This is a genomic window from Aquidulcibacter sp., assembly GCF_044346625.1.
Classification (GTDB): Bacteria; Pseudomonadota; Alphaproteobacteria; order Caulobacterales; family Aquidulcibacteraceae; genus Aquidulcibacter.
In genome coordinates this window covers 55,858-112,889 of the sequence record NZ_JBIIYV010000002.1, presented here as the reverse complement: position 1 = coordinate 112,889, position 57,032 = coordinate 55,858, and the positions used below count along the sequence as shown (strand labels likewise).

The following is a 57,032-nucleotide window of genomic DNA, read 5'->3' as shown; positions in this document are numbered from 1 at the left end:
GGGCCATCATCATCGGCATAGGTTGCGGGGGCATGTAGCCACCGCTCTCATTGATCGAGACAATGCGTTTAACCCGCATGCCTGCGGCCTTGGCGTAAAGCTCTGCCCGGCGCATCGCGGTGGTCATGGCTTCCGTGCGCGCCTGATCCAGCATAACTTCAGGATTCTCAATGCCGAAGTTTGGCCCGTCAATCTCGTTAATGCCTTGGGCGACAAGAGCGTCCATCACGGCACCGATTTGTTCAATCTTGCGCAGTTTTAGGGTCACGCGGTTAGAAGCTTGGTATCCTACAATGCGCGGGCGCGTGCCGTTGGTGTAATCATATTGCGGGCTGAGCTGCACGCCAGAGGTCTGCATATCCTTGTCGGCGATGCCTGCGGCTTTCAGCGCCACAAAGGCCGCCGACATTTTGCGCGCATTGTCTTCCATGGCGGCTTTAGCGGTCTTAGCAGTCGTCACCACCCCTGCCCCCATGGTCGCCATGTCTGGCGCTTTCTTCTGATCCGCACTGACAGTGAAGTTCAAGGTTGTCGGCGTGACAGGTGCTGGAGCCACGCAGCAAGGCGCGCCCATGGCAGGTGCGGCTTGCGCCATCGCCGACAGGGGCACGAGCCCGACTGTGCCAAGTGCTAGTGCCGATAAGAGGGTGTGGCGATGAAACTGACGCATGATGTATTCCCTTCCCAGATTGGTCTTGTGGTTTCTACCTAAACCAACATGAACAGAGTCTGCACTGCTTTGGGCAAAAAAGAGACCGATCTGCGTTCAAATGAGGACGAGGCTTTTGCGACGCACCAAAAACCGCTATCTCCCCGCCTCCCGCCTCTGGTTCGCCATGGCACGGGTCGTTAGCTCAATGGTTAGAGCCGGCCGCTCATAACGGTCTGGTTGTAGGTTCGAGTCCTACACGACCCACCAGGCTTCGCTCTTCGAGCTACGGCTTGGCGAGCCGAAGCACGCAGTGCGTAGTGTGCCTGCATGTTATATGATCCCGGCTCGCCGCGGCGAAGCTGGGCCCACACGATCATCTCACACCTGTGTTTCCAGTGGCTGATCTTCCCAAACACGAGGAAGTTCAAAATTGAAATACGTCTACATTCTAGAAAGCCTCGACTGGCACCACTTCTATGTCGGCGCTACCGCTGATCTGAAGGCTAGGCTAGCTAAGCATAATGCTGGCGAAGTAACACACACGTCCAAATATGGCCCTTGGCGGGTCAAAACATACCTAGGATTTTCCGATGACTCCCAAGCTTGGGCATTTGAGAAGCATCTCAAATCCGCATCCGGCAGGGCTTTCGCTAAGAAGCGTTTATAGCCTACCCCTTCATCCCCCAAAGGCCCGCGAGGTTATTCTTTTGCATGTCGCTGGACCCACCGACGATGCGCATGCCGAGGAGGTCGCGGACGTGGCGTTCCATGTCGAAGGCATCCGACAGGGCATAGGCACCCAGCACGCGTTGGCAGATCAAGGCGATTTCGGCGGCGGTGTCGGCGACGAAGAGTTTGGCCATGCTGGATTCAATGCCGCAGGGTAGGTTCTGCGTGGCGAGCCAAGCGGCGTGGTAGAGCATATGCCGACAGGCTTCGAGCTTGGTGCGAGCCTCAACCAAAGCATGGCGGATGGCTTGGTGGCCGGAGATGACTTTGCCAAATTGCACACGCTCTTGCGCATAGGCCCAAGCCTCTTCGACGGCGGCTTGCGCGATGCCAAAGGTCACGGCGGTAATTTCCAGCTTTTCAACATCGAGTGCGCGGCCAGCCAACATGCCCCAGCCCTTGCCCCATTTTTCAGGCCCACCGACGATATTGGAAACGGGAATACGGGCATTGTCGAAATAGACATCGCTCGACAGCGTATAGCGCAGATTGACGTGCTCGATCGGCTGCAGGGCTACGCCCGGCGTATCTTTCGGGATCAACACAAAGGCGAGGTTCTTGCGCTTCTCATCGCTTTCGGTGCGGATCAGGCAATAGATGTAATCGGCAAAGTCCGCGCCTGTGCACCAGCGCTTGGCCCCATTAATCACCACATGATCGCCGTCAATGACGCCGCGTGTGGTAACGCTGGACAAGTCTCCCCCCACATCGGGTTCAGACAGGCCATAGCAGAACATGAGTTCGCCCTTGGCCAAGGCGGGCAGATAGGCGGCCTTTTGCGCGTCATTGCCGTTTTCGGAAATGTTCATCCCGCCATAAAAAGCGCAATGGATAAAGGGCCCTGCCAAAAACGCCCCTGCCCGGCACAATTCTTCGATCACCGCCACAGCGGCATAGACGTCCTGGCCGAGGCCACCAAACTCTTCCTCAACCGTCAGCCCGCAAATGCCCATGGCGGCGAGCTCAGCAAACAGGTCGCGCGGCCAAGTATGGGTGCGGTCCCAGAGTTGGCGCTTTTCACGTGGGGCCTTGGCTTCCACAAAGCGGCGCAACTGATGGCGTAATTCGGTAACGTAGTCGGGTTCTGGGGCAAAGGCGTACGGCAATTCTATTCCCCTGTCAGGTTCATTTTGCGCTTTTCTTTAAATGCGGCGACGGCTTCGGCGCGGTCCTTGGCCATATTGGACAAGGTCTCATAGGCGACAGCTGCATCCATGGTCAGATTAGCCGCTTGGCGGAGCTGCTGGTTCATGACGACTTTGGTCCAACGCACTGCCCAACGTGGATTGCCGAGGATCTTCCCAGCCATTTCGGCGACTTTGCCATCAAGCTGGTCAGAAGGCACGGCATAATTGACAAGGCCAATACGGGCCGCTTCTGCGCCAGAGATCAAGTCGCCTGTCAGCAACATTTCCTTCGCCCGCGCTACGCCGATCAAAGCTGGCCAAATCACGGCACCACCATCCCCTGCGACGAGGCCAACCTTCACATGCGGGTCGCCAATCTTGGCCGTGTCTTCGGCGATGATCACATCGCACATCAAAGCAATCGTGGCCCCAAGCCCTGCAGCTGCGCCATTTAGACGGCAGATGATCGGCTTTTCAAGTTCGAGGAGAGACAACACGATCCGCTTGGCGTCAGGCGCAATCGCGCGAAAGCTGGCGGGATTGCTGATTTGCTCGTCAAACCAATCCAAGTCGCCGCCTGCGCAGAATACACGGCCCTTGCCGGTCAAGACGATCAGATCGCTGTCGGGATCGCGCTGGCAATCGGTAAACACACGGGCCAATTCCTCATGCATGGCTTCATCGACGCCATTGACGGGATTATTGCCGCTGATGGTGACGACCAGAACACGCGGCCCATAACCTTGGTCATAAGCAAATTCGATGCGGGAATAGTGCTGAAACTCCATAAACCTCGCCCCACTTAAATGCGCGCAATCCGGCGGCCAAAGGTGGCACCGGGTTGGAACAAAGCACAAAAGGCCGTAGGCAGGCTTTCCACGCCTTCAGAGACCACTTCTTTGAGCTTGAGTTGTCCGCTTTTAATCATGGCGGCAGCTTCGGCTTGAGCTTCTGGGAAGGCGCGCAGATCATCAAATACCACCAGCCCCTCCATCTTGAGGCGATGGGTGATGAAGCGGTCGGTATTAAGAATGCCATGCCGGTCAGGCAACGCGACATTATAATCCGCTACTTGGCCAGACACAACAATGCGGCCAAACGGGCGCATCAAAGGCAGAATGGTATCAATCATCGCATTGCCGACATTATCGAACAACACGTCCGCACCCTCGGGCATGGCCGCAGCAAGATCGGCCGCAAACGTGGGCGAGCGGTAGTCGATTACTTCGTCAAAGCCAGCCTCAGCCTTTAGCCAATCTGACTTATCGCCGGCGCTCGCAACACCGACGACACGCGACGCACCCCAAGCCTTGGCCAGTTGGCCAGCAGTTGCCCCAACAGGGCCAGCAGCAGAGGTTACAATCACGCGGTCACCGGGCTTGATCTGCCCAATACGCTTCAGTCCAAACCAAGCCGTCATGCCGGGCACGCCTAGGACACCGATCCAAGCCGAAAATGGCACGTCCAAGTCCGGCAATTTCGCACAATAGCCGCGGCCATTGGAGATAGACTGGCTGGCCCAGCCCGAGCCTAGGGTCACCAATTGGCCGACTTCAAAGGCAGGATTTTGGCTTTCCACCACATGGCCGACGGCAAAGCCATCAATCGGATCGCCAATTTTCAAAGCACCGGCGTAGGAATCCGTCCCCGAAAGGCGCGACCTTGTACCGGGGTCGGCAGAAACGAACTTATTTTCCACCCGAAACTGGCCCTCCTTCAAAGGCGGGGCTTCAAACGCTTCCAGTTTGAAATCCTCCAGCGAGGGGGTTCCGGTGATATGGCGGGCGAGGGTGATACGGTAAATTTGGGTCATGCCCACACCTTGGCGCGCAATGGGCGTCCTGTCAGCCCAAAAGTGCATCTGATCTGTTTTCCTGTCGTGACAGCAGAGTTTGGCTCGGGCAAGGATTGGCCAAATAGCGATGAGGCAAAGCATGACCCAAGAAACCGACACCCGCACCGGCGCAGACCAATTGGTGGCGACTTTGGCCGAACATGGGGTCACGGCCTGCTTTGCCAATCCCGGCACCAGCGAAATGCATCTGGTCCAAGCCCTCGACCGAGAGCCGCGCATTCGCTCGGTCTTATGTCTGTTTGAAGGGGTGGCGACGGGCGCAGCGGACGGGTTTGCCCGTATCGCGGGCAAACCTGCTATGACGCTTTTGCATTTGGGCCCGGGCTATGCCAATGGCGCAGCCAATATTCATAATGCGCGGCGCGCCTATGCGCCCATGGTCAATGTGGTGGGCGATCACGCCACCTATCACCGCACCTTGGATGCGCCCTTAGCCTCTGACATTGAAACGCTGGTAAAGCCCAATTCGCGTTGGGTTGGGGTGGTGGAGAAGGCCAGCGAAGCAGGCGAAAAAGCGGCGAAAGCCTTTGTCGAAACCATGGGGCCGCCAGCAGGACCTGTGACCCTGATCCTGCCCGCTGACAGCGCATGGAGTGCGGCTGGCCCCGATGCGCCTCGCGTATCAATACCCGGCCTCTCCCTCGTTGACCTTGCCCAAGTCGAAGCGGTGGCCGACGCCATCCAACTGGCGCAAAAGCCCGTCGTGCTGGTCAATGGCCCGGCCCTTTATGATGAAGCCGCGCTTGAAATTATGTCGCGATTGAAGGCTGCTGGCGTCCGGGTTTTGTGCGATACATTTGTCGGACGGCTCGCGCGCGGTGCAGGCCGCTTTGGCCCAGACCGAATGGCCTATTTTGCTGAAATGGCGATGGAAGATCTGGCAGGCGTTGATCTGATGATTTTGGCCGGCACCGGTGTGCCTTGCGCCTTTTTCGCTTATCCCGGCAAGCCCAGCATATTGGTGCCGGAAGGCTGCGCCACCATCGAGCTTTCGGGTCGCAGCGAAGATACGGCTGAAGCCTTGGCCGCTTTGGCCGATGCCTTGGATTCGCCAGAGGCCCCACCAGCGCCAGCGCGCACCGAACAGCCGATGCCGACAGGCAAAATCACGCCTTACACCTGTGCGGCCTCTCTGGCGCGCCATATGCCCGATCAGGCCATTATCTCTGACGATGCGGTTACCGCAGGCCTGCCGCACTTCATGGCAACCCAAACAGCCGCTCAGCATGATTGGCTGTTCCTAACCGGTGGCGCAATCGGCCAAGGACTTCCCTTGGCCATTGGAGCAGCAGTGGCGGCCCCAGACCGCAAAGTGATTGCACTAACCGGCGATGGCGCTGGCATGTACACGTTGCAAGCCCTTTGGACGATGGCGCGCGAACGCCTGCCCGTGGTGACGGTCGTGTTCGCAAACCGTTCGTATCGTATCTTGAATATTGAGATGGGCCGCACCGGAGCAGGCCAACCTGGCCCTGCGGCCAGCTCTATGCTTTCGCTCGACAAGCCCACCCTCGATTGGGTGAAACTGGCTGAAGGTCAAGGGGTTGAGGCGGTGTCTTGCGACACTGCAGAGGCCTTTGATACCGCGCTGGCCCACGCCATCGCGGCGAATGTTCCCGTGCTGATTGAAGCGGTGATGTAGGCGACCCTACAACGGAATATTGTCGTGCTTCTTCCACGGGTTCTCAAGCTTCTTATGCTTGAGGGCGCGTAGGGCCTTGGCGACCCGGCGGCGGGTGGAGTGCGGCATGATGACGTCATCAATATAGCCGCGTTGTGCCGCGACAAACGGATTGGCAAAGCGATCTTGATATTCTGCCGTGCGGGCGGCAATCGCGTCTGGGTCGCCCATGTCGGCGCGGAAGATGATCTCCACCGCCCCTTTAGCACCCATCACGGCGATCTCTGCGGTCGGCCACGCATAATTGACGTCGCCGCGCAAATGCTTGGAGCTCATCACATCATAGGCACCGCCATAGGCTTTGCGCGTGATGACGGTGACTTTTGGCACCGTGGCTTCTGCAAAGGCAAACAACAGCTTCGCGCCATGTTTGATCAGGCCGCCATATTCCTGCTTGGTGCCCGGCATGAAGCCCGGCACATCGACAAAGGTCACGATGGGGATGTTGAAACAGTCGCAGAAGCGCACAAAGCGGGCGGCCTTTCGGCTGGAGTCGATGTCGAGCACGCCTGCCAAGCTCATCGGTTGGTTGGCAACGACTCCCACAGTAGAGCCTTCAATGCGGGCAAAGGCGGTGATGATATTCTTGCCAAAGTCCTTGGCGATCTCGAAATAATCGCCATCATCGACAACCTTCTCGATCAATTCCTTCATGTCATAGGGCTTGTTGGGATTGGCTGGGATCAGGCTATCCAAGCTCATTTCCACCCGTTCTGGGTCGTCATGGGTCGGCCGGGTTGGCGGCTTTTCGCGGTTTGAAAGGGGCAGATAATCAACCAAGCGGCGCATTTGGAACAAGGTGTCGAAGTCATTGTCAAAGCTGCCGTCAATCACGCCAGATTTGGCACCATGCACACTGGCCCCGCCCAATTCTTCAGCGGTGACGACTTCGTTGGTGACGGTTTTGACCACATCGGGGCCAGTCACAAACATATAGCTCGTGTCCTTCACCATAAAGATGAAGTCAGTCAAAGCAGGCGAATAAACGTCGCCACCGGCGCAGGGGCCCATGATCACGCTAATCTGCGGGATCACACCTGACGACATTACGTTTTCCATGAAGATGTCGGCATAGCCCGCCAGCGAATCAACGCCTTCTTGAATGCGCGCGCCGCCAGCATCAAACAAGCCAATCACGGGCGCGCCATTGCGGGCAGCCATTTGCTGAACTTTGACGATCTTAGCTGCATGGGTCAGTGACAAAGACCCACCAAAGACCGTGAAGTCTTTCGAGAACAAATAGATCAGGCGCCCATTGATCGTGCCCTGGCCGGTGATGACGCCGTCGCCCGGGAACTTTTGCGCATCCATCCCAAATTCGGTGCAGCGATGTTCGACGAACATATCAAATTCTTCAAAGCTACCTTCGTCGAGCAAGATTTCGATCCGCTCACGCGCCGTCAGCTTGCCTTTAGAATGTTGCGCATCCACCCGCTTTTGGCCGCCACCGGCGCGGGCTTTGTCACGTTTGGCTTCAAGCGCTTGAAGAATATCTTGCATGGGTCTGTCCCTGAAAAAAAGTCACGCTGTGGGCAGCGCAGGCGGTGTTGGAATTGGGTTAGCGGGACAAAGGCGCGCTGACAAGTTTTCGCAGCGGCAAGTGCTAAAGTGCGGGCAGACCCAAAAGCTCTTCGCATCTGCGAATCCAAGCCTGAATAGCGGGATAACGATGAAGCTCAAACCCGCCCTGATCGGCAAATCGGGTATAGGGCAACAGCGCAATATCCGCCAAAGTAAAGGCGGTGCCAACAAACCAGTCCTGCCCGCGTAGATGCTCGTCCATCCGGCTCAGAATGACTTGGCCGCGCGGCAGAAGGCTCGGGTCAATCTCGGCATCGGTCTGGCCTAACAGATGCACTTTCGCACGACGAACCGCGATGACGGGCTCATGGCTATATTGCTCCCAAAACAGCCATTCGAATAGTTTGGCACGGTCAAACGCACCTGTCGGGATCAGCGCTGATCCTTCGGCCAGATAAAGTATGATGGCGTTGGATTGGGCCAGCGTTCGCCCGTCGTCGCAGCGCACAACGGGGACCTGGCCAAAGGGATTGAGGGCGCGAAATTCTGGTGTCTCCGTCTGACCCGTCAGCGCTAATACCTCATGCCAAACAAAGGGCAGGTTCAAATGCTCTGCCGTCCAACGCACTTTCAGGCAATTGCCAGAGCGATCGTCGCCGTAAATCTCCATGTATTCCCCCTGCCTGCAGATCACTTCGGACCGCCTAGCACAGCTTCACATTAGATTGTCTCAAGAGTCCGCCTAAAGACTGCTAGAGGCGGGTTCTGTCGTGAGGGCCTCGACGGGTTAGGTGACACGGTTTATGCCTACACCCTTGCGCGGTGCCCCGAAGTGCGCCCCACACGACTTTAACAGCTATGGAAAGACTGCCTGTGAGCTCTGCAATCAAACCTGTTATCTCCGCGACTGGCCTTTATACGCCGCCAAATTCCATCACCAATGAAGAATTGGTCGATAGCTTTAACCGTTATGTAGAGCTCTATAATGGCGAACATGCAGCGGCGATTGAAGCCGGGGAAGTGGCCGCTTTGACGCCCTCCTCAGTGGAGTTCATTGAGAAAGCCTCGGGCATTAAGGCCCGCTTTGTCGTCAATAAGGATGGCATTTTGGACCCCACCATTATGGCCCCGCGCATTCCAGAGCGGCCGAATGACGAATTGTCGATTCTCGCTGAGCTCGCCGTACGGGCTGCCCGCCAAGCCCTTGAGCGCGCAGGCCGCGACCCGATGGAGGTAGACGCGGTTATCTGTGCGGCGTCCAATATGCAGCGCGCCTATCCCGCCATGGCGATTGAAATTCAAGCAGCGCTTGGCTGTAACCCCGAAGGCTTCGCCTTTGACATGAATGTGGCTTGTTCGTCGGCCACCTTTGGCATTCAGACAGCGGCAGACTTCGTTCGCGCTGGCCATGCGCGCAGCGTGCTGGTGGTCAACCCAGAGATTTGCTCGGGTCATTTGAACTTCAAAGATCGCGACAGCCACTTCATCTTTGGCGATGTCGGCACGGCCATTCTGATCGAGGCCGCAGATGTCGTCGGTGACAAGCCGCATTGGGAGATTCTCGGTACTAAACTCAAAACCCAATTCTCTAACAATATCCGCAACAATTTTGGCTTCTTAAACCACACCGCCCCAGAAGGCATTGGTGCGAAGGACAAGCTCTTTGTCCAAGAAGGCCGAAAGGTCTTCAAAGAAGTGGTGCCCATGGTGGCGGCCATGATTATCGAGCATATGGAAACCTTGGGCCTAGAAGCATCGGGCCTGCGCCGTATGTGGCTGCATCAAGCCAATGCCAATATGAACCGCCTGATCGCCGGCAAAGTTCTGGGCCATGAAGCCACTGAAGATGAAAGCCCTACGGTGCTGGATACTTATGCCAACACCTCCTCTGCAGGGTCCATCATCGCGTTCCACAAGAATAGTGATGACTTGGGCGTGGGCGACACCGGCCTCATCTGTTCGTTTGGGGCAGGTTACTCGGCAGGTTCTGTTGTTGTCCGCAAAGTGGCCTAAAGTGTCATTGTGAACGGTTTAAGGTGAAATCAAGCCAAGGTTACAAGAGTTTCACTCGACATTCCTAATGCAGCCTGCAAGCTACACTTACTTGAAGGTGTGGCTTGAAGGTGTGGTTTGGGGATTTGCGCCATGTTGATCTTTGCATTGCTAGCGGCTGGCTTTGGATCCTCGGCTCAAACCGAGAGCAAAGACCAAGAGCTTGTTTCGGCCCCTCGGGAAAAAATTGCTATTGAGCAAGAACTGATCCCGCCTCCAACTGGTGGAGCGCCAAAACATTTCTTCGACAAGCGCTTTGAGAAAAGTCCAAGCACGCGCGGTTTCATGGTGGTCACTCCACAACCGCCCGTCCGCCAGTTTGCAGAGCAGACAGAAGGGAACCCGCGATTGGAACCGCCTGGAGGCTGGGTGGCACCAGAGCGCAAGGGCAAGCGCTACCGGGTTGAGCCCTTGAATGAGGCCTCGCCAAGAATTCGAATCCGGCGTGGCAACAGCCATTAGAGTAAGAGCTAGGTGCAAAGTGAAACGGGCTCGGCTATTTGTGGCTGATGCGTGCTGCCCCTTATATCTCCCCCGTCAAGATTGATCTGACCCGTCAAGCCGACGGCACCATCTTGCTGACTAACCCCCATCCCTTGCGACCCGCTTTTGCCAATGTTGTGGCACCCTTGGCGCATTGGGCTGATGAAGCGCCGCGCAGGCTTTGGCTTGCAGGCTTTGAGGCGGGGGCTTGGCGGCACCTCAGTTATGAGGATGGCTGGACATTGGTGCAATCCCTTGCTGCAGGGCTTTATGGCCGCTTTCCACGCGGCAGCATTATTGCCATCGCGTCTTCTAATTCGATCAGTCATGCGCTTTTGACCTATGCAGCGCCCTTGGCCGGCCTCGCCGTAGCGGCAATTACACCCGCTTATTCCACAAAAGCGCGGGACCCCCGACGCCTGCACGAAGCCCTCAAAACGCTGGGAGCAGCAGCGGTCTTTATGGAGGGGCAAGCTTTCGCCAAGCCAGCATTCTGGGCGGAAGAAGTGGGCGTGCCCGTGATCTCGCCCGGCGATGGATTTGGTACAGCGGGCGAAATCTCGCTCGATACCCTCTTCGCCGATCCACAGGACGCGCCTGACTTGGACAGCATCGACCCGCGCGATGCATGCAAATATCTTTTGACCTCCGGCTCAACGGGCTCGCCCAAGGCAGTCACCGTCACGCACGCCAATTTGGCCATTAATGCGGCCCAAATCCGCTCCACCTTTGACGAACAGCGCGAAGCCGAGATTTGGCCAGATGGCATCATCATGGCCAATCATTTGCCGTGGAGCCATTCTCTTGGCGGCAATGCAGTGCTGCATATGCTCTTGCACGCTGGCGGTAGCCTCTGGATCGACCCCGGCACTCCAACGGCTGAGGGCCTTTTGGCCACGATTGCCACAATCAAGCACGTCAAACCGAACTACCACATCACCGTGCCGCTCGGCTGGACGCTTCTGGCTAGCGCTCTGGAACAAGATGAAGATTTGGCCCAAGCCCTTTTCGCCAATTTGCGCATCATGCAATATGGCGGGGCGGCCTTGACCCAAGATGTCTATCGGCGTCTGCAACAGGTGGCCGCGCGCCAAACCGGGGAAGAAATCACCTTGGCAGCGGGCTATGGCGCGACTGAGACGGCGCCGACTGTCTGCAATGTGCATTGGCCCAACGAAATCATGGGCCTTGTCGGGCTACCCGTCCCCGGCCTCACCTTGAAGCTTGTGCCCCAAGGCAGCAAGCTTGAAGCCCGTGTCAAAGGCCCAGGTATTACGCCGGGCTATCTGAACGCGCCTGACAAGACCGCCGATGCCTATGATGAAGAGGGCTTCTATAAGCTGGGCGATGCGCTACGCTTTGTTGATGCGGGTCAGCCAGAAGCTGGCCTCGCCTTTAATGGCCGCTTGTCTGAGGAATTCAAGCTCGCCAATGGCAGTTTTGTGCCTGCTGGCCTTGTCCGCCCTGCCCTTGTCCAAGCCTCAGACGGCCTGTTCAGCGACGCCGTGATTTGCGGCGAGGGCCAAGAAGAATTGGGCGCATTGGCCTTTATCAATCTCGGCAAAGCGCGCGCGCTTGCTGGTCTCGACGAAGAGCTAGATACCTTGGTCTGGCATGAAAAGGTGCGGGCACACGCCAAAACATCGTTGGAGAAAGCGGGGTCAGGTCAGCCCACGACACGACGCATCACCCGCCTGATCCTGTTGACCACGCCGCCCAGCCTTGAGGATGGCGAGATCACCGATAAGGGCTATCTAAACCAAGGCGCATGCCGGACCTATCGGGCCACTGCCGTTCAAGCTCTCTATCAACAAGAGCCAGCTCTAGAGCGCATTGATCTGGTTTAGGCAGGTAGCGCAAAATTAGCGGGATGCTTGCCTACGGCGCGATCATAGTGACTGCGGATCAGCGCCCAGTCGGCCTCGTAATCCCCGGTCGGCTTGATAGACCCACTGATGCGGACGGTTTTGGTAGCGAAGTCCATCACGGCGAAGACGATGGGCACGACGGCTGCTTGGGCGATCAGATAATAGCCCTTTTTCCATTCCTCAGCCCGCGCGCGCGTTGCTTCAGGAGGAATGGCCAAGAACAAGTCACGTGCATTGGCAAAAGCCGTCGTCATGCTGGTGACGAGGCCATTGCTGGTCGAACGATCCACCGGCACACAGCCCAGCCATTTCACAATCCCACCAAAGGGGCCCTCGGTCAGACTTTTCTTCCCCATGAAACGCAAGGTGATGCGATATTGGCCCGCCGTCGCCAGCATTAAGATGCCATCCCAATTGGAGGTATGAGGAGCCGCGAGAATCACCGCCTTTTGAAGATCTGGCCAATCGCCCTGCAACCGCCATCCGCTCAGCTTTAGATACAAGGCACAGATATAGCGCCAGATTTCGGGCAGAAACCCGCGAAATGGCGCTGGTTTGTGGGTAGCTGGATCGAAAATCTGGTGGCCGTCAGTAGTGCTCACGCGTCGTCCTCCAAGGCTATACTCGTGTTTTCTAAACCAAGGCTCAAGGTTTGCGACCTTCGCTACAGCTTGTCCAACCATCATTTACAGTCCGATCAGCTTTATGCTGCGTTAAACGGTCGAGTTTAGGTCTTTAAACCCTATCAAAGTGTGGTGTCAGATTGGACACATTGCTTACAGCAAGCTGCGAGAAAGTGTCCGCTTCATTGACTTTACGTACAATTACGCTCACGACGTAACCACGGAGCCCACCATCCAGGGGGATGATGGGTAAGTCGCGCCATGTTCGGCGCCTCGCCGCAAAACATTGTGAGACGATAAAATGACCGACAACAACGGGACCGGTGATACCGGCCCGATTAGCGAGACTCCAGATGGCGTAACTTTCGCCGATTTGGGTTTCTCGCCCCCGCTTTTGAGCGCTATTGCCGAAACGGGCTATACCAAACCAACCCCCATCCAATGGAAAGCCATTCCTGAAGTCTTGGCGGGGCGCGACGTTTTGGGCATTGCTCAAACCGGCACTGGCAAGACAGCCGCTTTCGTGTTGCCGATGATTGAGCGCCTTTCGCAGGGCCGAGCACGGGCACGTATGCCGCGCACCCTGATTCTTGAACCAACACGCGAGCTGGCTGACCAAGTCGCCGAAAACTTCCGCAAGTACGGCAAGAACCACAAGCTGACGATGGCGCTTTTGATTGGTGGTGTATCCTTTGGCGATCAAGACGCACTTTTGACCAAAGGGGTGGACGTGTTGATTGCAACACCTGGCCGCCTACTCGACCATTTTGAGCGCGGCAAGCTGTTGCTAACCGGCGTCAATATGCTGGTGATCGACGAAGCCGACCGGATGCTGGATATGGGCTTCATCCCGGATATTGAGCGCATCGTGAAGCTGACGCCCTTTACCCGCCAGACCTTGTTCTTCTCGGCCACCATGCCGCCTGAAATTAAGCGCCTGACCGAACAATTCTTGCAAGCCCCTGCCAAAGTGGAAGTTGCACGGCAATCCCAAGCGGCCGCGACCATCACGCAGCGCTTGTTGAAAAGCCCTTCCTCTGACCCCAAGACCAAGCGCGCCGTGCTGCGCGCCGCGATCCAGTCGGCCATGGCAACCATGAAGAATGGCATTGTGTTTTGTAACCGCAAAACCGATGTCGACATCGTGGCAAAATCCTTGAAGGTGTATGGCTTTGATGCCGCCCCTATTCATGGCGATTTGCAGCAAAGTGTGCGCACCGCCACGCTGGACCGTTTCCGCAACAACGAACTTCAAATCCTCGTGGCTTCGGATGTTGCGGCCCGCGGCCTCGATATCCCCGATGTCAGCCATGTGTTTAACTTCGACGTACCGCGCCATGCTGAAGACTATGTCCACCGCATCGGCCGGACCGGGCGTGCTGGCCGTTTGGGTGAGGCCTTTATGGTCGTCACACCGGGCGACACCAAAGCTTTGGACGCGGTACAAAGCTTGATCAAGACGACGATCGAGTTTGCTGACATCGAAGGCATGCCACAAGAAAAAGTCCTAGACGATCGTCGACCATCGCCAGCCTCGGGCTCTGGCTCCGGCAAAAGTGGCAGCCGTCCCCGTCGCGGGAAGCCTGCCGCGCCAGTGGAAGTCGATACAGAAACCGCTGAAGTCGTCGAATCTGGCGCTGAACTCGCAGAGCAAAGCGAAACTGCGCCCGTTGAAGCTGCTGCTGAAGCCACTGGTACCCGCAGCCGAGGTGGACGTAATCGCCGCCGCACAAAACCAGATAACCGACCCAGCGAACCTGCTTCTGACCCAATGGCGGTGATTGATTTGGGTGGAGATGATGAGGGTGAGCAAGGCTTTGAATTGCTCGCCCCACAGGACGCTTCGGAAACACCCCGCCAAAGCCGTAGTCCACGGGACAATCAAGGTAGAGGGCCACGTGGCCGCGACCGCAATGAGCGCGACCGCAATGATCGGGGTGATCGCGGTGGCAGAGATCGCTATCGCCAACAAGATCAGGACCCCGACGTCCTTGCTTTTGGCAATGATGTGCCGGCCTTTATGAAAATCCCCATCCACCTCGGCCCAATTAGCGACGACGAGGCGTAGGATTTTAAGGTCGTAGTCTTGGCTTTGGCGCCGACACCAAAGCCAAGCCGCGACTTTGTGCCACGCATGGAAACAGGTTTTGAGTGTGAGTTTGGCTTGCAGGATGACTGCGGCTGTGACATTACCAGTTGATGATGCGAACCATTCTCAAAAACTCCCGTGCCCGCCTGTTTGTTTCGGTTGCTGTTGCATCCACAATTTTGCTGACCCTTGCGGGTTGTGGTGCGCCAGAGCCTGCCGCTGGCTCGAAAGGCGAAGTCAATATTTATTCGGCCCGCCATTATGATGCGGACGAGCAACTCTATGACTTGTTTGAGAAAAATACGGGTATTACGATCAATCGAATTGAAATGAAGGGCGACCTTCTGCTGGAGCGCCTCAAGGCTGAAGGCACGCAGAGTCCTGCTGACGTGATCCTCTTGGTTGATGCTGGCAATTTCTGGCGCGCTGAAACCGCTGGCCTGTTTCAATCGGTTCAATCAGCAAAGCTGGACGCGACTGTCCCGGCCACTTTGCAAGGTCCGAAGAAGGATTGGTTTGGCTTTGCTAAGCGCGCCCGCGTCATCGCTTATGACCCTGTTCGGATTAAAGCAGATCAAGTTGCCACTTATGCGCAATTGGCTGAGCCGGCGCTGAAAGGCACAATATGTGTTCGCCCATCCAGCAATGTCTATAATCTGTCTTTGATGGCGTCCTTTATCGCAGATTTGGGTGTCCCCAAGGCGGAAGCTTGGGCCAAAGGCGTTGTGGCGAATTTTGCTCGCTCACCTGAAGGCTCAGACACAGATCAGCTCAAAGCCATTGCCGAAGGCAAATGTGCGGTTGCCATCGTGAACCATTATTATGCTGTGCGTTTGCAGCGCTCGACGGACCCCGCTGAAAAGGCGATTGCGAGCAAGATTGCCTTATCCTTCCCGGATCAGGCCGGTGCAGGCACCCATGTGAATATTTCAGGCGGGGCCCTTGCGGCCCACGCCCCCAACAAAGTCAATGCAATTGCGTTTTTAGAGTTCCTCGCAAGCCCTGAAGCGCAAAAAATCTTTTCCAAGGCCAATGATGAATTCCCCATCCTTGCCAGTGCGATGGATGACAATAGCGAGCTAAAAGCGCTCGCAGGCTTTAAAGAAGCCCAAACCCCGATGGCTGCTTTGGGTACCAATCAACCAGAGGCCCAGAAAGTCTTTGATCGCGCGGGCTGGAAGTGACCACACTTGATCCGGCTGCTAGGCCCAACCCCGCGCGGGAGTGGGAAAGGCTTGGCACTGCAAAGCTGCTTGGTTTGCCGCTAAAAGATTGGTCGCTCTATGCACTCATGATCGCAGTACCAGGACTTCCAGTCCTGTTCACTGTGCTGGCCGCCCTGCGTCCAAGCGCCAGTTTCGACCATATTGCGCACGTGCTTTTAGGCGAAATGGCCCTGACCTCGCTTGCGCTCCTGGTCTTGGCGACTTTGGGGGCCACGATCTTCGGCGTCATTGCCGCTTGGTTCGTCACGGCCTATCAATTCTGGGGGCGGACCGTGCTGAGTTGGGCATTAGCTTTGCCCTTGGCGATGCCTGCCTATGTTGCCGCTTATGCTTGGGGTGATTTGACCGGCGCGCGCGGGTTTTGGATCGCGACTTTAGTCTACGTCACGACACTCTACCCTTATGTCTATCTAGCCGCACGCGGCGCTTTTGAAGCCCAATCCGTTTGCGCTTTGGAAGCCGCCCGCTTGTTAGGCGCTGGTGCGTGGAAGCGCTTCGTCACTGTGGCTTTGCCGCTGGCGCGCCCGGCGATTGCGGCAGGAGCGGCCCTGACAGGCCTTGAGATTGCCGCTGATTATGGGGCAGCCGACCATTTGGGCGTTTCCACGCTGACCATTGGCGTGTTTCGCGCTTGGTTTTCCATGGGTGATTTGGCTGCTGCGGCCCGCATCGCATGCCTCCTGCTGGTTGGCGTGTTGTTTTTGGTTTGGCTGGAACGCAAGTCGCGGGCGGGCTTGGTGTCGGGGGGCTCGACCCGCTGGCGTACACCGCAAAGGGCACCTGTCTCTGTTGTGCATCAAGTTCTTGTAACCGGCTTTTGCTTTGTGCTTCTGGCGTTGGGCTTGGTCATCCCTGTGATGCATCTCGCAAACCTCGCGATCGCGAGCGGATTGCCCGAGCGGGCCTTGAGCAAGCCACTGGCTGCTACCGCACTGCTTTGCACGCTGGGGGCTAGCGCCACCTTAGTTTTGGCAGGGCTCAGCGCCTTTGTAGGTCAACGCAGCGCGCAAGCTAGCGCCTTCGTCCGCGCGGTCAGCCTTGCGGGCTATGCGACCCCCGGTGCCGTGACGGCGCTAGGCATATTGGCAGCACTCGCGTTGAGCGGGTCTCATGTCGTTGCAGCTTTGAGCGGCCCACTAGCGATCGTGGCGCTCTGCTATGCCTATGCCGCGCGTTTCACTGCAGCCGGGCTAGAGCCCTTGAGTGCTGGCCTTGAAAAATCGACCCGTTCGATGCGGGAGTCGGCACAGACTTTAGGCGCAAGCCGGATCAAGCGCTTCTTGACGTTAGAAGCCCCTTTAGCTGCCCCGTCAGCCTTTGCGGCGGCTTTGATTGTGGCAGTTGAGATCGCCAAGGAATTGCCCGCAACCACCATTTTGCGCCCATTCGGCCTTGATACCTTGGCAGTCCGCGCTCATGCCTATGCCGCCGATGAGCGTCTGGGCGCAGCCGCGTGGCCTGCACTTGCGATTGTGTTGGTAGCTTTGATCCCCACCCTTCTGTTTTCACACGGCCTTTCGAAATCGCGGGCGGGGCAATCATGAGCGCATTTGCCCTTGAAGCACGCAACCTCAGCCGCACCTTTGGCGCAGTCAAAGCGCTGGATGATGTGAGCCTAAGCCTAGAGGCAGGCAAAGTGCTGGCTCTACTGGGGCAATCAGGCTCTGGCAAAAGCACGCTTCTGCGGGTGCTGGCAGGACTTGAAAGCTTGGACGCGGGCCAGGTTTATGCTGACGGCAAACTGGTCAGTGACGTGCGCACCACTGTGCCGCCCGAGAAGCGTCCCCTAGGCATGGTGTTTCAGGACTATGCCCTGTTTCCCCATCTGACCGCTTTAGGCAATGTAGCATTTGGCCTTGGCCATTTGGGTAAGCCAGAGCGGCGCGCCTTGGCGGCATCTTGGCTGGAGCGTGTTGGCCTTGGTGACCGCGGCGGCGCATTCCCGCACGAGCTCTCCGGCGGCGAGCAACAACGCGTCGCCCTTGCACGCGCCCTTGCCCCTAACCCGCGTGCCATTTTGATGGATGAACCCTTCAGCGGCCTTGACCCACATCTGCGCGCTGACCTGCAATCGAGCATGCTGGCCACCTTAGCAGAAGCAGGCGTCGCTGCTTTGATTGTCAGCCATGATACCGAAGAAGCCCTAGCGGTTGCCGATCAAGTCGCGATCATTGAGCATGGCCGCATTCTGCAAAGCGGTTTGCCACGCGACGTCTATCGTGCACCCAAGTCCCTAGAAGCAGCCCGCGCGCTTGGTGCCGTTTGGAGCCTTGATGGTCACGCTGAGAATGGCCGTGTAGAGACACGCCTTGGCACCTTTGAAAGTTCATTTGACGGCCCAGTCGTTGTTTGCTCCCGACCCGAAGCCACCCTCGTTACGGCCTCAGACAACGGGCAGTTCACCGTTATAGATCGACGCGGCGTTGGCCGCTTCCTGACGCTTAAGCTGCAGGGTGACACGGGCGATGGCGGGTTTATTACCGCTCTGGTTGAGGCGAAAACCGCGCCAGAGAGAGGTCAACATGTTGCCCTAAGCCTGCTTCCTGAAGATGTGTTTGTCTTTAAAGCTTAAAGCGGACTATGCCCCTCACTTGAAAAACCCGTCAAGCTTGCCCAAGGTGGGCGGATGACTTCTTTGGCCGCCCCCCTCACCCGCGTGATGCAGACCCGCTTTGGTCCAAACGCAGAGGTGCGTGAGATGACGCGGCTGTCGGGCGGGGCAAGCCAAGAGACGTGGGGCTTTAGCCTTCATTTGCCCAACGAAGCCCCGCGCCACCTCATTCTGCGCCGGGCCCCGTTTCAAAGTGCCGCGAAGGGTGAAGCCATTGGCCTCGTAAAAGAGGCGCAGATTATTGCCGCCGCCGCACAAACTGGTACACCTGTCCCCGAAATCATTCACGTCTGTAGCCCAGAAGATGACTTAGGCGATGCCTTCATCATGGCCCATGTGGCAGGGCAAACGATCGCACGCAAAATCCTGCGCGATGAAGAATACAGCCTTGCCCGCCCGCGTCTGGCATTTCAATGTGGCGAAGCATTGGCAAAAATCCATGCGGTTGCGCCAGATAACTTGCCGTCAGACCTGCCGATAAGCCATGGCTTGGATCAATTGGACCGCTATGAAGCTATTTATCGCGGCTTTGAAATGGATCGTCCGGTATTTGAGCTCGCCTTGTCGTGGCTGCGTCAACATGCACCGGCACCCCTTTCCACGACCTTGGTGCATGGTGATTTCCGCAATGGCAATTTGATGGTCAATGAAAGCGGTCTCGCCGCTGTCTTGGACTGGGAGCTGGCCCATCAAGGGGATCCGCGCGAAGATCTGGGCTGGATCTGCGTCAACTCTTGGCGCTTTGGCGTACGTGACAAGAAGGTTGGCGGCTTTGGCCCCCTTGAAGAGCTTCTGGCAGGCTATCAGGCCTCCAGTGGCCAGTCGTTCGAGCCAAAGGACCTCGACTGGTTTCAGGCCTTGGGTAGCTTGAAATGGGGTATCATGTGCTTGATCATGTATCAGGCCTTTGCCACCAAAGCCGATCCATCGATTGAGCGCGCGATGATTGGCAGGCGGGCGTCTGAAGCCGAAATAGACTTACTCAATCTGATGGAAGGCCGCCCCCATGCATGAAGCCCCCTCCTCTGAAGAATTACTGGGCTCGGTGATCGGCTTCTTGAACCAAGTTGCGGCTCCCCAACTCAGCGGCCAAGCCGCTTTCCACGCACGCGTAGCTGCCAATGCTTTGGCTTTGGTCGAGCGTGAGATGGCGCAGAGGCCCACAGCAGACACCCGGGCGCGGGCCCTGTTCGCTGCCCTATTGAACGATGAGGCAAGCACTTTGGAAGCATTAAACGGCCAAGTTTGCGCGCAAATCCGATCGGGTGACCTAGCGTGTGACAATCCAAGTCTTTTGGCAACTCTGCGTGAGATTACCTCCGCCCAATTGGCGATTGATCAGCCCAGCTATAGCGGCCTGAACCCATGAGCCAGAAGTGGCAACGTTGGATCATAGGCGGGATTATTAGCCTCAATCTGTTGGTTGGGCTGACGGCCTATTTCATGCGCGATAATTTGTTCCGTGAACTGATCCAGCCCGCCGTCCCATTTCAAGTCGACGAACCACCGCCCGTCCCCGACTATAGTGATGCCGCCGCTTGGGCTTTTCGCCCACAAGGGGCCAATAGAAGCCTTGGCAAAGCGGACATCTTCATCGTGCATCCCACAACCGCTTGGAGCGGCAATACGGGCTGGAACATGGATATTGCCGACAATGTCTCCCGCACGAGGCTGGAAACGGTCGCCCTGCCCAATCATGGGGAACCCTTTGCCGCAGCGGGCCACCTCTGGGTGCCTCGTTATCGCCAAGCCGTGCTGTTCGCCCTGTTGTCACAGCGGGACGATAGCCGCGAAGCGCTCAACCTTGCCTATGAGGATGTTGCGCGCGCCTTTCTGACCTTTCAGCAAGCGCGCAACCCCAAGCGACCCTTTGTTCTGGTGGGACTTGGGCAAGGTGGCCTGCATGTGCTCCGGCTCCTGCAAGAAAAAGGCGATTTGGGACCCATGTTGGCTGCAACCTATCTGATTGATCAGCCAGTACCTAATGCTCTGTTCGAAGGCCCAATTGCGGTGCAAGGCTTTCCCAAGCCGTGTCAGAGCGCCAATCAGACCGGCTGCTTTGTTAGTTACACGAGCCTCGATGGTGGAGACCAACGCGGCGCGCGCATCTTGAAAGAGCGTTCAACGATCTGGACAGCGAATATGGGCTATCGTGCCATTGGCGGGGGGCGGTTTGCGTGCGTGAACCCGCTGACGGGGGCAGCGCCCCTTAACAATGCGTCCGCCAGCACCAATCGAGGGTCTGCTGCTGCCAGTGGCCTAGAGCGCGGCACCGAGCCCGCGCTATTGCCCGGCGAGACGGGTGCCATATGCCGCAATGACTTGTTGTGGGTCGAGGTAAACCGCCCTGCAGCCCTGTCACGGGCGCGGTTCGAATTAGGCACTTTTTATAAGATCACCGGCTATAATCTGTTTTACGCCGCACTCAGCACCGATGTCCAAGCCAGGGTCAATGCGCTAAGGTAAGACCCGATCTTCACAGAAAAAAGCCCGCCGAGCCCAAAGTTCCGACGGGCTTTTGACTGTTCGGCTTAACAGGATTTACATCCCAAAGCGGGCTTTCAGTTCAACCGTCATCTCTTCAATCGCCTTCACAGTAACCGGATCCTTTTCACGGGTTTTCCAGTATTTGGCGATCTTCTTGAAATTCTTCAAAGGTGCTTTAACGCCCAAGACCGGCAGGATTTTAACCACGAAGAACAGGCTTGGCGTGATGGTGCAGTCTGCCAAGCTGAACTTATTGCCAGCTGCATGCTTTTTGCCCGTCAACACATATTCGAGGTGACCAAGTGCGGTATAGACGTCTGCAATGGCTGCTTTGACGACTTCGGGATCTTTGCCGGGGCCCAATAGCCCAAACACTTTACCCATGGCAGGGCCCACATAAATGTCATTCACCCGCGAAATCAGACGCACTTGTGCGCGCTCTTCGGGCTTACGTGGACGCAGAGCAGGCTTTGGGAATGCATCTTCGAGATATTCCAGAATGACTTCTGACTCCGGCAAGGACATACCCGAGTCGGTGACCAAGCAAGGGATTTTCCCGATTGGGTTGATGGCCAGAAACTCTTCGCTTTTCATGCCGCCGCCCGGAGGGGGCAGATACTCAACTTCCAAACCCTTAGCGGCAATCTGCATCTTCACGCGCTGCACAAACGGGGAAAGGTCACTTCCATATAATTTCATCACTCAAGCTCCCTGGTTCTTATAACAAATAGCGTGCTTTAGCTGCCCTTAGGACAGACGCTTATCAATGAATTGCGACTCGCGTAGCGCGCCTTTCTTCGGAGGATAGGTAGCGCCAGACGCGCGTCTGGCCAATAACTTTGACAGCCTAAATGCCAATCAATGCAGTCAAGTCACAAGAATTGACCAGCTAATGTTCAAGTCTTCCAGACTTGCCTAGCAATGAATAAGGGCGCTTGACCGGGTCTCGCCTCAAAGGCCGATAATCGCCACCGAGCAGACATTGCTGGCAGGTGCCCCGCCGAGATTGTGCGTTAGCCCTAAGCTGGGGTTGGACAACTGGCGATCACCCGCGCGACCCTGCAATTGCAAATACATTTCATAGAGCATCCGCAATCCCGAAGCACCAATGGGATGGCCAAAGCATTTCAAGCCACCATCAATCTGGCACGGCACTTGGCCATCGCCATCATAAAAGCCATTCATGACATCTTTCCAGCCTTGGCCTTCGGGCGAGATGAACAGATCTTCCATCGTGACGAGCTCGGTCACCGAGAAGCAATCATGGACCTCAATCATCGAAATCTGGTCACGCGGGCGGTCAATGCCCGCCTCAAGATAGGCCTTCTTCGCGGCGATGCGGGCCGTATGGAAGTAAGAGCCATCCCAAGAATTATGCTGGCTTTCCATCCCGTTAGAGACCGATAGCTGCAAGGCCTTCACATAGACCAAATCTTTCTTGCCCAAAGCACGCGCGATTTCAGGCGTCGTAACGATAGCAGCCGCAGCACCATCGGACACACCACAGCAATCAAACAGGCCCAGAGGCTCTGCAATCATCGGGGCGGCCATGACTTGTTCTTCGGTCACCACATTACGCAAATGCGCCTTGGGATTTTTTGAGCCATTAGCGTGGCTTTTTACCGAGACATGGGCAATGGCGCGCTTGAGGTCTTCACGCGACACATTGTGCTTGGCGCGATACGCACTGGCCAATTGGGCGAAGTTACCGGGAGCTGAACCATTCGGGGCGGTCTGGGGAATATAGGTCCCCATATTGCCAGTGGGCAGGCCGCCATACCCTGTATCTTTCAGTTTCTCGACGCCCACAGCAATCGCGATGTCTGCTGCCCCAGCGGCCACAGCATAAACCGCGCCTCGAAACGCCTCAGAGCCTGAAGCACAAAAATTCTCAACCCTCGTCACCGCAATATTGGGCAAGCGTAGCGCGACTGACAAAGGGGTGCCGCCCTTGCCGGTGCCGATTTCGTCAATGTGGGTTGAAAACCAAGCCGCATCCAATTGCGTTGGCTCGATACCAGCATCGGCCATAGCCTCTAAATAGGCCTCGACCATCAATTCCTCAGGACCGCAATCCCAACGTTCCCCAAACTTGGAACAGCCCATGCCGATGACGGCGACCTTGTCACGAATTCCTGCGGCCATGATGATGCCTCCCTGAGCCTATGCGGCATTTATTTTTATGGACTGTGACGCAGATTGATCAGGGTTTCAAGCGGCAGTTTGGCTACTTTGTTGTCGCTTTTGGGACGGTGCGATCAAAAAAGGAAAGCGCTTCATCCCAATCCTCGGTGTGGATGCCGTGCAGGCCGGGCCGCATGTAGAAGGCCAACACGCCTTTTCCATCGGGTTCTCGCAATTTGGTCTGGGTAAAGGCTGGCGCGCCAAAAAGCTCATAGACAGGGTCAGCGCCTTTTAACGCCCGGAAGCTGCCATGCGGGTCACCCCATTGGTCCCGCCGCCCCGTTCCGATCAAAACAGGACGTGGCGCAATCAGCGCAATCAACTGGTGCTGATCGACATCGAGGTCAGTTGGTTTGTCTGCATAGGCGCGATAGGATGGCGCAAACCAATGGGGAAAAGACGCGGTAATGTCTGCCACAGGCTCACCCACATCGTCGCGGCCCAAAGCCGCACCGGCAGTTCCCGATTGTAACGCCCAGACCGCAGCAGGCCTTGGGTCAAAGGCAGCTGAGAGCAAAGCGGCTTTCCCATGTCGCGAATGGCCCCACAACATCACCCTCGTTGGGTCTAGACGTGGGTCGGCACATAAAACATCGACCATGCGCGATGAGGTCCAAGCCCAGCCTGCAATGGCCCCAGTCCGCTGGGCTGGTGGCGTGCCAACAGGCGTCAAGGCTTGCAAATAGGGTTCTGCGACTACGGCCAAATCCGGGACCACGTCGCCGGGATGCCAAGATGCCACAGCATAGCCCTTAGCGGCTAATGTTTCCCAAGGCGGCGCATTGGCGTGTAGACCGAAGATGGCTGTCACAAGGAATTCTGGCACGCCGCCGCTACATTCTTGCGGCAGAGGCATGATGGTTGTGCGCATGCCCCGTTGTTTCGCAAGCAGGACGTCATTGCCACAAAAGGTGCCGCCCGCGATGACCGGGAATGGGCCTTTGCCTTTAGGGGTCATCAAAATGAGATCGACAACGGGCTGCCCTCTAGGCCAAGGCCCTCTTTGGGCGGTCTTAAGCGCAATTGTGATACGCTCAATGGTGCCGATCGCGCCTTTCTCGGGGGCCTGTAGCACCTCCCAGCTGACGATCTCATATCCTGCAGGTGCAGGCATCGCGCCATAGATTTCACTTTGAAAGCGCGCTTTCAAGAGGGGTACACGGCGGTCGTGCCAATCTTGTTGAGTTTGGACCGCTGGGTCAGAGCGGAAGGCCGCCAAAACCGGGGGCGAGGCCGCTGGGCCTGCAATCTCACGCGGGACATTGGGGAGGCGCTGCAGAGCACATCCACCGGCACTGAGGGCCAAGCCAGTAACAATCAGAACTGCCCCCAAAGCAAGTTTTCGACGCAATCCCATAGGTTTGTCCCTTTTTGCCTGCCTAGTATGGCCTACGGCAGGGCCTCCATTGTGGTTACAGGGTTTGGGCGGACTGGTCTATTAAATTGCGGGTTAGAAAAGCCCGTCGAGTGGTGTCATCACGGACGGCGATAGCCGATCCGGAACCCCATGCCGCAAAGTCCTTTGAGGTCCCCGCTCTACGCTATTGCCTCGGCGGGGATGACAGGGTTGGAGATAAAGAGCGGCCAGGACCGGTTCAAGTCCCCCTCACCGCGCTGGCACGGCTTTCCAGAAATAGCGGGTAAAGCCGCGTCGGTCGTCCCACTCTTTGACGCGAAACGCCATGCGAACCTCGGTGCCGCTATCGATCTCGCCGGGCTCAACATCGGCGATGTCCATAAAGATCCGACCGCCACCCTCAAAGTCGATCTGGCCGTAATGATTGGGTGGGTTCATCGAATAGGTCAGATAGTCCGCTGAGTAGGTCAGGACCTTGGCAGCGCGTTCGGCGAATTTATAGGGTTCTTGGCTGTCGACTTCGGGGGAATTTGGCGCAACGGAAATGCGCGTACGCGGATATTGCACGGTCCCCGTGACCTGACATTTACCACCAACGAGGCCCAAAATGCCATCATTATAGCGATACAGCGTCGTCAAAGCGGTCTTGTTATCCTTTTCCGCCCGCATGCCCTTATCCCAATCAACCAAGCCGTTAAAGACCAGATATTTCATATAGCTGGTCTCCTCCTTCTGGTTGGCGAGCCAACCCGATAGGCCTACACGGGGTTTGAACTGTGTGATTGCGTCGGTTACCTTAAAGACCAGCGCCTCACAGCCTTGCCCGAATTGCGCCACCAGTATCGTCTGCCCAGCTTGCGCCTTCTCCAAAACGCCAGCCAACATCAAAAGCGCGTGGGCGCAGCCAGTCTCGCCCACGATTGTACCCAGATTGTCGCGGACTGCTTCGGGCTTCAGGCCCAAGCGCTTGGCGATGCCCTCGGCAATGCCCTTGAAGGTGCTCGGCAGAATGAAGTGGTCGACGGCGGCGGCTTCAAGTCCGGCACTGGCCAAAGCCCGCGTCAAAACCGGCGGCACAATCTTCATATAGCCTTCGTCGCGGATCCAGCGCTCTTCCCATTGATAATCAAAGGCCTCGTCAGCACCGCGAAAATGATCAACGAAATCAACCGTGCTCGCAGCCCCGCCCACCCATTCGGCAAGAACATTCTGACGGCCCACCACCATGGCCGCGCCGCCATCGCCATAGTCAAATTCTTGCGCAGAGACGGCCTTTGGCACACGGCGATCACCTGCGGCTACTAAGAGACTGGGGTTTGCACCCTCAGGCGCACCATTGGCGACGCAAAGGGCTTGGGCCAATGCCGTCATGCCAGCCTTCTGCGTGCCGGAGATGTCGGCGGCTTGGATCGTTGGTTCCAGCGTCAAAGCCGCTTGCACAATGCCAGCGTTCAAGCGGTCGGCGAAGGGGGCCGTGGTGGAGGCAAAATAGAGTGCCTTGATGTGCGAGCGATCATCGTCTGGCCCCAAAGCATCACGGGCTGCTTCCACGGCAAAGGTAATGGCATCCTCGTCCCAATTACCAAAGGCACGCTCGCCCTTCGCTTTACCCATCAAATTAGGCGCGAGCCACGCATTGGTCTGAGCCATCGCTTTCTTCTGCAAGCGCAGGCGCGGCACATAGGCTCCAAAAGCTGTAATCCCAATCATCGCGCCATCTCCCCAAGCATTGTTATTCGTTCTTGTATCAGTCCACTTTGGCGCGAGGTCGTGCCGTTTTCAAGATGGTGGGATCAATTTGGTGAGGTTGGCAGCCGCAGGCATGGAAAAGCTCCGGAACTTCTTCAAGATCGCCACTTTCGCCATGTCAGTTGGATCAACTGCGGCAATAACTTTGCCGAACCCATCCAAGCGCGACTCACGAATCCATTCACGCAATTTGGGGTCTTGGCTCCACGCCAATTGGTTCATCATATTGCCCAGCACCGCGCGCGGATACAGGTCCAAGGTGCGCGGCAAGGGAATTGATCCGCATAGGCCATTCTTGGTGGTATCATCCTCGTAATTGGCCTCAACATAGGCCGTGAGTGCCGCGCTGAATGCGGGCTGAGGAAGGCGGATCATTTGCGGCACAATCAGATCACCCTGGAATACAGGCACCGCGGGGCGGTCTTCCACAGCACTGGCGGAGCAGTCGATGAAGAGGGTTCCTTCGTCAAACGTTTCCTTTCCGCCCTCCAGCACCACCGAGTTCGGGCTGATCGAGGTAACACGGCCTTTGCGGATCACGTTCTTGATGCGGGCCAGCTGCGCTACTTCACCGGTCGAGACCGTGGCATAACGGTGGATGGTCGGACGCACGTTCGGGTCAATCCGCAACATCACACCGCTTGCTTCCAAGCGTTCAAACAAATCGTCGACATCGGTCGCCAACGCACAAGCTTCCATCATGTCGGCTTGGCCTGCGATGGTTTCCTCAAAAAAATCGATACCGGGTTGGGTCTTCAGGCGATTGAGGAGCCAGGAATCGCGCGGCATGATCCAACTGATCGACTCTGGATCAGCACCGGAGGTCAACAACCAGCAGGCCGCGTCCATCCCGGTTTTTCCAGCGCCAACGATCACAAAATGCTTTGGCATCCCTTGGCTGCGCTTCCAAAGATGAGGCAGTTCATTCAGGGGCACAAAATCAACGCCGGGCTCAACAGCAAATTGCGGCTTGTGGGTAGAAGGAACCGTGGTTCCAAAATACGTGGCATCGACGGTCTTCTTGCGGATGTGAACCTGGGTTTCCTTGCCGGACAACAAGGATACAAACCGGCCGTCCCCTTTGTAATTCGACATGGGAAAATACTGGACAGCACCGCTCGCCAACAGGCGCTGGTTCATCACCTTCTCAAAATAGCCACTGACTTCCGGGCCCGACGCAAGCTCATAGAGACCTTGATTAATCCCCGTCTCATCAATGCGATCATGGCCAAGCGGCAGCGAATTCACCCCATAAAATGCGGATGGCTGGTGCAAGGATACAAAGCTATAGGCATCATTCCAATGGCCACCGGGCTTACCATGGCGATCCACAATCGTGATGTGGGCGTCGGTCTCTGCCAACAACGTATCGGCAAAGGCAAGGCCAACCGCCCCTGCCCCAACAATCAGATAATCGGTTTCCATGATTGGCCTTTCCTGAATCAAACCTCGATGTCCTTAGAGGCTTGCATCAGGATTTACCACCAAGATCTCGCCTTCGCGTTGAAACCTGATTGTGCCTCAAGGACACCCGCAACCGCAAACACCGTCTCTTCATCCAAAGCCCGCCCAATGACTTGCAGCCCTAAGGGTAGACCTTGAGAATCCAGCGCCGCAGGCACCGAAATACCGGGTAGCCCGGCGAGGTTGGCCGTCACGGTGAAGACGTCATTCAGATACATCTGAATAGGGTCATCACTCTTTTCGCCCAAGCCAAACGCCGCAGATGGCGCAGTCGGCGTCAAAAGCGCGTCGCATTTTTGCCAGGCCAAACGGAAGTCTTCGGCAATCTTGGTGCGGACCCGTTGGGCACGCAGATAATAGGCATCATAATAGCCAGCAGACAGCACATAGGTGCCAATCAGAATGCGCCGCTTCACTTCATTGCCAAAGCCTTGCGCCCGGCTTTGTTCATAGACTTCGGTCAAGGTTTCCCCCTCGACGCGTGCGCCAAAGCGCATGCCGTCATAGCGGGCAAGGTTGGAGGAAGCTTCGGCTGGGGCTACGATGTAATAGCAAGGCAGAGCGTATTTGGTGTGTGGCAGAGAAACATCAACGATTTCCGCGCCTGCATCCTTCAGCCAAGCGATGCCATCGCTCCACAGCTTTTCAATAGCCTCCGGCATGCCGTCGACCCGGTATTCCTTAGGCACACCAATCTTCAAACCTTTGACGCCGCGGGCGACAGCGGCAGCAAAATCAGGCACGGGGATTTGCAGGCTGGTTGAGTCCTTAGGATCGTGACCGCACATCGACTCTAACAAGATCGCACTGTCCAAAACCGTCTTGGCAATAGGACCTGCTTGATCGAGTGAACTGGCAAAGGCAACAATGCCAAAGCGGCTGGCGCGGCCATAGGTTGGCTTGATCCCAACGGTACCCGTGAAGGCAGCAGGCTGGCGGATCGAGCCGCCGGTGTCGGTTGCCGTGGCACCTAAGCACAAGTCTGCGGCAACCGCGGCAGCTGACCCGCCAGAAGAGCCGCCGGGGGTCAATGAAGCATTGGCCCCATCCTGACGCTTCCACGGATTAACGACCGGGCCAAAACGACTGGTCTCATTGGACGAGCCCATGGCAAACTCATCCATATTGAGCTTACCCAACATCACCGCGCCATCGCGCCACAATTGGCTGGTGACCGTGCTTTCATAAGTTGGCTTGAACTCACCTAGAATGTTGGAACAGGCGGTTGCACGCACACCTTCTGTGCAGAACAAATCCTTGATGCCCAGAGGAATACCTTCCAAGCGGCCAGCGCTGCCATCCTTCAAGCGCGCATCAGAGGTAGCCGCCATCGCCAGCGCTTTCTCAGGCGTGGTGACAACATAGGCATTAAGGTGCGGATTGGCGGCTTCTATGGCGGCATTAAACGCCTTGGCCAGCTCAACCGCAGAAAAGGCTTTCGACGCCAAACCGTCGCGGGCTGCGGCTAGGGTCAGCTCAGTCAATTTGGTCATTTATTCAACCACCTTTGGAACCACAAAGAATCCATCCGCACTACGGGGCGCATTGGCGACGATTTTTTGCGAATTGCCGCCATCGGTCACAACGTCATCGCGCAACGGCAGTGTTGTTTCCACAGCGCTTGTCATCGGCTCAACGCCTTCAACATCAACTTCATTGAGCATCTCGATCCAGCCGAGGATCGTGTTCAATTCGCCAGCTAAGCTTTCAAGGCGGGAATCAGGTTCGTGAATGCGCGCCAATCGGGCGACACGCCGCACGGTATTTGCGTCTACTGCCATGGGTTGAGGGTCCTTATTGTCGACTTGTCGCTAACGGTTCATGCCGCCAAGAGCAAGGATTCAGGCCAGTGGGCGCGATAGTCGATGGCAGAGATAAGCAGTTTGGGAGGCGTGATGGCCAATTAGTTATCCCCCTATCTGACGCAGAGGATTATAGTAGCAGTTCAAACAGTCAGAACGGATAGCCACCGACCTTGGGATGAACGAAAACAATGGTGAGCGGCAAAAGCTCTAATAAAGAGCGGTAATGGCGTAGATTGTTCCTCTCCGCCTTATCGACACACATATGTGCTGATATCGGTTAGGTTCAGACCTTCGATACAGGTGCTTGCTTGCTGAGGGTAGCTGCTTTGAGCTTCTGTCCGCGATACAAACATAACGAGACTGGCCAAAACGATCCATAAAGCCAACGATTGTGCGACTTCTTTCATAAGATGCTCCAGTATTCTTAATTCAGCCTAGCGCATTCAACTTTATGACATGCTGCTGTATCTTGAGCGGTTCAAATTTTTGAATGCCAAATGATATAAACGCGATTCCAACACGATCTCTAACTGATCTTAGGTTAGCAGAGAGGAATCGGATTGTCATGACAAGGCGCTGCATACAGCGTGTCCATGACGCTTTTTTATGCATCACCTATGGTCGCTGCACGAATTTTCTGCCACATAACCCTATGACCACACCCACCCCCAGTAATACGGTGCCAGACCAGCACGCGTCATCCGGCTTTATCTTTGTTTTCATTACCATTACCTTGGATATGCTGGCGCTGGGCATGATTGTACCTGTCTTGCCCAATCTGTTGAAGGACATGACGGGCGGAGACGTGGGTGAGGCGGCCCATATGATTGGGATTTTTGGGTTCTTCTGGGCACTGATGCAGTTCGTCTGTATGCCAATCTTAGGTGCTCTGTCGGACCAAATAGGACGCAAACCTATCCTGTTGATATCGAATTTTGGACAAGCGCTTGCGAATTTAATGACGGCATTTGCGCCAACCTTTTGGGTCCTGCTTTTATCACGGGTTCTATCAGGGGCTGTTAGCGCTGTGGGTTCTGCCGCCAACGCCTATGTGGCCGACAGCGAACTGGTTGAGACACGTGCGCAAAAGTTTGGCATGTTGGGAGCAGCCTTTGGCTTGGGCTTTATTTTGGGCCCGGCCATTGGCGGCTATCTCGGGCAGATTGACTTGCAGCTGCCTTTTTTAGTCGCAGCCGGGCTCTGTGGGGCGAACGGTCTATTTGGGCTGTTCATGCTCAAGGAATCTCTGTCGCCGGAAAATCGCAGGCCCTTTCGCTGGAACAGCGCCAATCCGATCGACTCTCTCCAATTTCTAGGATCAAACCCAAAAATCTTGAAACTCGCCGTGATCCGGGGTCTGTGCGACTTCGCCCAAGTCGTCTACCCAGCTACCTTTGTCCTCTATGGTTTCTATCGCTACGGCTGGGAGTCTGATGTGGCAGGCCTCACCTTAGGATTGGTTGGCCTTGCCTCCATGATTGTTCAAGCAGCCCTTGTCGGCAGGATTATCCGCCGTATTGGCGAGGTTTCAACTTTGATTTTGGGGCTGTTGCTTGGTGCCGTTGGGTACGGACTTTATGCTTGGGCACCCAATCAATACATACTTTGGGCTTCAATCCCCATTGCGTCCTTGGCGGGCATTTACGGAGCAGCCATCCAGTCCTTGCTGACACGACAAATCGGCCCGGACGAGCAAGGGCGCCTGCAAGGGGCCGTGGGGGCCGTTCAAGCTGCGACCAGCATGGTCGGCCCACTTGTCTTTACCGCCCTATTTGCGTGGTCCATTGCACCCGTGCGTGAACCAAGTCTGCCCGGTCTCGCCCTAAGCTTGGCGGCTTTCTGTTTGCTCATCGCCACCGGGATCGCGGCGATCAGCGCGCGACAGTTCCGGGCGGATCAGGCCTCTGCGCAAAGTTGAGTTAAACAGCCTAAACCCGGATCGCCAACGCACGTATGAAAGTCTCTGGATCGACATTGCCGCCGCTGCCAGTCACGGCAATTACTTGGCCATTAGCCGCCACTTTGCCTGACAAGACAGCTGCCAGTGCGGCTGCCCCACCTGGCTCGAGAACGATCCGCAGATATTTGAAAGCAAACGCCATGGCATGCAGGACTTCATCGTCGCTGACGGCGACGCCTCTGGTCCCGATGCGAGCAAGAATTGGGAACGTGAGTTCACCCGGGATTTGCGTCATCAAAGCATCTTGGATGGTGCGGGTGCCTGGCTCATTCGCGACGCGGTGCCCCAAAGCGAGCGAGCGCGACAGATCATCGTGCGAGACAGGCTCTGCCCCTATCAATTGGGTTTTGGGCGATAGGGCTTCTAAAGCAAGGCCAATGCCCGCCGCCAAACCACCGCCACTGGCACAACTAACCAGCGCATCAAGTTCTAACCCTAAATATTTGACTTGATTGATAATTTCAAGGCCGCAGGTTCCTTGGCCGGCAATCACATCGGGATGATCAAACGGTGGGATCAAGGTAGCGCCCGTCTCTTCGGCTAAAGCCGCACCAATAGCTTCACGGCTTTCTAGCACGCGGTCATAGGTGACAATCTTGCCGCCGTCGGCTTCAACGGACTCCAGCTTTCCCTTCGGCGCATCCGATGGCACCACGATCGTAGCAGACATCCCCAGATGCTTGGCGACATAGGCAATGCCTTGGGCGTGATTACCAGATGAGAAGGCAACGACGCCTTTGGCACGATCCTCAACCGGAATCTTCAACATTGCATTGGCGGCACCGCGCATTTTGAACGCACCGCGCGGCTGGAGGCAGTCGGCTTTGACAAAGATTTGGCCACCGCTTGCTTGATCCAGCGCATCAGCGCGCAGCAAAGGGGTTACCAAAGCGAGGGGTCGGATGCGGCGATCTGCTTCTAGCACATCCGCGAAAGTGGGTAAGGTCATGCCCCTTCCTCACGCGCCACGCTGGGAAGGTCAAGCCCGCGGCTTGGCGCGCGCCGTGGGTTGCGCAGTTGCGGGATCATCCGGCCAAACATGTCGAGGATAGCGCGCCTTCATGTCTTTCCTCACATCGTGCCAACCGGCTTTCCAGAACTCTGGCAGATTTGAAGTCACAGCAATCGGGCGGTGAGCGGGCGAAAGCAATTGGAAGACCAAAGGCACCTGCCCGCCCGCCAGCATGGGATGGCGCTCTAGCCCAAACAATTCCTGGACACGTACTGCTACTGTCGGCCCCTGCTCCGCCGAATAATCTATTGCGTGTCGGGTTACGAGTGGTGTCTCAAAGTGGGTTGGCGCGGCTTGGGCCATGGCCTGCCGCTCTGGCCAAGACAAGGCGTTTTCAAGCGCTTGAGCTACATCGACATCCGACAAAGCCTTCACTCCAATCAAGGCTGGTGCCAACCACGCCTCAAGTATGTCTTCAAAAGTACCGGGTTTGCCCTGTGGCCATTGTTCTGGATCACGCATGTAAAGCCAATTCAGGCGCTCAACATAGGATTGTGCGCGATCAGACCAGTTGAGCTTGTCGATGCCAAGGCTGCGAACAGCTTCGAGCAGGCCTGCTTCAATCTGATCCGCAGTCAAGGAAACTGGGCGCTCTTCCAGCACAAGTGCGCCGAGGCGACGTTGGTGGCGGCCCTGCATTGTCCCGCGCGTGCGATCAAATTGTGTCTGGGTTCGGGTTACGATCTGGGCTGGAAAGAGCTCTTCAAGATCAGATTTGTCGAGACGGGCCGCTTCCCCGATCCGGGCATTGGCCGCTTTGCCTTGCAGGGAGCCAATGGCCAAAAATTCCGCCGTCGCCAAAGCCTCATGCGCGGGCACTTCCCCGCCACTACCATTGGACAAGATAAATCCGCCCCGTCGATCTCGCGCCTTGGCGACACGTTCGGGGAAAGCAAGCGCCAGTGCTCGGCCTGCCAATTCTGCGACGGGTGACTCCTGCGCGCCGACTTGCCGCGCCCAGCCAAGTGCTTGCGCACGGGCTTTATTTGCTCGCGGTGTACGGTCGCGTGCAAACGAGATAAGGCGCTGTTCAAGATCAATGGACATGCCGCCTAGCCCGCGCTCACTCAACAAAGCAGCCAAATGGGCAGCCGTACTTCCAAATCCAAGTTCCCCTGCCCGCACGATCATATGTGCCAGTCGTGGTGGCAGGCCAAAGCCCACCAACTTCTTGCCATGCTCAGTCAAACGCTGGGCTTGACCAACCTGTGGCTCAAGCGCGTCCAAGTCGATGAGTAGCTTGGTCGCTTCTAGTAGGGCTGGCACCGGAGGTGGGTCCAACCACTTCAGGCTTGCAGGGTCTGACACGCCGAATGACGATAAGGTCAACACCAATGGGGCGAGGTCGGCCTCTAGGATTTCAGGTCGATCATAGGCCGGAAACGCGCCCATCTCGGCTTCTGCCCATAGGCGATAGCATTGGCCAGGTGCCGTTCGACCCGCCCGGCCACGGCGTTGGTCACAAGCGGCGCGGCTGGCGCGCACCGTCACCAAGCGGGTCAAGCCGCTATCGGGTTCAAAAGCTGCTCTTCGCGATAGTCCCGCATCGACAACAATCTGAACGCCTTCGATGGTGAGACTGGTCTCTGCAATTGCGGTTGAAAGAATTATTTTGCGCCGCCCGCCAGCTTGAAGCCGAAGTGCTTGGTCCTGCTCCGCAGGGCTTAGGGAGCCGTGCAAAGCAATAACCGCGCAGGATAAAGCCTCTGCTTTGGCCTGAATGGCTTCAAGGGCGCGGTTGATTTCAGCGGTGCCGGGCAGGAAAACTAAAACATCCCCCGGCCCTTTCGATAAAGCCTTCAGCACCATGTTGGCCGCTTGTATTTCAATGGGCCGATCTTGGGATCGGCCAACATAGAAGGTCTCAATCGGATAGAGCCTACCGGCGCTCTCGATCAATTCTGCGCCGCCCAACTGCGCTGCCAATCGCCCGCCCTCAATTGTTGCCGACATGGCAATCAGGCGCAAATCTTCTCGCAGTCCGGCTTGAATATCGAGAGCGAGGGCTAGACCTAAATCACCCTCCAGATTGCGCTCATGAACTTCATCGAAGATCACCGCGGCTACATCACTTAATTCCGGATCAGCCAGCATACGCCTTGTGAGAATGCCTTCGGTGATTACTTCAATCCGCGTCCGTGCTGTAATCTTCTTATCCAGCCGTACTTGATAGCCGACAGTGTCGCCCACGGCTTCCCCAAGCAAGTCGGCCATACGAGCGGCGGCAGCCCGCGCTGCCAAACGCCTTGGGGCGAGCATCAAGATCTTTTTGCTCGCGGCCCACGGCTGATCGAGCAGGGCTAGGGGCACAGAGGTGGTTTTACCTGCCCCGGGTGGTGCCACCAAAACCGCAGAAGTTTGGGTGCGCAGGACCGCCAGCAAGTGGTCCAGCACGGCAACGATCGGCAAATCTGGCGGTATCGCCGCCATCATGGCCGCTTATTCTTGGTCTGGGTCGGTTGCGACCCCAACACGCTGGGCGAGTGAGGCGGCCATAAACATATCTAGGTCGCCATCCAGCACACCGGATGTGTCTGACGTCTCGGCCCCGGTGCGAAGATCTTTCACCATCTGATAGGGCTGCAGCACGTAGGAGCGGATCTGATGGCCCCAGCCAATGTCCGTCTTTTGGTCTTCCAACGCATTGGCGGCGGCTTCGCGCTTTTGCAACTCCATCTCATAGAGCCGCGCGCGTAGCATTTTCCAAGCAATGTCACGGTTCTTATGCTGGCTCCGCTCTTGCTGCGAGGCGCATGCGATGCCGGTGGGCAAGTGGGTGATCCGAACAGCGGAGTCGGTTTTATTGATATGCTGACCGCCGGCACCCGATGCACGATACGTATCAATGCGCACGTCTTTGTCTTGAATATCAATCACGATGGTATCGTCGACCACCGGATAAACCCAGACGCTGGAGAAACTGGTATGGCGCTTAGCGGCACTATCGAATGGTGAAATACGAACAAGTCGATGCACGCCAGATTCTGTCTTCAGCCAGCCAAAAGCATTCTCACCCTTAATCAAGAGGGTCGAAGATTTGATGCCAGCCTCTTCGCCGACACTTTCTTCAATTTCCTCAACACTCATGCCACGCGATTGCGCCCAACGGACATACATGCGGCGCAAGATGCTGGCCCAATCTTGACTTTCCGTACCACCAGCGCCCGCATTGATTTCAAGATAGGCATCATTGCCATCAGCTTCACCCGACAAAAGCGCTTCTAGTTCAGCACGATCCGCGCGTGTCTTCGCGTCGACGAGGCCTTTACGGGCCTCCTCGATCATGTCTTCATCGCCTTCGGCTTCAGCCATTTCAGCCAGCTCTACATTGTCGGTTAGGTCACGCTCTAATTGCCGGACAGCCTCGACAGAGGCTTGGATACGGTTGCGCTCGCGCATCAAGCTTTGGGCTTCTTGTGGATTATCCCACAGGTCCGGCCTCTCGCTCAACGCATCAAGCTCGTCCAAGCGGCGCAAGGCAACATCCCAGTCCAACCGGCGACGCAAGAGCGCCACAGATTTACTGATGTCACGACTAAGCGCTTCAAGTTCGGCGCGCATAAGGTCTCTCCAAATCAATCCACGCAGACGGCGGACATAAGCAAGGCCGGCCTGAAGGTCCAGACCGGCCAAAAAATGGTGTCAGTTTGCGTCGTCAGCCTTCTTTTTCGGCCTTCGGGGTAGCTTCTGGGGCGCGTTGCGGGGCAGCCTTCTTTGGCGCAGAGGCACGTGCTGGGGGGGTGTCATCAATGACAATTGCGCTTCCGGGCCGCATATCAACGCGCGGTCCATCGGTCCGGCCACTGCGCATTTGCGCTAAAGTGGCAGCAGCAGCGGCTGGATTGGTTTGCAGTTCAGCTAGAATATTCATCCGTTCTTCTGCTTCGATTTCGCGCGTGACTTCTGGGGAGGCTGAAAAATCCTCTACCGGTCGGCCTTCGTGAGCCTTCATCATATATTGTTTGAAGATCGGTCCGGCGACTGGGCCGCCTGATGCGCCTTGATAAATCGTGCGCGGCAAGTCGTAGCCGACATAAACGCCGGTTGCGATAGAGGGCGAAAAGCCAACGAACCAAGCATCCTTATAGTCGCTTGTGGTCCCAGTCTTACCAGCAACTGGACGACCGAAATCAACGCCGCGCCCGGTCCCTCTCAAGACGACGTCGCGCAAGATACCCGTCATTTCCCAAGCTGTGCGCGGGGAAATCACTTGCACACCCCATGGGTCGATTTGGGGTGGCCCTCCATCGGGATTCAACGCCGTATCGCAAGCCGGGCAAGAGCGCCGGTCTGAACGCCAGACCGTTCGGCCTCGCGGATCCTGCAAGCGGTCGTAGAACACCGGCGGGATATAGCGACCACCATTTGGAAACACGGCAAATGCCGAGGTTAGGCGCAGCACCGTTGTTTCCCCGGCCCCCAAAGCCATGGTTAAATCATTCGGTAGATCATCATAGACGCCAAAACGCCGCGCATAATCGGCGACACGTCGCATGCCTATGCGGCGGGCGATGCGCACCGTCACCGTATTGCGCGACATCACCAGCGCTTGGCGCAAGGTCATCACACCGTAAAACCGACGGTCAGCGTTTTCAGGACTCCAGCCACCACCGCGGATTCTTTCATCCGAAATCTTGGTTTCAGGCGTCAGGCCTTGCTCCAACGCTGCCGCGTAAATGATTGGCTTAAAAGATGATCCGGGCTGGCGCTTGGCTTGGGTGGCGCGGTTAAAGCCTGAATCTTCCACATCCATCCCGCCTGCCATGGCGATGACAGAGCCTGTCTGAACATCGATTGAAACCAATGCACCTTGGATGCCTTGATGGCGCTGCAATTGGAGAGTACCGTCATCACGCCGCCCCAACCAAACCAAGGCTCCGTCTGCCAAGGGTTTGGACGAGCGTAGCGCCCAATCTTTATCCGCCTGCGGAATGGGAACCTTGGTCCCATTGGTGAGGCCAAATGATTGTGCATCATCGAGCACAATGGCAAAAACTGCACGAGGATCTGGCCGCCAATAACGCGCTTTGGTTAGACGCGCGGGCCAATCTCCGCCCACATTCATCATACCAACAGCGCCCGCGAAGCCGCGCGTCCGGCGGGGGTCTAAGCGGTTAAGGCTGGTGGTGAGTGCTTCACGAGCATATTTCTGCTTATCCAAATCCACGGTAGAGCGCACAATAAAGCCGCGCGAATAAGGCGCGTCCTTGCCAAAGCGGCGGATTAAATCACGCCGAACTTCTTCCACAAACTCCCCCGCATCGGGATCTGTCCAACTGCCACGCGGGTTTGGATTAACAGTCAAAGGCTCCGCACGCGCTACAGCGGCTTGCTGGGTGGTGATGAAGCCATTGTCTGCCATGCGCCCGATCACCCAATTGCGCCGGGCTAATGCACGATCCATGTGACGCTGTGGGTTATAATTGTTCGGCCCTTTTGGCAGGGCCCCCAAATAGGCGGCTTGAGCAATGGTAAGATCGCGCACGTCTTTGCCAAAATAAGTTTGGGCGGCGGCTTGCACGCCATAAGATCTAAAACCCAAAAAGATCTGATTGACATAGATCTCCATGATCTGGTCCTTAGTCAGGACTTCTTCGATCCGTATGGAAACCAGACCTTCGCGCACCTTCGATAAAATCTTGTCCAAGGTAGAGCCTCGCGCATCATCCAGTAGCAATACGTTTTCGGCCACCTGTTGGGTTATGGTCGAAGCGCCTTGCATCCGCCGCTCGCCAAGATTGCTGATATTAAACAGAACCGCGCGCGCAACACCCATGAGGTCCACGCCAGAATGCGAGTAAAAGTCCTTGTCTTCGGCGGCCATAAAGGCGGCGATCACGTGATCTGGCACTTGCTCAATGGGGATGTAAGAGCGGTTCTGCCGCGCAAATAGCCCAATCTGACGACCATCTGAGGAATAGATCGTGCTCGACACTGCGGGTTGGTAGTTTGCGAGCTTCTGGTGATCTGGCAGCCCTTGCAGCGCCATATTGACCAAAATCACAGCACCGATCACGCCCATGGCAATCGCGACCAGCGCGGTCAGAGCAATGATCTTCAAATAACGCATCGTCGCTTGGTCTTTCTCAGTCGAGTATGCGCCGAACAGGGCCCAGGGCGCTTGTACCACATTCCTCAATAGTGGCGATTAGTATGGCCTGCTTGAGGCACAAGTAAAAGCGCCCTTTGCCAGTTGGGCTGCCGCAAGCAGAGGAGAATGCATCCCTATTTGCTAGCGCCGCCGCTGATCACCTGTACCCGATCAAAATAAGTGCTGATGGATTTTGCGGTGGCGGCCATCTGACGGCTGCGGAATTGGGGATTACCCAGTCGGGCTTCGTCTTCGGGATGCGACATGAAGCCCATTTCTAAAAGGACTGCCGGCACGCGCGGCGACAGCAATACAAAAAAACCTGCTCGTCGGTGCGAGGTCTGGGTAACTGGGCCAATTTTACGGATTTCGCCGATCAAGGACTGCCCGAAAATAGCGGATTGGTTCTTGGTGTCGCGCTGGGTCAAGTCGCGCAAGATTTCCATCACCGATTTATCTTGGGTCTGGTTCGGCTGGGCAATCGACCAATTGTCATTGTTCAAAAGCTGGCGCGCGCGCTGACCGCCTGCTTCGGACAACGTGTAAACGGTCGCCCCCACAGCGCGTGAGCCTGGCGGCGCAGAGTCGGCATGCAAGGAGATAAAAAGATCGGCGCGCTTGTCGCGGGCCGTCAAGATCCGGCGTTCCAAGGTGAGAAACACATCGGCATCACGCGTCAGGATTACTTCAAACCTCCTATCACGCCGCAAATAATCACGCAACAAAATGGCACTAGCGAGGGTCACGTCCTTTTCAAACAAGGTTCCTGAAACCCCTATCGCGCCGGGGTCTTTGCCACCATGTCCGGGATCAATCACGATCACAAATCGCCGCCCGGAAGGATTTGGCCGGATTGGCGTCGGCGCGCCATTCACTGTCTCAGCCGCGCGCGGCTTGGGCAATGGTGCGGTTGTGGCAAACGTGCTGGAATTGGTCGGCACCAGTTCAAGCCGCAGTTGCCGCCCTCCTATAGAGCGCACAATTTCGTGCTTTCGCACCCGCATCGGACCCGTTAGGTCCAGCACAATGCGCGATTCTGCCTGCGACTTGTCAGCAAAGCGAATTTGCGAGACACCGCCTTCGCCGATCAAGGTACCAGCCTTGCCATTTCCGAGGCCCCAATTTACCCGCGGCATGTCGATGACAATACGCGGCGACGGTGTTGGTAAGGCAAAGAATCGATACTTGACCGATTGATCCAAACGTATCGTAACGATCGTGGCTTCTGCTGCCTGATTAGTGTTTATCGCACTCACGCGAGGCAGACCGATCGTTTGCGCTTGCACGCGAGCAAACTCCGGACTGGCCTTTGATAAGGGTGCCCGCCACTCAAAAGAAAAAGAGGCTAATCCCAGCGCCAGCATCAGCACAACAGCCAAGCGCCAAGCAAAAGTCCGGTGCGCCCGAAGGTGCCGGAGCACAGGAGCAAACACTGTTTGATAAGACAATGGCTTCATAAAGGGTCCGACTGCCGAATCTATGCGGGAATAAGCCTTCGCTTGATACCTGTAACCCACCGGACCTGTCCAATGTGGAATCAGGGAGTAAGTCGCGCTTCCCTTTCTGTGCGAAGTGAGGCAGTGTAATTCGCAATACGGGATGTATCGAATTTTGATCTGTGCCGTGTTGTTTTTTTGGAACCAGACTTGCGCATTTGAAAGCCAAGTCTCAACCAGTTCATTCGATGTGCCTTTGGGCATATTTTAAGTCGGGACGCTCCGCGGCGATGACAGTGCGCGCCACTCTGTTTCTAGAGCAATTGATCTTAGGCGAAGCTATGGCGCAAACGCGCCATTCGCATGGGCCTTATGGCCGAGATCTAGGTGACGCACTCCCATCGCGCTTCGTTCAGCGCCGACTTTCACCAACAACCTTTTATAATTCGCGCTCATTGACCGGGAGACGACGCCACTGCGTTGCCCTGCGGCCGAGCCAGTGCGCTGGAGCTTATATCTATGTCCAAAACAATGCTGATCGACGCGGCCCACCCGGAGGAGACCCGGGTTGTCGTGCTCGCTGGAAACCAGATCGACGACTTCGACTTTGAATCTGCCTCTAAAAAGCAAATTCGGGGCAACATCTATCTTGCAAAAGTCACCCGGGTAGAACCTTCCCTACAAGCGGGCTTTGTCGAATATGGCGGTAACCGCCATGGCTTCCTCGCCTTTGGTGAAATTCACCCCGACTATTATCAGATCCCGGCTGCGGACCGCGAAGCGTTGCTTGCCGAAGAAGCCGAACAAGCCGCACTTGACGAAGAAGGTGACGGCGACGACGAGCTGGTTCGCGCACGCCGCGCGGCCCAACGTCGCTACAAAATTCAAGAAGTGATTCGCCGTCGCCAGATCATGCTGGTGCAAGCGGTCAAAGAAGAGCGCGGTAATAAAGGCGCTGCACTCACCACTTATTTGTCGCTCGCCGGGCGCTATTGTGTGCTGATGCCCAACACCCCACGTGGCGGCGGCATTTCGCGTAAAATCACCGCCGTAGGTGACCGCAAGCGACTAAAATCCGTCATCTCGGAACTTGAAGTGCCTAAGGGCATGGGCTTGATCATCCGTACCGCGGGGGCCAAGCGCACCAAGATCGAAATCAAGCGCGACTATGAATATCTTCTGCGCCTGTGGGACGATATTCGCGAGCGCACCATGAAGTCGATTGCGCCATCTTTGATCCACGAAGAAGATAATCTGGTGAAGCGCGCGGTTCGAGACCTCTATGACAAGGACGTCGACGCAATCCTTGTTGAAGGCGAAGAAGCGTATCGTGAAGCCAAAGACTTCATCAAAATGCTGATGCCAAGCCACGCGAAGAAGGTGCAACAATACAAGGCCGCGACGCCTTTGTTCTCGCGCATGAAGGTGGAAAGCCAGCTTGAAAGCATCCACTCGCCAATCGTGCAATTGCGCTCTGGCGGCTATATTGTGATCAACCAGACTGAAGCTCTCGTCGCGATTGACGTAAACTCTGGCCGTTCGACGCGCGAGCGCTCGATTGAATCCACCGCTCTAAAGACCAATCTTGAAGCTGCCGAAGAAGCTGCACGCCAAATGCGATTGCGCGATTTGGCCGGGCTCGTTGTGCTCGACTTCATCGACATGGAAGAAAACCGCAACGACCGTGCGGTTGAGAAGAAGATGAAAGATGCGCTGCGTTTTGACCGCGCGCGTGTCCAAATGGGCAAAATCTCGGGCTTTGGTCTCTTGGAAATTTCCCGCCAGCGTCGCCGCACCGGCGTGCTGGAAGGGTCTAGCCACATTTGCCCGACCTGCGATGGCACCGGGCGCGTCCGCTCGCCAGAATCTGCGAGCTTGCAAGCCCTGCGGTCGGTGGAGGCCGCTGTCGCCAACCGCAAGGATTGTGAAGTCGCCCTGCATGCCGATATCGCGACGGCACTTTATCTGTTGAACGAAAAGCGCGACCACCTTACGCGCTTAGTTCAAGAGCGCGGCCTTGTCGTGCGTGTATTTGCCGAGTCTGACATGACACCTGGCCAATACCGCTTTGAAATCGTTGAGTTGGGTGAAGAATTGCTCGAGGATGATTTCGTACCTGTCTATGTGAAGATTGATGATCCAATCGATGAAGATGATGAGATCATTGAAGACGATGAGGACGAAGATCAAACCGAAGCCGATGGCGACGGTGAAGAACGTGTTAGCGCCAAAGAAGGTCAGGATAGTGAAGGCCCGCGTGAAGGCGGCAAGCGTCGTCGTCGTCGGCGGCGTGGCGGCCGTCGTGACGAGGCAGGCGAAGGCGAGACTTCGGCTCGAAGCGCTGACGGCGAAGTTGGAGACACCGCTGAAGGCTCTGGCACGGATGAAAGTGAAGGCGATGATGAGGCCGGCCCAGAAGGCGAAACCCCGGCGGAAGCTCAAGCCCGTCGCCGTCGCCGTCGCGGACGCCGCGGTGGTCGTCGCAGACGTGAAGGTGAAGCCTTGCGCTTGGGCCAAACGGACGGTCAGCCACAGAGCGAAGGCGTTGAATCCGGGCCTGAGATCGCGGGCATGGAGACTATCCATGTGGATGGCGTTGAGGCAGATGCACCAGTTGGCGATTTGACCGCTATTCCTGCGGTTGAGCCCCTACCCGTTTCTGAAGCGCCCGCTAAACGAAAGCGTCCAACTCGGAAGAAATCTGCCGACGATGTAGCAGAGGCTCCGGTTGAAGTTGCGGTGGCTGAGACCCCTGCGGCCGAAACCCCTGCAGAGGTTGAACCAATTGTCGCCGAAGCGGCAGCACCAGCAAAGAAGGCACCAGCAAAGCGCGCTCCTCGCGGCGCAAAAGCAGCTGCCAAAGCGATAGAGGAGGCAGTTGCCCCGGTTGAGGCAGTTGTGCCTGCTGAGGAAGCTGCTCTAGTCGAGCCCGAGAACACATCCGCAGTGGAGGCTCCCGAGCCTACCGAAGACTCAACACCGGCAGCGCCCCGTAAGAGTGGCTGGTGGTCGCGTAATGCTCAAAAGCTGTTTGGGAACTAAAGCAGGGCAATCTGAACCAATATTGGATGAAAAAGGGGCCAGATTCCGCAGGGAATCTGGCCCTTTCCGTTTATCGCGACACCTCTTTGCACGCTTCTTTTGCCGTTTCAGCTCTGGTTCATCCCACTGCCGCGAAATTGCCCTATTATCCATGAAAACAGTTTGGTGCTAAGCTGAAGTCGATGGTTTGAAACGAATGAAAAGGGTGATTGGTCCAGAACTATGATAGACAAAGCCAACCTAAAGCTTGGACCTTCCCCTAAGGCGCGCGCGCAACGGCTATCACCCCTTCGGGCGCTGGCCTTTGCTATGACCATCTCGTTCGCGCCGTTTCAAGCCCAAGCACAATCCTTGGTCCGCGATGCAGAAATTGAACGGACGTTGCGCGATTACTCAAATCCGATTTTCGAAGCCGCAGGTCTCGCCCCCTATGACGTGAAAATCTATATTGTGGGCGACAAGACGCTCAACGCCTTTGTCACCAATGGCCAGAACGTCTTTCTGCACACCGGCCTGATCTTAGAAACTGAAACGCCAAACCAGTTAAAGGGCGTGATTGCGCACGAGACCGGGCATATCTCCGGCGGTCATTTAGCCCGTTCCGATGCTAATATCCGCGAAGCCATGCGGCCAGCTTATGTAACAATAGCGCTGGGGCTTTTAGCCATTGCGGCAGGTGCACCCGATGCCGGTGCAGCGCTCTTGGCTAGCTCGCAACAATTTGCGATGCTGAGTTTTTTCACCTTCACCCGCGTGCAGGAAAGCAGTGCAGATCAGGCAGCGGTAACATTTCTTGAGAAGTCCGGGCAATCAGGTCAGGGCTTACTCGAGTTTTTCACCAAGTTTCGCTATAATGAAATTCTGTCGGACTCACGCCGAGAGCCCTATTTCCGGTCTCACCCGCTCTCAGGAGATCGCATTCAGGCGCTGCAAAACCGCGTGAACGAGCAGAGCAATCGCGATGCTGTGGACAGCCCTGCCGATATTGATCGCATGAAGATGATGCAGGCGAAAATCCAAGCCTTCCTCTATACCCCAGCGCGCACGTTCGTGAAATACCCAGCGTCGGATCAATCGATTCATGCTCGCTATGCCCGTGCAGTGGCAGCTTTCCGGGCACCAGACCTAACAACGGCCGTTCGGGAAACCCAAAAGTTGATCGCAGAGCAGCCCGAGAACCCGTTCTTTCACGAGCTTTTGGGGCAAATCTATTACGAGAATGGGAAGGCGGAAGCCTCTATTGAGCCTAACCGGCGCGCTGTGGCACTGGCACCAAACGAGGCACTCCTCCTAATTGGCCTTGCTAGGTCCCTCCTAGCAACCGAGCGGGCTGAGCTGCGGATCGAGGCTGAAGCTTGTTTGCGAACCGCGCTGCGGTTAGAGCCTTCAAACGCCTTTGCTTGGAACCAACTGGCGGTCGTGGCTGACCGCAACGGACAGGTCGGCCTCGCCCGACTTGCGACCGCAGAGGAAGCGTATCATCTGGGCGACCTATTGCGCGCGCACCGTTTCTCAGACCTTGCGATGCGAAATTTGGTCCGTGCAACGCCAGAATGGCGACGGGCGTTTGATATTTCAACCATCACCCTACCCTTGGCCACGAAGGCTAATCGCCGAGGTAATGATTCCCGTCCTTTCACCGCTTTGCCCGAAGCCCCCTTGGCAGCGTCCAGCTTTGCACGTCAAAGCTCCTTTGGCCTTCAGCGCGTGATCCATTCTGATGGCACTACTCGCGGTCACGACGATGCAGAAACGCACGCAAAACATTAAGAGTTAGCCGATAAAATCTTATCGAAATTCACTCATCTTCCTTGGAGACGCTGATGCGCCCTCATTCATTTGTCTCGTTGCTGGCACTTTCTGTCGCAGCATTTGGTATCACCAGCTGTTCTAAGCCGACTGAGAAAGCTGCTGAAACCGGTGAAGCCAAAGCGACCGCTGCGCAAGTAACGCCAGCGCCTGTTAATGCAGACGTTCTAAAGTCCTTGACCGCCGAGCAACAAACGGCCGTCCGCGCCCTAATTCGCGATGAACTTGTTGCCAATCCCGAGATTTTACTAGAAGCCCAGCGCGCTTTTGAGACCAAGCAAGCGCGCATTCAGAACGAAAAAGTTGCTGCTGCCTTCAAGTCCCTGAAGAGCGATCATGCCCAATTCAGCTTTGGCCCGGCCAATGCAAAGATCACGGTGATTGAGTTCTTTGACTATAAATGCGGCTTCTGTCACGCGGCCCAAGGCTGGGTCTCTAATCTGATGCAAACGCGCAAAGATGTGCGCGTGATCTTCAAAGAGCTGCCGATCCTGTCTGAAAACTCAAGTACTGCGGCTAAGGCAGCAATTGCAGCACACAATCAAGGCAAATATCTGCAAATGCATAATGCTTTGATGACTGCTCAAGGCGACCTCAACCCCGAACAAATCTTCCAGATCGCAGCCTCAGTTGGGCTAAATGTTGAGAAGCTTAAAGCCGATATGGAGAAGCCCCAAGTTGAGGCCACCATCACGGGGATGCGCGATCAAGCGACCAATCTGAATATTGGTGGCACGCCGGGCTTTGTGATCAACGGCAAGTTGGTTTCAGGCTTTAATCAGGAAGAGCTTGAAAATGCTTTGGCGACAGCCGGTGTGGACGTATCCAACCCACCTCCAGCAAGCGGTCCCAAGAAGGGCTAAACCAAGATATCAATCCCACTGATGGATTTTGCGGCACTGACCGCAAAAGCATCCTGTGTTTGCACAATGGCTTGCGACAGCGTCGATAAAGCCCGCTCTTGGCCGGGTGTTTCCTGAACCGCTCGCAAAGCCGCCATCTGCAACTGGGCAGCTTGCGCCTGCATCTTAGCATTCATCAACGACGAGACATCCATAGCACACTCCTGTGACGCTATATGGTCTCAGCAAAACCTTAGACTTGGTTTGCGGAATTTGATGCAGTTTGAGTCAAATTGGATGGGTTTTGAGCGCGGTTGAGCGCACGATGCGCGACGTGAAGCGGCACAAGCAGGTGACCTATTTTTCTTGAGAAAAACCAGTGGTGCCCCGGGTCGGACTCGAACCGACACTCCTCTCGGAACTGGATTTTGAGTCCAGCGCGTCTACCAATTCCACCACCGGGGCACGGTTGGGAGGGCAGTACCTAAACGGGCTTGCCTGTGAATGCAATCAGATTTTCTGCAACTTCCTACAAGTTGGGGCCCTTAAAGGCAGAGCATGATGCAGCGACGGGTCAATCCTGATTGGCAATCTCAGGGGCTGGGCGTATAGACAGCCGATGACATCTGCCCCGCCCCCCGCGTCTGACACGCAAGAGCCACCCGTTAGTTTTATTGATGCTATTGTCGGGCTCAAAAAGGTCGCAGGACCGGATGGGGCTTTGATTGGGGATATTGTTGATCAATTGGACGAACGCGCCTTTGGCCTGTTGATCTTGCTGTTTGCTATTCCGTGTTTGGTGCCGGGCCTGCCGGGCGCACAGGTGATTGCGATCCCGATCTTCTTATTGGCCCTGCAAATGGCGCTGGGTAAGCAAGAGGTTTGGTTGCCCAAGCGGGCGCTAGCAGCGCGGGTGAAGTCGGCTTGGATTGAGTCGATTGCTGACTTTGCCGACAAACGTCTGCGCTGGACCACCGTATTTTCAAAACCCCGCCTGACCTTCTTAGCGAGCGGTTTGGCAGAGCGTCTGGTTGGCGCGATTTGTGCGGTCGCTTCAGTCACCATTATGTTGCCGATCACCAATACGATCCCGTCGCTGGCCATCACCTTGATTGCCGTAGGTCTTCTACAAACAGACGGCCTCTTCACCTTGGCGGGCAGCCTGTTGGGTCTTGCTTGGTCGATCTTTTTGGTAGTGATGGTATGGGGCCTCTTCGCCGGAGCAGGCTTTGCTGCAACTTTGGTACAAGAGCACCTGCCCTGGTTGGGCAATATGATAGGACAATAGGCCGCATGCCTATGGGATGCGGGCTGAACTGTTCGAAGCGTGAGGAACGGCCTATATCATTATGATGCGACTACGCCCCTTCTTTAGCTTCGTCTTGGCTCACTGGCCTTGGATTGCATTAGCTTCCAGCTTGTCCATGTTAGCCATCGCGCATGGGTTTGAGCGCTTTGGCGGTTTGGCACCTTGCGCATTATGTTTGCACCAGCGCGAAGCCTATTGGATTGCTGCAGCCATCGCCGCCCTCGCCCTCCTTGCTCGCCGCATGGATGGAGCAGAGATGACAAATCGTGCGCTAAACCTGCTTTTGACCTTCGCGTTTGTGGGCGGCGCGATTGTGGCAGGCTTTCACATGGGGGTTGAGTACAAGTGGTGGCCGGGTCTGCCTTCTTGCACTGCAGCCAGCAGCGGGGCGGTGCCAACTGACCTACTTGGTGCCCTCAACCAGCCCTTACATGTCGCTGGGTGTGATGAGGCGCCTTGGATCTTCCTTGGCCTGTCGATGGCAGGGTGGAACATGTTGATCTCGCTCAAGCTAGCGATCTATTCGGGCTTGAGTGTCTTTTATCCCCGCGGCTTGACGGAGAAGTCTGATGTCTGATGCCACCACTGCCCGCTCTAGCCGACCCGCCGCGCCCGGTCGCCGCTTCGCACAAGACCGCGTCGCAGAAATGCTGCGAGTCGACCATGCGGGGGAGTTTGGTGCAACCCGTATTTATGAAGGCCAGCGCGCAGTATTCTCGCGCTTGCCCGGTGCACGACGGATTGCTGCCCAACTTGCCGAGCAAGAGGCCGATGAGGCCGTCCACAAGGCCGCATTCGACAAATTATTGCTAGAGCGCAAAGTCCGACCAACCCTTCTAGGCCCCATTTGGGGAGCAGCAGGCTTCGGCCTTGGGGTCGTGACAGCCCTGATGGGTGAGAAGGCCGCGCATGCCTGCACCGCCGCCGTCGAAGAAGTGATTGAAGATCACTACCGCGAGCAGATCGAGGAATTGGGCGATCAAGAACCTGAGCTATCAGCCATGATCAGCCGGTTTCGCGATGAAGAAATCGCCCACAAGGATCAAGCCATTGCCGAAGGCGCCAAAGACGCTTTTGGTCATCCAGTCTTAGAAGCCGTGATTAAGGCCGGATGCCGGGTTGCGATTGCAGTCTGCCAAAAGGTCTGAGGCCGCCCTATTGATAGCGAAGGTCGGACTCAATTGACTGGTCCAACAGCTTCAAATCAATATCCAATTCCTTGCCTTCATCGGCCTTAAGCTCAAGTTCAGTCCGCTCAAACAGCACTTCCAGTTTCTTCAAAATCGTCTGGGTGCCGCCAATCCGTTCCATATCTGGGGCCGGATCGCTTTCAAGCTTGGCCAGCGCTTCGGCAACTTTGACTGTCTCTGGGCAATAATAGGTGAATACGCGCTGGGCGATGGCGAGCTTCTCTGGATTTGCCGCAACCATCATCATCAAACGATTACCCACCGCGACAATACGCGCCACCGAAGCCACCGAGTCTGGATGGCGCAAGCGTGGCATTGTCCCATCCAAGGCGCGCAAAGCTGTTGCCGCATCTGCCAAGACTTGCTGCACCAATTCGGTGCGGCCTTGCGGCATGGCATTTTCGCTTACCGTCGGCGCTTCAATTTCAGGGCGGGCAGGCACAGGCGTTGCCGCTGCTCCGGCTGCAGGTTTGCCGATGCGATGGAGGAATAGCGACCCTACCCACGAGATCGCGCCACCTACCATAATGCCAAAGCCAATGCCGGCAAGGGGGTTGAGCGCGTCACCAATCACTGCAGCCAAGAAAATCCCGGCCCCGATCGCGGCCAAGGTCCAAGTCGTCTTGATGCGACCTTGGGCACGGCGCTGTTCGCGCTGGACATCCCGCGCAGCGCGAATCTCGAGTTCAAAGCGGCGGCGGGCATCTTCCATTTTGCGTCTATAGACCTTGCGGTCCTCGTCGTCATCCTCTTCCCGCCATTCGCGTCGCCGTCCCATCGTGTCACTACCCTTTTTAATCTGCGCCTCATGACGTCGATCGAGAGCTTCATAAGCCTCGCGCATCGCCAGTTCGATGACACTTTGTATAAAACCAATCAAAACGCCAAGTAAGCCAAGGCCCGCTAAGCGGCCTTTACGCAGTAATGGTCCCGCTTCACGCACTCGTCCCATCCCCCGACGCAAAGTTTCGCGGGCAATTGCACTGGTTGGACCGAAAGGGCGCTTCATCAAGTCATTCCTCAAGCCTACGCGAACGCGGCCTATTACTCGACATAGGAGCTTAATTGCCTGATCGAAAGGGGGAACGCGCGCAAATGGGCGCACGCAACGTTACAATGATGTAAGGCAGGCCTGATTAAGCCTCCAGCACCACATCCCAGTAGAGCCAATCGACCCAGCTCTCATGCAAGTGGTGCGGTGGGAACTTGCGGCCCATAGCCTGCAACTCATGCATCGAAGGCCTACGCGGCGGCTTGCGCGGTATCATACCAGCTTCACGCAAACTGCGCCCACCCTTTCGCAAATTGCAGGGTGAGCAAGCTGTGACGATGTTTTCCCATGTTGTTTTCCCACCTTTGGAACGGGGAATTACATGGTCGAACGTCAGATCATCAGTGGCATGGCAATAGGCGCACTTAAACCCGTCACGCAGGAACAGGTTGAAGCGCGTGAAGGCCGGTGCGCGATCTTGCTGCACATATTCTTTCAGCGAAATGACGCTTGGCAATCGCATTTCAAAGCTGGGGCTGTGCACGGCATGATCATATTCCGCCACCACTTCAACCCGGTCCATATAGACGGCTTTGACCGCGTCCTGCCAAGACCAAACGGACAAGGGATAATAGGACAAGGGTCGATAATCGGCGTTCAGGACCAAAGCAGGAAAGCCTGCCAACCTCGACTGGGTTTTAAACGGCTGAGGGGCGGAGGCCAGCTCAAATTGCTCAATATCCATAGTCGCCTCCGTGTTTCAAGGAAGCAATCCTAATGGGTCCGGCACGGCCGACGGCGAGACATGTGTGGTATGGCCTGTTGAAAACGGCTTCCTCCTGCTCTGCGCAACACCACTACCCGATTCACTGCAAAGAAAACATGACAGATGCGATATCGATTTGTGTCGATGCAGTTGCTCTGCCAGTGACTGGCGTCATGATGACCAACATCGCCCCATCCACGTCTGCACCCATTGCCCGCCTAACCGCGGGCTTATTGTGCCTGTTCACCTGCGCAGCCTTGATCCTGCAATCATACATCAGTGTCGGCTGGACGATGCGCGATGGCATGGGTTTGGCGGACAGCCTGTGGCGACTGACAGGCTATTTCACCATTCTGACCAACAGCTTGATCGCGATCAGCATGGGGATGATTGCAACTTCATCGAAGGGACCCAAGGTTTTTCCAAACCACGCCTTGGCAGCCCTGACCTTTTACATCACAACCATGGGCCTAATTTATCACCTCTTGTTGAGCGGCGGACGTAATCTTTCAGGTCTTAGCTTAGTTGGCGATTTGGGCGTTCATTATGTTGTCCCGGCTTTGATGCTGGTCTGGTGGTTCTGCTTTGCAAACAAGGATGAGGTGAAGTTTGGCCATGCGGCTATCTGGCTGGCTTGGCCGCTTCTTTATACCAGTGCGGCTCTGTTGCGCGGCCGGTTTGAGAATTGGTATCCTTACTTCTTCCTCGATGTCGACAAGTACGGCCTCGTGCAAATTGGACTCAATGTGCTGGGCCTCGGGCTTGGTTTCTTCATCATGGGGCTGGCATTTGTTGTTCTCGCCAAAGCCCTCAACGGGTTAGCGGCTAAGCCCCGTTGAGTAAACGGGCCAGAAACGCGCCGCCAAGCTGTAGACCGTCCATCGCAATTGTGTGCGCCGCCCGTGGTGACACGTGCAAGCGCGCATCCAGGCCAGCCGCCTTCAGGAATTGTTGCGCCATTTGACTGGCCGCCAGCGGGACCACATCGTCTTGATCGCCATGCACCAACAGAACTGGGGGCTTAGACGCGACCTCGGGATTGCCCACCAAAGCACCTGAAAAGCCCAATATGCCTGCGTAGGGCTCCTGCGAGGCAAGACCCACTTGCAGCGCCATCATCGTGCCCTGACTGAAGCCTACCAAGGCTGTCTGCGCTTTGGTGACGCCAAATCGCGCCATCTCTGCTTCGAGAAAAGCTTCTAGCACAGGGGCTGCTTCGCGTGCGCCCTTGGCTAGATGGATTGGATCCATGCTCTCAATCGCAAACCACTGATACATCTTACCAAAACCCGGCACGTGTGCGGGGGCGTTGGGCGAGCTGAACTGGACGTCGGGCAAAAGCCGATCCCAATAGGGCGCAAGCGAAATCAGATCCTCCCCATTTGAACCATAGCCATGAAGGGTCACAATGAGACCCTTAGGGCTTTGACCTGATGTTGGGGCGCGACGCGGGCCGGTGAGGATTTTTTCTGCCATGGCCTATGTTAGCAAAAGCCAATTGCCAAAGACAGCCGCCCCACGGCATAGAGCAGGCATGTTTGCCACCCGTTTTGCCCCCTCACCCACTGGCTATCTGCATGTGGGCCATGCCTTCTCAGCTTGGACCGCCTATGACGCAGCCCAAAGGGCACAAGGCAGGTTCATTCTGCGGATCGAGGATACCGATCTGACGCGGTGTCGGCCCGAGTTTGACGAAGCGATTTATGAGGACCTAGCTTGGCTCGGTCTGGCGTGGGAGGTCCCCGTTCGTCGACAAAGCGATCATATGGCCGAGTATGAAGCAGCCCTTGAACGACTGAAAGATTTGGGCGTCCTTTACCGATGTTTTAAAACGCGCAAAGAGCTTATGGATGGCATAGCCGCTGCCCCGCATAGCTTTTCAGGGCCGGAACCTGTTGCCCCTTTGCTGCCGCAAGACGAGGCAGCCTTATTGGCCTCTGGAAAGCAGTTTGCGTGGCGATTATCCCTGCAACGCAGCCAAGACTTGCTCGGTGAGTATTGGGACAATCTGGGCTTTGAAGCCAATGGGACTTGGGTCAAAGCCAATCCCGCGCAATTGGGCGATATTGTGCTGGCGCGGAAAGAATTTCCCTCAAGCTATCACCTCGCCAGCGTGTTGGATGATGCCAGCCAAGGCGTAACACATGTTATTCGGGGCGAAGATTTGGCCGAGGCGGCCCATATCCACGTCGTCCTGCAAAAGCTTCTCGGCCTGCCAACACCCATTTATCACCACCATCGCCTGATCCTCGACGCCGATGGTAAGCGCTTTGCCAAACGTAATCAGTCCGTCACATTGCGCAGCCTGCGTGAACACGGCACAAGCCCCGCTGAGATTCGAACAAGCCTAGGCCTTTAGGAACCCGCGCGTGGCCCAAACCGATGCACAAAAGTTATTCCTAGGGACCGTGGCGCTAGCTGCGGGTGCCTCTTGCATTGCGCTTGCGCCCATCATGGTCAAGCTGTCGCCAGTTGGTCCCCAAGCCAGCGCGTTTTGGCGCCTTACCTTCGCGTTGCCGCTCTTGGCACTTTGGGCCTGTTTGGAAGCCAAACCACAGGAGCATGGCGGCAAGCGCACGGCTTTGCCGATCGGACTGTTAGCGCTTGCCGGGTTTTTGTTTGCGGGCGATCTAGCCACCTGGCACGCAGGCATTGTGCGGACCAGCGCGGCTAACGCTACCTTTTTGTCGAACCTAACCCCGATCGTCGTGGTTGCCGTGACTTGGTTGACGACACGGGCGCTGCCGAACAAGGCCTATTGGATCGCCGTTGTGATCGCTTTAGTCGGCTCGCTTTTGCTATCAGGTGGGGCCCCAGCCACCAATCCCGAGCGTTTGGCCGGAGATGGGTTATCTGCCCTAACCTCCATTTGGTACGGACTTTACCTCATCACCATTGCTCGCATGCGCAACCAATGGGGTGCGGGCACAATTATGTTCTTCTCATCCGGCTTTGCCATGGTGTTGTGCTTGGTGGTGACTTTAGCATCGGGTGAGCCCCTATTGCCGCCTGCCACTGGTCAATCCTTTGTCGCGCAATGGTGGCCGCTTCTGGTCTTAGGCGTGCTGGCGCAAGTGGCCGGGCAAGGCCTATTGGCTGTTGGTTTTGGCATGGTGCCAACCCATATCGCTTCAGTCTTGATCCTGTTACAGCCTGTGCTGGTTGGCTTCCTCGGCTGGGCGTGGCTGTACGAAAGCCTGACCCCCATTCAGATGATGGGCGGAGCTTTGGTGCTGGTAGGCGTTTGGCTCGCAAGACGGGCAGGCTGATACCCCCTTGCCTAAATGCCAAAAGAAGGTGAACCTGCCCGAAATATAACGGGAGGCACCAACATGGCAGACGGCCATCATTCTGATCTTCATTCAGACCAAGCGCAGTTCAAATCTATGATGGAAGGCACCCAAGAAGATTGGGCCATCATCGCCAATCATGCCAAGGGCTTCAATAAGGGCTTGGCAGACCGGGTTCTCGCGCATTTGAGGCTGTTGGATGGGGATTATGGTGGTTTTCCGATTGATCGGCTGACCCATTCGCTGCAGTCAGCAACCTTGGCCCACCGCGATGGAATGGACGAAGAATATGTCGTCTGCGCACTTCTTCACGATATTGGCGACACCTTGGGCAGCTATAATCACCCTGATATCGCCGCGGCCGTCCTCAAGCCCTTTGTGAGTGAAGCCAATCATTGGATGGTGGCCAATCACGGCATTTTCCAAGGCTATTACTTCTTCCATCATCTAGGCCTCGACCGCGATATGCGCGAAACCTATCGCAATCATCCCCATTTTGAGCGTACAGCGCGCTTCTGCCATCGGCATGACCAAAACGCCTTTGATCCAGCCTATGACACCATGCCGTTAGAAGCCTTTGAGCCAATGGTTCAGCGCTTATTCGCCGCACCAAAAAACTCCATTTATCTGAAGGCATTAGACGACAAAGCTTAGGCAGTTTTGCATCAAATGATGATGACTTTGTTGGGCAATTCGTCCACATCTTCGTCTTGGCGCGGGAAGTGTTCGGCCAGAATTGTTGCACTGTCTTCGATGGCAGCGATGAGGCCGCGAGCTAAGGCTTGATCGCGCGCGGCGGTAACCAGTTTGCCGATCACGTCGCGCCAAACATCGCGCGATACTTTGGTATAAATGCCTGTGTCGGCAATGATCTCCGCTTGATGCTCGGCTAGGCTCACAAAAATCAAAACTCCGGTTTTGCCTGCGGTTTGATTGAGGCCGTGTCCCAGAAACTGATCACGCGCTGCACGATGAACCTGTTGTCGCTTGAGCCACGCGGGGGTGAGTTTGGCGGCAAAACCCGGACGAAGATCAAGGGCTGAAACCAGCGTAAACAGGACCGCTTGTAGCGCGAGCAGGAAGATCATGCCGGTAGCAGACTCATCGGCTGGGGTCGCGCCAAGCCCGATATTCCATCCCCCCGCCTGCCAGTGCGTAAAGGCACTGCCAATCGCCAAGGGGTTTAGGCCGAAAGCCATCAAGACCAAGGGCACCAGAATGGCAACCAAGGCCCCATAAAACAGCATAATCCACCGATAATCCGCTGTGCGCCCAGAGACAACGACAAAGATTTCGCCCGAAGTCTTTGTCTCGGCAGTCTCAATCGCTTGCGCGACTGCTGCCTTATCGTCGGCGGATAAATGTAAGTGTACGTGTTTTACCATGAGCCTGACGCCCCGCCCCCACCAAAGCTGCCGCCGCCGCCGGAGAAGCCACCGCCACCCCCAAATCCACCACCGCCAAAGCCGCCGCCAAAGCCGCCACCACCACGACGATCATCATCATTGTCCCAATCATGCAGGATGATTGGGCCACTGCCCCATGGGGAATGACGACGGAAACGCGTGCGCTGCGAATTAGCAATCGCAAGCCAAATCCAGAAAATCAAAAAGGCAATCACGAGGATTACAGCAATCGGATCGCCACTGCTGTCCTTCGCCTCAGCCTTCAGACCACGCGCAGCCCGGGCCTGAAGCTCGGCGGGATCGGTTGTCAAAATTTGCTCGATCGCCGCAGCACCAGCTACAATGCCACCAGGCATGTCACCCGCTTTGAAGGCCGGCACGATGGCTTCGCGAATAATTTGGCTAGAAAAATAGTCCGTCAAGACACCTTCTAGGCCATAGCCGACTTCAATCCGCACTTTGCGCTCAGTGGGTGCCACCAAGAGGATCACCCCATTGTTGAGGCGTTCGCCTTGCCCGATTTGCCAAGCCCGACCAAGCTTGTAGCCATATTCCTCAATCTCAAACCCTTGTAGGCTAGGGACTGTCACCACAACCAACTGGTCGGATGACTTCGCCTCCAACGCTTCCAATTGCGCAATGAGTTCGCCTTCCATCTCTTCAGGAATGATATTGGCGTCATCGACAACCCGGCCTGTCAAGACCGGGAATTTAGGATCGGCGGCCCACGCAGGGTTCGCCGCCAAGCAAGCGGCCATCAAGCTGAGTGCAAGCAGGACCCCAAGCCCAAACTGGCGTAGAGGGCTGAGTATCGGCCGCAGCAAGGCGGGCGTTGTCACGCGCTTAGAACTTCACTTCGGGCGGTTTTTCAGAGCCCGCCGTAGCTTGGAACAGCTGCATAGGCTGTGAGGACGAGAACGCAGTCTTAGCCCAAACCACGCTCGGGAAAGTCCGCAGGGTGGTGTTATAGGTCTGCACGGCGGCATTATAGTCGCGTCGCGCAATCGCGATGCGGTTTTCCGTGCCCTCAAGTTGCGATTGCAGGGCAGTAAAACCTTCCAATGAACGAAGCTCTGGGTAGTTTTCCTGAATGCTCATCAGCCGTCCCAAGGCAGCGGACAACTGCCCCTGAGCCGCCTGAAACTCTTGGAATTTTTGAGGGTCCGTAATGGTTGAAGCGTCAAACCTTGGCTGAGTGGCAGAAGCGCGCGCTTCGGTAACAGCCGTCAGCACACCTTTTTCCTGCTCAGCAGCGCCTTTAACAGTCGCAACTAAATTTGGAACCAGATCGGAGCGACGTTGATATTGGGTCTGAACTTCTGCCCAAGCAGCTTTTGCGGCCTCTTCCTGAGTTGGAATGGTGTTATAGCCACATCCTGAAACCGATGTTGCGGCAACGCCAACCAGTGCCAAAGCGGCAAAACGTGTGTTCAAAGCCATCTAAGCCTCCATACAATCTTTGTGTCGCTACATGCGCGCACCAAAGGACGCCCATATGTTAGGAGTAGCAAGGGGTAGCGCAAGGTGGTGCATGTTAAATTAGAACGCGCTTTGACTTTAACGCTCTAAGCGCACGGTCTGATACTGATAGGCAGTGGCAAAGCCTTCGCTTTCGTAGAGATGAAGGGCGGGGCCATTATTGGTTTCAACTTGCAACCAGAATAGCCGATAGCCAGCCTGATAAGCCTGCCCTATGATCGCGCGCAGGATCGAACGGGCAAGGCCTCGATTGCGATAATCGGCTTGTGTGCGCATGGCAGCAATGCCCGCACTATCGCCCGCAAAAGTGCATAATCCCGCCGCGACGAGAGCGCCATTTTGTCGAATAATCCCAAAGGCGGACGGGTTTGGCACGCGGCCTAAGATATCCACCCTCTCTTGCCCATCGCCGCCCGAATGGCTTGTTTCTGAAACAATCTGGATGAAGTCAGCCGTAAATTTTGGCTCAATATCCACCACGTGTTCGGGCGCTGCCATCGGCCCTTCACGGGTCATCACAGCCACCTGACTGACGATACGATAGCCGCGCCGAGCTAGCCTATCACTTAAATCCAATGGATCGGTTCCAGCGGTCACCAGTTTGAATTGTGGAGCTAAACCTAGAGCGCCATAATGGACCTCAACCCGATCTATGGACGCTTCAACGTCGGTTCCTTCATGCATCAAGGGCCAACATGAATTGGTGCGACCGACATAGCCCAGACCTGAGAAAACCTGCCACCCATCAATTATGTCCATTCGCGCGGCTGGCCAGCCGCGCACGGTAGCCTGTTCGATACGCTGGATGGCAGATAGGTCCAAGGCGGCTGCCTCTATTTCTGTGCG

General features: G+C 56.3%; 52 protein-coding genes and 2 tRNA genes (2 of these 54 only partly in view). 24 read left to right on the top strand and 30 right to left on the bottom strand.

Features of this window, described 5'->3' with window-relative positions:
• Nucleotides 1-670 carry the 5' portion of an SIMPL domain-containing protein gene (locus tag ACIQ20_RS01635; protein WP_395776780.1) on the bottom strand. The gene continues 98 nt to the left of window position 1, outside the view, so the window shows 670 of its 768 coding nt (coding positions 1-670); it begins with the start codon at nt 668-670; its stop codon lies beyond the left edge, outside the window.
• A gap of 173 nt (nt 671-843) precedes the next feature.
• Between ACIQ20_RS01635 and ACIQ20_RS01630 the strand changes: the two genes are divergently transcribed.
• Both ACIQ20_RS01630 and ACIQ20_RS01625 read left to right on the top strand, forming a co-directional pair.
• A tRNA-Ile gene (locus ACIQ20_RS01630) sits at nt 844-919 on the top strand.
• 163 nt (nt 920-1,082) lie between these two features.
• A complete protein-coding gene (locus ACIQ20_RS01625) occupies nt 1,083-1,319 on the top strand; it encodes a GIY-YIG nuclease family protein (protein WP_395776778.1) in 237 nt (78 codons plus the stop codon).
• Between the two features lies 1 nt (nt 1,320).
• On the opposite strand, the gene ACIQ20_RS01620 is transcribed toward ACIQ20_RS01625, so the two are convergent.
• From ACIQ20_RS01620 to ACIQ20_RS01610, 3 genes are read right to left on the bottom strand one after another with little or no spacing between them, the layout of a single operon-like run.
• Complete coding sequence (locus ACIQ20_RS01620; RefSeq protein WP_395776776.1) at nt 1,321-2,487, bottom strand: acyl-CoA dehydrogenase family protein; 1,167 nt, start codon at nt 2,485-2,487, stop codon at nt 1,321-1,323.
• Between the two features lie 2 nt (nt 2,488-2,489).
• Nucleotides 2,490-3,296 carry an enoyl-CoA hydratase/isomerase family protein gene (locus ACIQ20_RS01615; protein WP_395776774.1) on the bottom strand — a complete coding sequence of 269 codons (807 nt, stop codon included), beginning with the start codon at nt 3,294-3,296 and terminating at the stop codon, nt 2,490-2,492.
• Nucleotides 3,297-3,310: 14 nt separating this feature from the next.
• Entirely contained in the window at nt 3,311-4,321 is a 1,011-nt protein-coding gene (locus ACIQ20_RS01610) for an NADP-dependent oxidoreductase (RefSeq protein ID WP_395776772.1), read from the bottom strand.
• Between the two features lie 121 nt (nt 4,322-4,442).
• Here ACIQ20_RS01610 and ACIQ20_RS01605 point away from each other — a divergent pair, with 121 nt between their 5' ends.
• Nucleotides 4,443-6,005, top strand: a complete 1,563-nt coding sequence (locus ACIQ20_RS01605) for an acetolactate synthase large subunit (RefSeq protein WP_395776770.1) — start codon at nt 4,443-4,445, stop codon at nt 6,003-6,005.
• 6 nt (nt 6,006-6,011) lie between these two features.
• On the opposite strand, the gene ACIQ20_RS01600 is transcribed toward ACIQ20_RS01605, so the two are convergent.
• Both ACIQ20_RS01600 and ACIQ20_RS01595 read right to left on the bottom strand, forming a co-directional pair.
• Nucleotides 6,012-7,544 carry an acyl-CoA carboxylase subunit beta gene (locus tag ACIQ20_RS01600; RefSeq protein ID WP_395776768.1) on the bottom strand — a complete coding sequence of 511 codons (1,533 nt, stop codon included), beginning with the start codon at nt 7,542-7,544 and terminating at the stop codon, nt 6,012-6,014.
• Nucleotides 7,545-7,647: 103 nt separating this feature from the next.
• Nucleotides 7,648-8,235, bottom strand: coding sequence for a glutathione S-transferase family protein (locus ACIQ20_RS01595; RefSeq protein ID WP_395776766.1), 588 nt, complete (start codon nt 8,233-8,235; stop codon nt 7,648-7,650).
• Nucleotides 8,236-8,438: 203 nt separating this feature from the next.
• Between ACIQ20_RS01595 and ACIQ20_RS01590 the strand changes: the two genes are divergently transcribed.
• The 3 genes from ACIQ20_RS01590 to ACIQ20_RS01580 all read left to right on the top strand — a co-directional run bounded on the left by ACIQ20_RS01590 (nt 8,439) and on the right by ACIQ20_RS01580 (nt 11,947).
• Complete coding sequence (locus ACIQ20_RS01590) at nt 8,439-9,578, top strand: beta-ketoacyl-ACP synthase III (protein WP_395776764.1); 1,140 nt, start codon at nt 8,439-8,441, stop codon at nt 9,576-9,578.
• Between the two features lie 132 nt (nt 9,579-9,710).
• Nucleotides 9,711-10,079: a hypothetical protein gene (locus tag ACIQ20_RS01585; RefSeq protein WP_395776762.1), complete on the top strand. Its 369-nt coding sequence runs from the start codon at nt 9,711-9,713 to the stop codon at nt 10,077-10,079.
• 47 nt (nt 10,080-10,126) lie between these two features.
• The gene (locus tag ACIQ20_RS01580; RefSeq protein ID WP_395776760.1) at nt 10,127-11,947 is read left to right on the top strand and encodes an AMP-binding protein; all 1,821 of its coding nucleotides are present in this window, start codon (nt 10,127-10,129) and stop codon (nt 11,945-11,947) included.
• On the opposite strand, the gene ACIQ20_RS01575 is transcribed toward ACIQ20_RS01580, so the two are convergent.
• Nucleotides 11,944-12,570, bottom strand: coding sequence for a 1-acyl-sn-glycerol-3-phosphate acyltransferase (locus ACIQ20_RS01575; protein ID WP_395776758.1), 627 nt, complete (start codon nt 12,568-12,570; stop codon nt 11,944-11,946). The genes ACIQ20_RS01580 and ACIQ20_RS01575 overlap by 4 nt on opposite strands.
• 322 nt (nt 12,571-12,892) lie before the next feature.
• On the opposite strand from ACIQ20_RS01575, the gene ACIQ20_RS01570 reads away from it, so the two are divergent.
• The 7 genes from ACIQ20_RS01570 to ACIQ20_RS01540 all read left to right on the top strand — a co-directional run bounded on the left by ACIQ20_RS01570 (nt 12,893) and on the right by ACIQ20_RS01540 (nt 20,983).
• On the top strand, nt 12,893-14,659 hold the full coding sequence (locus tag ACIQ20_RS01570; RefSeq protein WP_395776756.1) for a DEAD/DEAH box helicase: 1,767 nt from the start codon (nt 12,893-12,895) through the stop codon (nt 14,657-14,659).
• Nucleotides 14,660-14,790: 131 nt separating this feature from the next.
• Nucleotides 14,791-15,864 (top strand): extracellular solute-binding protein, encoded by a 1,074-nt coding sequence (locus tag ACIQ20_RS01565; protein WP_395776754.1) that lies wholly within the window; start codon nt 14,791-14,793, stop codon nt 15,862-15,864.
• Nucleotides 15,861-17,450: an ABC transporter permease gene (locus ACIQ20_RS01560; protein ID WP_395776752.1), complete on the top strand. Its 1,590-nt coding sequence runs from the start codon at nt 15,861-15,863 to the stop codon at nt 17,448-17,450. The genes ACIQ20_RS01565 and ACIQ20_RS01560 overlap by 4 nt, the downstream gene beginning before the upstream one ends.
• Nucleotides 17,447-18,478 (top strand): ABC transporter ATP-binding protein, encoded by a 1,032-nt coding sequence (locus tag ACIQ20_RS01555; RefSeq protein WP_395776750.1) that lies wholly within the window; start codon nt 17,447-17,449, stop codon nt 18,476-18,478. Before ACIQ20_RS01560 ends, ACIQ20_RS01555 begins: the two co-directional genes overlap by 4 nt.
• 54 nt (nt 18,479-18,532) lie before the next feature.
• On the top strand, nt 18,533-19,531 hold the full coding sequence (locus tag ACIQ20_RS01550) for a phosphotransferase family protein (RefSeq protein WP_395776748.1): 999 nt from the start codon (nt 18,533-18,535) through the stop codon (nt 19,529-19,531).
• Nucleotides 19,524-19,886: a DUF6285 domain-containing protein gene (locus ACIQ20_RS01545; protein WP_395776746.1), complete on the top strand. Its 363-nt coding sequence runs from the start codon at nt 19,524-19,526 to the stop codon at nt 19,884-19,886. Before ACIQ20_RS01550 ends, ACIQ20_RS01545 begins: the two co-directional genes overlap by 8 nt.
• Nucleotides 19,883-20,983, top strand: coding sequence for a DUF3089 domain-containing protein (locus ACIQ20_RS01540; protein WP_395776744.1), 1,101 nt, complete (start codon nt 19,883-19,885; stop codon nt 20,981-20,983). Before ACIQ20_RS01545 ends, ACIQ20_RS01540 begins: the two co-directional genes overlap by 4 nt.
• Nucleotides 20,984-21,058: 75 nt before the next feature.
• Here the strand turns inward: ACIQ20_RS01540 and ACIQ20_RS01535 are convergent, their stop codons facing one another.
• The 8 genes from ACIQ20_RS01535 to ACIQ20_RS01500 form a co-directional block, all read right to left on the bottom strand.
• Nucleotides 21,059-21,703 carry a glutathione S-transferase family protein gene (locus tag ACIQ20_RS01535; protein WP_395776742.1) on the bottom strand — a complete coding sequence of 215 codons (645 nt, stop codon included), beginning with the start codon at nt 21,701-21,703 and terminating at the stop codon, nt 21,059-21,061.
• 252 nt (nt 21,704-21,955) lie between these two features.
• Entirely contained in the window at nt 21,956-23,149 is a 1,194-nt protein-coding gene (locus tag ACIQ20_RS01530; protein ID WP_395776740.1) for an acetyl-CoA acetyltransferase, read from the bottom strand.
• A gap of 82 nt (nt 23,150-23,231) precedes the next feature.
• Complete coding sequence (locus tag ACIQ20_RS01525) at nt 23,232-24,545, bottom strand: hypothetical protein (RefSeq protein WP_395776738.1); 1,314 nt, start codon at nt 24,543-24,545, stop codon at nt 23,232-23,234.
• A 249-nt stretch (nt 24,546-24,794) separates the two neighbouring features.
• On the bottom strand, nt 24,795-26,255 hold the full coding sequence (locus ACIQ20_RS01520) for a hydroxymethylglutaryl-CoA synthase family protein (protein WP_395776736.1): 1,461 nt from the start codon (nt 26,253-26,255) through the stop codon (nt 24,795-24,797).
• A 69-nt stretch (nt 26,256-26,324) separates the two neighbouring features.
• Entirely contained in the window at nt 26,325-27,719 is a 1,395-nt protein-coding gene (locus ACIQ20_RS01515; protein ID WP_395776734.1) for an NAD(P)-binding protein, read from the bottom strand.
• Between the two features lie 53 nt (nt 27,720-27,772).
• On the bottom strand, nt 27,773-29,251 hold the full coding sequence (gene gatA / locus ACIQ20_RS01510) for an Asp-tRNA(Asn)/Glu-tRNA(Gln) amidotransferase subunit GatA (RefSeq protein ID WP_395776732.1): 1,479 nt from the start codon (nt 29,249-29,251) through the stop codon (nt 27,773-27,775).
• Nucleotides 29,252-29,539, bottom strand: a complete 288-nt coding sequence (gatC, locus tag ACIQ20_RS01505) for an Asp-tRNA(Asn)/Glu-tRNA(Gln) amidotransferase subunit GatC (protein ID WP_313586940.1) — start codon at nt 29,537-29,539, stop codon at nt 29,252-29,254.
• Nucleotides 29,540-29,811: 272 nt separating this feature from the next.
• Entirely contained in the window at nt 29,812-29,970 is a 159-nt protein-coding gene (locus tag ACIQ20_RS01500; RefSeq protein WP_395776729.1) for a hypothetical protein, read from the bottom strand.
• A gap of 245 nt (nt 29,971-30,215) precedes the next feature.
• Here ACIQ20_RS01500 and ACIQ20_RS01495 point away from each other — a divergent pair, with 245 nt between their 5' ends.
• On the top strand, nt 30,216-31,481 hold the full coding sequence (locus ACIQ20_RS01495) for a TCR/Tet family MFS transporter (protein WP_395776727.1): 1,266 nt from the start codon (nt 30,216-30,218) through the stop codon (nt 31,479-31,481).
• Nucleotides 31,482-31,491: 10 nt separating this feature from the next.
• Here ACIQ20_RS01495 and ACIQ20_RS01490 read toward each other — a convergent pair whose 3' ends face one another.
• From ACIQ20_RS01490 to ACIQ20_RS01470, 5 genes are all read right to left on the bottom strand, one after another.
• Nucleotides 31,492-32,472: a threonine/serine dehydratase gene (locus tag ACIQ20_RS01490; protein WP_395776725.1), complete on the bottom strand. Its 981-nt coding sequence runs from the start codon at nt 32,470-32,472 to the stop codon at nt 31,492-31,494.
• 30 nt (nt 32,473-32,502) lie between these two features.
• Nucleotides 32,503-34,968, bottom strand: a complete 2,466-nt coding sequence (hrpB, locus tag ACIQ20_RS01485) for an ATP-dependent helicase HrpB (protein ID WP_395776723.1) — start codon at nt 34,966-34,968, stop codon at nt 32,503-32,505.
• 6 nt (nt 34,969-34,974) lie between these two features.
• A complete protein-coding gene (gene prfB / locus ACIQ20_RS01480) occupies nt 34,975-36,096 on the bottom strand; it encodes a peptide chain release factor 2 (RefSeq protein WP_395776721.1) in 1,122 nt (373 codons plus the stop codon).
• Nucleotides 36,097-36,190: 94 nt separating this feature from the next.
• Complete coding sequence (locus ACIQ20_RS01475; protein WP_395776719.1) at nt 36,191-38,605, bottom strand: penicillin-binding protein 1A; 2,415 nt, start codon at nt 38,603-38,605, stop codon at nt 36,191-36,193.
• Nucleotides 38,606-38,760: 155 nt separating this feature from the next.
• Complete coding sequence (locus ACIQ20_RS01470) at nt 38,761-40,083, bottom strand: N-acetylmuramoyl-L-alanine amidase (protein WP_395776717.1); 1,323 nt, start codon at nt 40,081-40,083, stop codon at nt 38,761-38,763.
• 498 nt (nt 40,084-40,581) lie between these two features.
• Here ACIQ20_RS01470 and ACIQ20_RS01465 point away from each other — a divergent pair, with 498 nt between their 5' ends.
• From ACIQ20_RS01465 to ACIQ20_RS01455, 3 genes are all read left to right on the top strand, one after another.
• The gene (locus tag ACIQ20_RS01465) at nt 40,582-43,104 is read left to right on the top strand and encodes an Rne/Rng family ribonuclease (protein WP_395776715.1); all 2,523 of its coding nucleotides are present in this window, start codon (nt 40,582-40,584) and stop codon (nt 43,102-43,104) included.
• A gap of 222 nt (nt 43,105-43,326) precedes the next feature.
• Nucleotides 43,327-44,874: a M48 family metalloprotease gene (locus ACIQ20_RS01460; RefSeq protein ID WP_395776713.1), complete on the top strand. Its 1,548-nt coding sequence runs from the start codon at nt 43,327-43,329 to the stop codon at nt 44,872-44,874.
• Between the two features lie 53 nt (nt 44,875-44,927).
• Complete coding sequence (locus ACIQ20_RS01455) at nt 44,928-45,776, top strand: DsbA family protein (RefSeq protein ID WP_395776711.1); 849 nt, start codon at nt 44,928-44,930, stop codon at nt 45,774-45,776.
• On the opposite strand, the gene ACIQ20_RS01450 is transcribed toward ACIQ20_RS01455, so the two are convergent.
• Nucleotides 45,773-45,970, bottom strand: coding sequence for a hypothetical protein (locus ACIQ20_RS01450; protein WP_395776709.1), 198 nt, complete (start codon nt 45,968-45,970; stop codon nt 45,773-45,775). The two genes, ACIQ20_RS01455 and ACIQ20_RS01450, sit on opposite strands and share 4 nt — an antisense overlap.
• 165 nt (nt 45,971-46,135) lie before the next feature.
• Nucleotides 46,136-46,220: transfer RNA gene (locus tag ACIQ20_RS01445), tRNA-Leu, on the bottom strand.
• Nucleotides 46,221-46,374: 154 nt separating this feature from the next.
• On the opposite strand from ACIQ20_RS01445, the gene ACIQ20_RS01440 reads away from it, so the two are divergent.
• The 3 genes from ACIQ20_RS01440 to ACIQ20_RS01430 all read left to right on the top strand — a co-directional run bounded on the left by ACIQ20_RS01440 (nt 46,375) and on the right by ACIQ20_RS01430 (nt 48,212).
• Nucleotides 46,375-47,043, top strand: a complete 669-nt coding sequence (locus tag ACIQ20_RS01440; protein ID WP_395776707.1) for an exopolysaccharide biosynthesis protein — start codon at nt 46,375-46,377, stop codon at nt 47,041-47,043.
• A gap of 61 nt (nt 47,044-47,104) precedes the next feature.
• Nucleotides 47,105-47,641 (top strand): disulfide bond formation protein B, encoded by a 537-nt coding sequence (locus ACIQ20_RS01435; protein ID WP_395776705.1) that lies wholly within the window; start codon nt 47,105-47,107, stop codon nt 47,639-47,641.
• Nucleotides 47,634-48,212 carry a demethoxyubiquinone hydroxylase family protein gene (locus ACIQ20_RS01430; RefSeq protein ID WP_395776703.1) on the top strand — a complete coding sequence of 193 codons (579 nt, stop codon included), beginning with the start codon at nt 47,634-47,636 and terminating at the stop codon, nt 48,210-48,212. The genes ACIQ20_RS01435 and ACIQ20_RS01430 overlap by 8 nt, the downstream gene beginning before the upstream one ends.
• Before the next feature lie 7 nt (nt 48,213-48,219).
• Here the strand turns inward: ACIQ20_RS01430 and ACIQ20_RS01425 are convergent, their stop codons facing one another.
• Together ACIQ20_RS01425 and ACIQ20_RS01420 are read right to left on the bottom strand one after the other, a co-directional pair.
• Nucleotides 48,220-49,263 (bottom strand): 5-bromo-4-chloroindolyl phosphate hydrolysis family protein, encoded by a 1,044-nt coding sequence (locus tag ACIQ20_RS01425; protein WP_395776701.1) that lies wholly within the window; start codon nt 49,261-49,263, stop codon nt 48,220-48,222.
• A gap of 127 nt (nt 49,264-49,390) precedes the next feature.
• The gene (locus ACIQ20_RS01420) at nt 49,391-49,990 is read right to left on the bottom strand and encodes an HNH endonuclease (RefSeq protein WP_395776699.1); all 600 of its coding nucleotides are present in this window, start codon (nt 49,988-49,990) and stop codon (nt 49,391-49,393) included.
• Nucleotides 49,991-50,127: 137 nt separating this feature from the next.
• On the opposite strand from ACIQ20_RS01420, the gene ACIQ20_RS01415 reads away from it, so the two are divergent.
• Entirely contained in the window at nt 50,128-50,850 is a 723-nt protein-coding gene (locus ACIQ20_RS01415) for a Pr6Pr family membrane protein (protein WP_395776697.1), read from the top strand.
• On the opposite strand, the gene ACIQ20_RS01410 is transcribed toward ACIQ20_RS01415, so the two are convergent.
• Nucleotides 50,837-51,487: an alpha/beta hydrolase gene (locus ACIQ20_RS01410; protein ID WP_395776695.1), complete on the bottom strand. Its 651-nt coding sequence runs from the start codon at nt 51,485-51,487 to the stop codon at nt 50,837-50,839. The two genes, ACIQ20_RS01415 and ACIQ20_RS01410, sit on opposite strands and share 14 nt — an antisense overlap.
• A gap of 58 nt (nt 51,488-51,545) precedes the next feature.
• Here ACIQ20_RS01410 and gluQRS point away from each other — a divergent pair, with 58 nt between their 5' ends.
• The 3 genes from gluQRS to ACIQ20_RS01395 all read left to right on the top strand — a co-directional run bounded on the left by gluQRS (nt 51,546) and on the right by ACIQ20_RS01395 (nt 53,955).
• Entirely contained in the window at nt 51,546-52,370 is an 825-nt protein-coding gene (gene gluQRS / locus ACIQ20_RS01405; protein WP_395776693.1) for a tRNA glutamyl-Q(34) synthetase GluQRS, read from the top strand.
• Nucleotides 52,371-52,380: 10 nt separating this feature from the next.
• Complete coding sequence (locus ACIQ20_RS01400; protein WP_395776691.1) at nt 52,381-53,280, top strand: DMT family transporter; 900 nt, start codon at nt 52,381-52,383, stop codon at nt 53,278-53,280.
• 63 nt (nt 53,281-53,343) lie between these two features.
• Complete coding sequence (locus ACIQ20_RS01395) at nt 53,344-53,955, top strand: HD domain-containing protein (RefSeq protein WP_395776689.1); 612 nt, start codon at nt 53,344-53,346, stop codon at nt 53,953-53,955.
• Between the two features lie 11 nt (nt 53,956-53,966).
• Here ACIQ20_RS01395 and ACIQ20_RS01390 read toward each other — a convergent pair whose 3' ends face one another.
• The 5 genes from ACIQ20_RS01390 to ACIQ20_RS01370 all read right to left on the bottom strand — a co-directional run.
• The gene (locus ACIQ20_RS01390; RefSeq protein WP_395776687.1) at nt 53,967-54,686 is read right to left on the bottom strand and encodes a TPM domain-containing protein; all 720 of its coding nucleotides are present in this window, start codon (nt 54,684-54,686) and stop codon (nt 53,967-53,969) included.
• A complete protein-coding gene (locus ACIQ20_RS01385; protein ID WP_395776685.1) occupies nt 54,680-55,546 on the bottom strand; it encodes a TPM domain-containing protein in 867 nt (288 codons plus the stop codon). Before ACIQ20_RS01385 ends, ACIQ20_RS01390 begins: the two co-directional genes overlap by 7 nt.
• Before the next feature lie 4 nt (nt 55,547-55,550).
• Nucleotides 55,551-56,147, bottom strand: a complete 597-nt coding sequence (locus ACIQ20_RS01380; RefSeq protein ID WP_395776683.1) for a LemA family protein — start codon at nt 56,145-56,147, stop codon at nt 55,551-55,553.
• 117 nt (nt 56,148-56,264) lie between these two features.
• Entirely contained in the window at nt 56,265-57,008 is a 744-nt protein-coding gene (locus ACIQ20_RS01375; protein ID WP_395776681.1) for a GNAT family N-acetyltransferase, read from the bottom strand.
• A gap of 11 nt (nt 57,009-57,019) precedes the next feature.
• On the bottom strand, nt 57,020-57,032 hold the final stretch of the coding sequence (locus ACIQ20_RS01370) for a TfoX/Sxy family protein (RefSeq protein ID WP_395776679.1). 344 nt of this gene lie beyond the right edge of the window; 13 of the gene's 357 nt are visible here — the last part of the coding sequence; the start codon falls outside the window, past its right edge; its stop codon occupies nt 57,020-57,022.

Bases quoted from the DNA above. Each gene is read 5' to 3' on its own strand.
- ACIQ20_RS01615 (WP_395776774.1), bottom strand. From the start codon at position 3,296: ATGGAGTTTCAGCACTATTCCCGCATCGAATTTGCTTATGACCAAGGT.
- ACIQ20_RS01610 (WP_395776772.1), bottom strand. From the start codon at position 4,321: ATGACCCAAATTTACCGTATCACCCTCGCCCGCCATATCACCGGAACC.
- ACIQ20_RS01605 (WP_395776770.1), top strand. From the start codon at position 4,443: ATGACCCAAGAAACCGACACCCGCACCGGCGCAGACCAATTGGTGGCG.
- ACIQ20_RS01600 (WP_395776768.1), bottom strand. From the start codon at position 7,544: ATGCAAGATATTCTTCAAGCGCTTGAAGCCAAACGTGACAAAGCCCGC.
- ACIQ20_RS01595 (WP_395776766.1), bottom strand. From the start codon at position 8,235: ATGGAGATTTACGGCGACGATCGCTCTGGCAATTGCCTGAAAGTGCGT.
- ACIQ20_RS01585 (WP_395776762.1), top strand. From the start codon at position 9,711: ATGTTGATCTTTGCATTGCTAGCGGCTGGCTTTGGATCCTCGGCTCAA.
- ACIQ20_RS01580 (WP_395776760.1), top strand. From the start codon at position 10,127: ATGCGTGCTGCCCCTTATATCTCCCCCGTCAAGATTGATCTGACCCGT.
- ACIQ20_RS01570 (WP_395776756.1), top strand. From the start codon at position 12,893: ATGACCGACAACAACGGGACCGGTGATACCGGCCCGATTAGCGAGACT.
- ACIQ20_RS01565 (WP_395776754.1), top strand. From the start codon at position 14,791: ATGATGCGAACCATTCTCAAAAACTCCCGTGCCCGCCTGTTTGTTTCG.
- ACIQ20_RS01555 (WP_395776750.1), top strand. From the start codon at position 17,447: ATGAGCGCATTTGCCCTTGAAGCACGCAACCTCAGCCGCACCTTTGGC.
- ACIQ20_RS01550 (WP_395776748.1), top strand. From the start codon at position 18,533: ATGACTTCTTTGGCCGCCCCCCTCACCCGCGTGATGCAGACCCGCTTT.
- ACIQ20_RS01545 (WP_395776746.1), top strand. From the start codon at position 19,524: ATGCATGAAGCCCCCTCCTCTGAAGAATTACTGGGCTCGGTGATCGGC.
- ACIQ20_RS01540 (WP_395776744.1), top strand. From the start codon at position 19,883: ATGAGCCAGAAGTGGCAACGTTGGATCATAGGCGGGATTATTAGCCTC.
- ACIQ20_RS01535 (WP_395776742.1), bottom strand. From the start codon at position 21,703: ATGAAATTATATGGAAGTGACCTTTCCCCGTTTGTGCAGCGCGTGAAG.
- ACIQ20_RS01530 (WP_395776740.1), bottom strand. From the start codon at position 23,149: ATGGCCGCAGGAATTCGTGACAAGGTCGCCGTCATCGGCATGGGCTGT.
- ACIQ20_RS01525 (WP_395776738.1), bottom strand. From the start codon at position 24,545: ATGGGATTGCGTCGAAAACTTGCTTTGGGGGCAGTTCTGATTGTTACT.
- ACIQ20_RS01520 (WP_395776736.1), bottom strand. From the start codon at position 26,255: ATGATTGGGATTACAGCTTTTGGAGCCTATGTGCCGCGCCTGCGCTTG.
- ACIQ20_RS01515 (WP_395776734.1), bottom strand. From the start codon at position 27,719: ATGGAAACCGATTATCTGATTGTTGGGGCAGGGGCGGTTGGCCTTGCC.
- gatA (WP_395776732.1), bottom strand. From the start codon at position 29,251: ATGACCAAATTGACTGAGCTGACCCTAGCCGCAGCCCGCGACGGTTTG.
- gatC (WP_313586940.1), bottom strand. From the start codon at position 29,539: ATGGCAGTAGACGCAAATACCGTGCGGCGTGTCGCCCGATTGGCGCGC.
- ACIQ20_RS01500 (WP_395776729.1), bottom strand. From the start codon at position 29,970: ATGAAAGAAGTCGCACAATCGTTGGCTTTATGGATCGTTTTGGCCAGT.
- ACIQ20_RS01495 (WP_395776727.1), top strand. From the start codon at position 30,216: ATGACCACACCCACCCCCAGTAATACGGTGCCAGACCAGCACGCGTCA.
- ACIQ20_RS01490 (WP_395776725.1), bottom strand. From the start codon at position 32,472: ATGACCTTACCCACTTTCGCGGATGTGCTAGAAGCAGATCGCCGCATC.
- hrpB (WP_395776723.1), bottom strand. From the start codon at position 34,968: ATGATGGCGGCGATACCGCCAGATTTGCCGATCGTTGCCGTGCTGGAC.
- prfB (WP_395776721.1), bottom strand. From the start codon at position 36,096: ATGCGCGCCGAACTTGAAGCGCTTAGTCGTGACATCAGTAAATCTGTG.
- ACIQ20_RS01475 (WP_395776719.1), bottom strand. From the start codon at position 38,605: ATGCGTTATTTGAAGATCATTGCTCTGACCGCGCTGGTCGCGATTGCC.
- ACIQ20_RS01470 (WP_395776717.1), bottom strand. From the start codon at position 40,083: ATGAAGCCATTGTCTTATCAAACAGTGTTTGCTCCTGTGCTCCGGCAC.
- ACIQ20_RS01465 (WP_395776715.1), top strand. From the start codon at position 40,582: ATGTCCAAAACAATGCTGATCGACGCGGCCCACCCGGAGGAGACCCGG.
- ACIQ20_RS01460 (WP_395776713.1), top strand. From the start codon at position 43,327: ATGATAGACAAAGCCAACCTAAAGCTTGGACCTTCCCCTAAGGCGCGC.
- ACIQ20_RS01455 (WP_395776711.1), top strand. From the start codon at position 44,928: ATGCGCCCTCATTCATTTGTCTCGTTGCTGGCACTTTCTGTCGCAGCA.
- ACIQ20_RS01450 (WP_395776709.1), bottom strand. From the start codon at position 45,970: ATGGATGTCTCGTCGTTGATGAATGCTAAGATGCAGGCGCAAGCTGCC.
- ACIQ20_RS01440 (WP_395776707.1), top strand. From the start codon at position 46,375: ATGACATCTGCCCCGCCCCCCGCGTCTGACACGCAAGAGCCACCCGTT.
- ACIQ20_RS01435 (WP_395776705.1), top strand. From the start codon at position 47,105: ATGATGCGACTACGCCCCTTCTTTAGCTTCGTCTTGGCTCACTGGCCT.
- ACIQ20_RS01430 (WP_395776703.1), top strand. From the start codon at position 47,634: ATGTCTGATGCCACCACTGCCCGCTCTAGCCGACCCGCCGCGCCCGGT.
- ACIQ20_RS01425 (WP_395776701.1), bottom strand. From the start codon at position 49,263: ATGAAGCGCCCTTTCGGTCCAACCAGTGCAATTGCCCGCGAAACTTTG.
- ACIQ20_RS01420 (WP_395776699.1), bottom strand. From the start codon at position 49,990: ATGGATATTGAGCAATTTGAGCTGGCCTCCGCCCCTCAGCCGTTTAAA.
- ACIQ20_RS01415 (WP_395776697.1), top strand. From the start codon at position 50,128: ATGACAGATGCGATATCGATTTGTGTCGATGCAGTTGCTCTGCCAGTG.
- ACIQ20_RS01410 (WP_395776695.1), bottom strand. From the start codon at position 51,487: ATGGCAGAAAAAATCCTCACCGGCCCGCGTCGCGCCCCAACATCAGGT.
- gluQRS (WP_395776693.1), top strand. From the start codon at position 51,546: ATGTTTGCCACCCGTTTTGCCCCCTCACCCACTGGCTATCTGCATGTG.
- ACIQ20_RS01395 (WP_395776689.1), top strand. From the start codon at position 53,344: ATGGCAGACGGCCATCATTCTGATCTTCATTCAGACCAAGCGCAGTTC.
- ACIQ20_RS01390 (WP_395776687.1), bottom strand. From the start codon at position 54,686: ATGGTAAAACACGTACACTTACATTTATCCGCCGACGATAAGGCAGCA.
- ACIQ20_RS01380 (WP_395776683.1), bottom strand. From the start codon at position 56,147: ATGGCTTTGAACACACGTTTTGCCGCTTTGGCACTGGTTGGCGTTGCC.